The organism is Paenibacillus sp. PDC88 (genome assembly GCF_900106725.1).
Lineage (GTDB): Bacteria > Bacillota > Bacilli > Paenibacillales > Paenibacillaceae > Paenibacillus > Paenibacillus shunpengii.
Map to the genome: position 1 here is coordinate 1 of NZ_FNNT01000015.1, position 56,677 is coordinate 56,677.

Annotated in this window: 70 protein-coding genes, 1 rRNA gene and 1 other annotated feature (1 of these 72 cut by a window edge); of the genes, 70 read left to right on the forward strand and 1 reads right to left on the reverse strand. The window is 45.3% G+C overall.

All coding sequences use genetic code 11. From position 1 onward, the window contains the following. From rrf to pssA, 9 genes are all read left to right on the forward strand, one after another. Positions 1–104 (forward strand): 5S ribosomal RNA (rrf, locus tag BLW49_RS26090); the annotation flags it as partial. Positions 105–303: 199 nt separating this feature from the next. Further along, positions 304–1,470 (forward strand): GNAT family N-acetyltransferase, encoded by a 1,167-nt coding sequence (gene eis, locus BLW49_RS26095; RefSeq protein ID WP_090727876.1) that lies wholly within the window; start codon positions 304–306, stop codon positions 1,468–1,470. A gap of 399 nt (positions 1,471–1,869) precedes the next feature. Next, complete coding sequence (locus BLW49_RS26100; protein WP_076315675.1) at positions 1,870–2,331, forward strand: CtsR family transcriptional regulator; 462 nt, start codon at positions 1,870–1,872, stop codon at positions 2,329–2,331. A gap of 50 nt (positions 2,332–2,381) precedes the next feature. Continuing rightward, positions 2,382–2,903, forward strand: a complete 522-nt coding sequence (locus tag BLW49_RS26105; protein WP_076315676.1) for a protein-arginine kinase activator protein McsA — start codon at positions 2,382–2,384, stop codon at positions 2,901–2,903. A 31-nt stretch (positions 2,904–2,934) separates the two neighbouring features. After that, positions 2,935–3,996 carry a protein-arginine kinase McsB gene (locus tag BLW49_RS26110; RefSeq protein ID WP_076315677.1) on the forward strand — a complete coding sequence of 354 codons (1,062 nt, stop codon included), beginning with the start codon at positions 2,935–2,937 and terminating at the stop codon, positions 3,994–3,996. Positions 3,997–4,209: 213 nt separating this feature from the next. Continuing rightward, entirely contained in the window at positions 4,210–6,660 is a 2,451-nt protein-coding gene (gene clpC / locus BLW49_RS26115; protein WP_076315678.1) for an ATP-dependent protease ATP-binding subunit ClpC, read from the forward strand. 270 nt (positions 6,661–6,930) lie between these two features. Beyond that, entirely contained in the window at positions 6,931–8,298 is a 1,368-nt protein-coding gene (gene radA, locus BLW49_RS26120; protein WP_090727878.1) for a DNA repair protein RadA, read from the forward strand. Between the two features lie 13 nt (positions 8,299–8,311). Beyond that, positions 8,312–9,388, forward strand: a complete 1,077-nt coding sequence (disA, locus tag BLW49_RS26125) for a DNA integrity scanning diadenylate cyclase DisA (protein WP_076315680.1) — start codon at positions 8,312–8,314, stop codon at positions 9,386–9,388. Positions 9,389–9,442: 54 nt separating this feature from the next. Further along, positions 9,443–10,171: a CDP-diacylglycerol--serine O-phosphatidyltransferase gene (gene pssA / locus BLW49_RS26130; RefSeq protein ID WP_076315681.1), complete on the forward strand. Its 729-nt coding sequence runs from the start codon at positions 9,443–9,445 to the stop codon at positions 10,169–10,171. 181 nt (positions 10,172–10,352) lie between these two features. On the opposite strand, the gene BLW49_RS26135 is transcribed toward pssA, so the two are convergent. Further along, entirely contained in the window at positions 10,353–10,748 is a 396-nt protein-coding gene (locus BLW49_RS26135) for a nucleoside triphosphate pyrophosphohydrolase family protein (RefSeq protein WP_076315682.1), read from the reverse strand. Positions 10,749–10,995: 247 nt separating this feature from the next. On the opposite strand from BLW49_RS26135, the gene BLW49_RS26140 reads away from it, so the two are divergent. The 61 genes from BLW49_RS26140 to BLW49_RS26435 all read left to right on the forward strand — a co-directional run. Further along, on the forward strand, positions 10,996–12,084 hold the full coding sequence (locus tag BLW49_RS26140) for a PIN/TRAM domain-containing protein (protein ID WP_090727880.1): 1,089 nt from the start codon (positions 10,996–10,998) through the stop codon (positions 12,082–12,084). An 82-nt stretch (positions 12,085–12,166) separates the two neighbouring features. Next, positions 12,167–12,853 (forward strand): 2-C-methyl-D-erythritol 4-phosphate cytidylyltransferase, encoded by a 687-nt coding sequence (gene ispD, locus BLW49_RS26145; RefSeq protein ID WP_090727881.1) that lies wholly within the window; start codon positions 12,167–12,169, stop codon positions 12,851–12,853. A gap of 4 nt (positions 12,854–12,857) precedes the next feature. Then, positions 12,858–13,346 carry a 2-C-methyl-D-erythritol 2,4-cyclodiphosphate synthase gene (gene ispF / locus BLW49_RS26150; protein ID WP_047914111.1) on the forward strand — a complete coding sequence of 163 codons (489 nt, stop codon included), beginning with the start codon at positions 12,858–12,860 and terminating at the stop codon, positions 13,344–13,346. 23 nt (positions 13,347–13,369) lie between these two features. Next, positions 13,370–14,824, forward strand: a complete 1,455-nt coding sequence (gene gltX, locus BLW49_RS26155; RefSeq protein ID WP_090727883.1) for a glutamate--tRNA ligase — start codon at positions 13,370–13,372, stop codon at positions 14,822–14,824. Between the two features lie 528 nt (positions 14,825–15,352). Next, complete coding sequence (gene cysE, locus BLW49_RS26160; protein WP_076315686.1) at positions 15,353–16,033, forward strand: serine O-acetyltransferase; 681 nt, start codon at positions 15,353–15,355, stop codon at positions 16,031–16,033. A gap of 47 nt (positions 16,034–16,080) precedes the next feature. After that, a complete protein-coding gene (cysS, locus tag BLW49_RS26165) occupies positions 16,081–17,478 on the forward strand; it encodes a cysteine--tRNA ligase (protein WP_076315687.1) in 1,398 nt (465 codons plus the stop codon). Continuing rightward, positions 17,475–17,930, forward strand: a complete 456-nt coding sequence (locus BLW49_RS26170) for a Mini-ribonuclease 3 (RefSeq protein ID WP_076315688.1) — start codon at positions 17,475–17,477, stop codon at positions 17,928–17,930. The genes cysS and BLW49_RS26170 overlap by 4 nt, the downstream gene beginning before the upstream one ends. Positions 17,931–17,967: 37 nt before the next feature. Beyond that, on the forward strand, positions 17,968–18,708 hold the full coding sequence (gene rlmB / locus BLW49_RS26175; protein ID WP_076315689.1) for a 23S rRNA (guanosine(2251)-2'-O)-methyltransferase RlmB: 741 nt from the start codon (positions 17,968–17,970) through the stop codon (positions 18,706–18,708). A gap of 12 nt (positions 18,709–18,720) precedes the next feature. Next, positions 18,721–19,245, forward strand: a complete 525-nt coding sequence (locus BLW49_RS26180; protein ID WP_076315690.1) for an NYN domain-containing protein — start codon at positions 18,721–18,723, stop codon at positions 19,243–19,245. A 171-nt stretch (positions 19,246–19,416) separates the two neighbouring features. After that, positions 19,417–20,061, forward strand: coding sequence for an RNA polymerase sporulation sigma factor SigH (gene sigH / locus BLW49_RS26185; protein ID WP_076315691.1), 645 nt, complete (start codon positions 19,417–19,419; stop codon positions 20,059–20,061). Positions 20,062–20,412: 351 nt separating this feature from the next. Then, positions 20,413–20,562 (forward strand): 50S ribosomal protein L33, encoded by a 150-nt coding sequence (rpmG, locus tag BLW49_RS26190; RefSeq protein ID WP_072735843.1) that lies wholly within the window; start codon positions 20,413–20,415, stop codon positions 20,560–20,562. Between the two features lie 22 nt (positions 20,563–20,584). Beyond that, positions 20,585–20,776: a preprotein translocase subunit SecE gene (gene secE, locus BLW49_RS26195; RefSeq protein WP_047914104.1), complete on the forward strand. Its 192-nt coding sequence runs from the start codon at positions 20,585–20,587 to the stop codon at positions 20,774–20,776. 22 nt (positions 20,777–20,798) lie between these two features. Further along, on the forward strand, positions 20,799–21,332 hold the full coding sequence (gene nusG, locus BLW49_RS26200; RefSeq protein ID WP_047914103.1) for a transcription termination/antitermination protein NusG: 534 nt from the start codon (positions 20,799–20,801) through the stop codon (positions 21,330–21,332). 84 nt (positions 21,333–21,416) lie between these two features. Next, positions 21,417–21,842 (forward strand): 50S ribosomal protein L11, encoded by a 426-nt coding sequence (gene rplK, locus BLW49_RS26205; protein WP_047914102.1) that lies wholly within the window; start codon positions 21,417–21,419, stop codon positions 21,840–21,842. An 83-nt stretch (positions 21,843–21,925) separates the two neighbouring features. Further along, positions 21,926–22,618: a 50S ribosomal protein L1 gene (rplA, locus tag BLW49_RS26210; RefSeq protein ID WP_076315692.1), complete on the forward strand. Its 693-nt coding sequence runs from the start codon at positions 21,926–21,928 to the stop codon at positions 22,616–22,618. Between the two features lie 73 nt (positions 22,619–22,691). Further along, positions 22,692–22,844: a sequence feature (ribosomal protein L10 leader region), on the forward strand. Between the two features lie 123 nt (positions 22,845–22,967). Then, complete coding sequence (gene rplJ, locus BLW49_RS26215) at positions 22,968–23,474, forward strand: 50S ribosomal protein L10 (protein WP_076315693.1); 507 nt, start codon at positions 22,968–22,970, stop codon at positions 23,472–23,474. Between the two features lie 55 nt (positions 23,475–23,529). Then, positions 23,530–23,895, forward strand: coding sequence for a 50S ribosomal protein L7/L12 (rplL, locus tag BLW49_RS26220; RefSeq protein WP_076315694.1), 366 nt, complete (start codon positions 23,530–23,532; stop codon positions 23,893–23,895). A 119-nt stretch (positions 23,896–24,014) separates the two neighbouring features. Beyond that, positions 24,015–24,614, forward strand: coding sequence for a class I SAM-dependent methyltransferase (locus BLW49_RS26225; protein WP_090727885.1), 600 nt, complete (start codon positions 24,015–24,017; stop codon positions 24,612–24,614). 409 nt (positions 24,615–25,023) lie between these two features. After that, the gene (gene rpoB, locus BLW49_RS26230) at positions 25,024–28,575 is read left to right on the forward strand and encodes a DNA-directed RNA polymerase subunit beta (RefSeq protein ID WP_076315696.1); all 3,552 of its coding nucleotides are present in this window, start codon (positions 25,024–25,026) and stop codon (positions 28,573–28,575) included. A 115-nt stretch (positions 28,576–28,690) separates the two neighbouring features. Continuing rightward, positions 28,691–32,305 (forward strand): DNA-directed RNA polymerase subunit beta', encoded by a 3,615-nt coding sequence (gene rpoC, locus BLW49_RS26235; protein ID WP_076315697.1) that lies wholly within the window; start codon positions 28,691–28,693, stop codon positions 32,303–32,305. 213 nt (positions 32,306–32,518) lie between these two features. Further along, positions 32,519–32,770, forward strand: a complete 252-nt coding sequence (locus BLW49_RS26240; RefSeq protein ID WP_047914095.1) for a ribosomal L7Ae/L30e/S12e/Gadd45 family protein — start codon at positions 32,519–32,521, stop codon at positions 32,768–32,770. A 146-nt stretch (positions 32,771–32,916) separates the two neighbouring features. Then, a complete protein-coding gene (gene rpsL, locus BLW49_RS26245; RefSeq protein ID WP_047914094.1) occupies positions 32,917–33,339 on the forward strand; it encodes a 30S ribosomal protein S12 in 423 nt (140 codons plus the stop codon). Between the two features lie 113 nt (positions 33,340–33,452). Next, positions 33,453–33,923 carry a 30S ribosomal protein S7 gene (rpsG, locus tag BLW49_RS26250; protein WP_047914093.1) on the forward strand — a complete coding sequence of 157 codons (471 nt, stop codon included), beginning with the start codon at positions 33,453–33,455 and terminating at the stop codon, positions 33,921–33,923. 50 nt (positions 33,924–33,973) lie between these two features. Further along, positions 33,974–36,049, forward strand: coding sequence for an elongation factor G (gene fusA / locus BLW49_RS26255; protein ID WP_076315699.1), 2,076 nt, complete (start codon positions 33,974–33,976; stop codon positions 36,047–36,049). Positions 36,050–36,155: 106 nt separating this feature from the next. Continuing rightward, positions 36,156–37,346, forward strand: coding sequence for an elongation factor Tu (tuf, locus tag BLW49_RS26260; RefSeq protein WP_076315700.1), 1,191 nt, complete (start codon positions 36,156–36,158; stop codon positions 37,344–37,346). Between the two features lie 418 nt (positions 37,347–37,764). After that, the gene (rpsJ, locus tag BLW49_RS26265; RefSeq protein WP_006676490.1) at positions 37,765–38,073 is read left to right on the forward strand and encodes a 30S ribosomal protein S10; all 309 of its coding nucleotides are present in this window, start codon (positions 37,765–37,767) and stop codon (positions 38,071–38,073) included. Between the two features lie 38 nt (positions 38,074–38,111). Beyond that, the gene (gene rplC, locus BLW49_RS26270; protein WP_047914090.1) at positions 38,112–38,735 is read left to right on the forward strand and encodes a 50S ribosomal protein L3; all 624 of its coding nucleotides are present in this window, start codon (positions 38,112–38,114) and stop codon (positions 38,733–38,735) included. 26 nt (positions 38,736–38,761) lie between these two features. After that, positions 38,762–39,385, forward strand: coding sequence for a 50S ribosomal protein L4 (gene rplD, locus BLW49_RS26275; RefSeq protein ID WP_047914089.1), 624 nt, complete (start codon positions 38,762–38,764; stop codon positions 39,383–39,385). Next, positions 39,385–39,675 (forward strand): 50S ribosomal protein L23, encoded by a 291-nt coding sequence (gene rplW, locus BLW49_RS26280; protein WP_076315701.1) that lies wholly within the window; start codon positions 39,385–39,387, stop codon positions 39,673–39,675. Before rplD ends, rplW begins: the two co-directional genes overlap by 1 nt. A 31-nt stretch (positions 39,676–39,706) precedes the next feature. Beyond that, entirely contained in the window at positions 39,707–40,537 is an 831-nt protein-coding gene (gene rplB / locus BLW49_RS26285; RefSeq protein ID WP_047914087.1) for a 50S ribosomal protein L2, read from the forward strand. Between the two features lie 78 nt (positions 40,538–40,615). After that, positions 40,616–40,894, forward strand: coding sequence for a 30S ribosomal protein S19 (rpsS, locus tag BLW49_RS26290; protein WP_076315702.1), 279 nt, complete (start codon positions 40,616–40,618; stop codon positions 40,892–40,894). 39 nt (positions 40,895–40,933) lie between these two features. Continuing rightward, positions 40,934–41,266, forward strand: a complete 333-nt coding sequence (gene rplV / locus BLW49_RS26295) for a 50S ribosomal protein L22 (protein WP_047914085.1) — start codon at positions 40,934–40,936, stop codon at positions 41,264–41,266. 13 nt (positions 41,267–41,279) lie between these two features. Beyond that, positions 41,280–41,945, forward strand: a complete 666-nt coding sequence (gene rpsC / locus BLW49_RS26300; RefSeq protein WP_076315703.1) for a 30S ribosomal protein S3 — start codon at positions 41,280–41,282, stop codon at positions 41,943–41,945. 2 nt (positions 41,946–41,947) lie between these two features. Continuing rightward, positions 41,948–42,382 carry a 50S ribosomal protein L16 gene (rplP, locus tag BLW49_RS26305; protein ID WP_047914083.1) on the forward strand — a complete coding sequence of 145 codons (435 nt, stop codon included), beginning with the start codon at positions 41,948–41,950 and terminating at the stop codon, positions 42,380–42,382. Beyond that, entirely contained in the window at positions 42,372–42,569 is a 198-nt protein-coding gene (gene rpmC / locus BLW49_RS26310; RefSeq protein WP_047914082.1) for a 50S ribosomal protein L29, read from the forward strand. Before rplP ends, rpmC begins: the two co-directional genes overlap by 11 nt. Positions 42,570–42,620: 51 nt before the next feature. Beyond that, the gene (rpsQ, locus tag BLW49_RS26315) at positions 42,621–42,887 is read left to right on the forward strand and encodes a 30S ribosomal protein S17 (RefSeq protein ID WP_076315704.1); all 267 of its coding nucleotides are present in this window, start codon (positions 42,621–42,623) and stop codon (positions 42,885–42,887) included. 34 nt (positions 42,888–42,921) lie between these two features. Beyond that, on the forward strand, positions 42,922–43,293 hold the full coding sequence (rplN, locus tag BLW49_RS26320; RefSeq protein ID WP_076315705.1) for a 50S ribosomal protein L14: 372 nt from the start codon (positions 42,922–42,924) through the stop codon (positions 43,291–43,293). A 72-nt stretch (positions 43,294–43,365) separates the two neighbouring features. Next, positions 43,366–43,719: a 50S ribosomal protein L24 gene (rplX, locus tag BLW49_RS26325; protein ID WP_076315706.1), complete on the forward strand. Its 354-nt coding sequence runs from the start codon at positions 43,366–43,368 to the stop codon at positions 43,717–43,719. A gap of 32 nt (positions 43,720–43,751) precedes the next feature. Next, positions 43,752–44,291, forward strand: a complete 540-nt coding sequence (rplE, locus tag BLW49_RS26330) for a 50S ribosomal protein L5 (protein ID WP_076315707.1) — start codon at positions 43,752–43,754, stop codon at positions 44,289–44,291. A 71-nt stretch (positions 44,292–44,362) separates the two neighbouring features. Next, positions 44,363–44,548, forward strand: coding sequence for a type Z 30S ribosomal protein S14 (locus BLW49_RS26335; protein WP_074961883.1), 186 nt, complete (start codon positions 44,363–44,365; stop codon positions 44,546–44,548). Positions 44,549–44,580: 32 nt separating this feature from the next. Continuing rightward, entirely contained in the window at positions 44,581–44,979 is a 399-nt protein-coding gene (gene rpsH, locus BLW49_RS26340) for a 30S ribosomal protein S8 (RefSeq protein WP_076315708.1), read from the forward strand. Positions 44,980–45,011: 32 nt separating this feature from the next. Continuing rightward, the gene (gene rplF, locus BLW49_RS26345; RefSeq protein WP_047914077.1) at positions 45,012–45,554 is read left to right on the forward strand and encodes a 50S ribosomal protein L6; all 543 of its coding nucleotides are present in this window, start codon (positions 45,012–45,014) and stop codon (positions 45,552–45,554) included. 118 nt (positions 45,555–45,672) lie between these two features. Continuing rightward, a complete protein-coding gene (gene rplR, locus BLW49_RS26350) occupies positions 45,673–46,041 on the forward strand; it encodes a 50S ribosomal protein L18 (RefSeq protein ID WP_047914076.1) in 369 nt (122 codons plus the stop codon). A 27-nt stretch (positions 46,042–46,068) separates the two neighbouring features. Beyond that, a complete protein-coding gene (gene rpsE, locus BLW49_RS26355; protein WP_047914075.1) occupies positions 46,069–46,566 on the forward strand; it encodes a 30S ribosomal protein S5 in 498 nt (165 codons plus the stop codon). Between the two features lie 12 nt (positions 46,567–46,578). Beyond that, entirely contained in the window at positions 46,579–46,764 is a 186-nt protein-coding gene (gene rpmD / locus BLW49_RS26360; RefSeq protein ID WP_047914074.1) for a 50S ribosomal protein L30, read from the forward strand. A 50-nt stretch (positions 46,765–46,814) separates the two neighbouring features. Then, complete coding sequence (gene rplO / locus BLW49_RS26365; RefSeq protein ID WP_076315709.1) at positions 46,815–47,255, forward strand: 50S ribosomal protein L15; 441 nt, start codon at positions 46,815–46,817, stop codon at positions 47,253–47,255. Beyond that, positions 47,255–48,553: a preprotein translocase subunit SecY gene (secY, locus tag BLW49_RS26370; protein WP_090727887.1), complete on the forward strand. Its 1,299-nt coding sequence runs from the start codon at positions 47,255–47,257 to the stop codon at positions 48,551–48,553. Before rplO ends, secY begins: the two co-directional genes overlap by 1 nt. Positions 48,554–48,666: 113 nt before the next feature. Next, the gene (locus tag BLW49_RS26375) at positions 48,667–49,311 is read left to right on the forward strand and encodes an adenylate kinase (protein WP_047914071.1); all 645 of its coding nucleotides are present in this window, start codon (positions 48,667–48,669) and stop codon (positions 49,309–49,311) included. A gap of 5 nt (positions 49,312–49,316) precedes the next feature. Continuing rightward, a complete protein-coding gene (locus BLW49_RS28610; RefSeq protein ID WP_143042165.1) occupies positions 49,317–49,634 on the forward strand; it encodes a hypothetical protein in 318 nt (105 codons plus the stop codon). A 7-nt stretch (positions 49,635–49,641) separates the two neighbouring features. Continuing rightward, the gene (locus BLW49_RS26380; protein ID WP_047914070.1) at positions 49,642–49,932 is read left to right on the forward strand and encodes a KOW domain-containing RNA-binding protein; all 291 of its coding nucleotides are present in this window, start codon (positions 49,642–49,644) and stop codon (positions 49,930–49,932) included. A gap of 19 nt (positions 49,933–49,951) precedes the next feature. After that, positions 49,952–50,167 (forward strand): translation initiation factor IF-1, encoded by a 216-nt coding sequence (infA, locus tag BLW49_RS26385; protein WP_006212898.1) that lies wholly within the window; start codon positions 49,952–49,954, stop codon positions 50,165–50,167. Positions 50,168–50,326: 159 nt separating this feature from the next. Further along, positions 50,327–50,440, forward strand: coding sequence for a 50S ribosomal protein L36 (gene rpmJ / locus BLW49_RS26390; RefSeq protein ID WP_003333770.1), 114 nt, complete (start codon positions 50,327–50,329; stop codon positions 50,438–50,440). Between the two features lie 21 nt (positions 50,441–50,461). Continuing rightward, positions 50,462–50,830 carry a 30S ribosomal protein S13 gene (gene rpsM / locus BLW49_RS26395; protein ID WP_076315710.1) on the forward strand — a complete coding sequence of 123 codons (369 nt, stop codon included), beginning with the start codon at positions 50,462–50,464 and terminating at the stop codon, positions 50,828–50,830. 19 nt (positions 50,831–50,849) lie between these two features. Continuing rightward, positions 50,850–51,245, forward strand: a complete 396-nt coding sequence (gene rpsK / locus BLW49_RS26400) for a 30S ribosomal protein S11 (protein ID WP_076315711.1) — start codon at positions 50,850–50,852, stop codon at positions 51,243–51,245. A 134-nt stretch (positions 51,246–51,379) separates the two neighbouring features. Further along, the gene (locus tag BLW49_RS26405; protein WP_076315712.1) at positions 51,380–52,324 is read left to right on the forward strand and encodes a DNA-directed RNA polymerase subunit alpha; all 945 of its coding nucleotides are present in this window, start codon (positions 51,380–51,382) and stop codon (positions 52,322–52,324) included. Positions 52,325–52,357: 33 nt separating this feature from the next. After that, positions 52,358–52,723, forward strand: coding sequence for a 50S ribosomal protein L17 (rplQ, locus tag BLW49_RS26410; RefSeq protein ID WP_047914067.1), 366 nt, complete (start codon positions 52,358–52,360; stop codon positions 52,721–52,723). Between the two features lie 192 nt (positions 52,724–52,915). Continuing rightward, positions 52,916–53,692, forward strand: a complete 777-nt coding sequence (gene truA / locus BLW49_RS26415) for a tRNA pseudouridine(38-40) synthase TruA (protein ID WP_090727890.1) — start codon at positions 52,916–52,918, stop codon at positions 53,690–53,692. A 208-nt stretch (positions 53,693–53,900) separates the two neighbouring features. After that, positions 53,901–54,338, forward strand: coding sequence for a 50S ribosomal protein L13 (rplM, locus tag BLW49_RS26420; RefSeq protein WP_076315714.1), 438 nt, complete (start codon positions 53,901–53,903; stop codon positions 54,336–54,338). A gap of 19 nt (positions 54,339–54,357) precedes the next feature. Continuing rightward, entirely contained in the window at positions 54,358–54,753 is a 396-nt protein-coding gene (rpsI, locus tag BLW49_RS26425; protein WP_047914064.1) for a 30S ribosomal protein S9, read from the forward strand. A 240-nt stretch (positions 54,754–54,993) separates the two neighbouring features. Next, entirely contained in the window at positions 54,994–55,662 is a 669-nt protein-coding gene (locus tag BLW49_RS26430; protein WP_047914063.1) for an S-layer homology domain-containing protein, read from the forward strand. 331 nt (positions 55,663–55,993) lie between these two features. Then, positions 55,994–56,677, forward strand: the 5' portion of a protein-coding gene (locus tag BLW49_RS26435; protein WP_047914062.1) for a phosphoadenylyl-sulfate reductase. 9 nt of this gene lie beyond the right edge of the window; only the first 684 of its 693 coding nucleotides appear in the window; it begins with the start codon at positions 55,994–55,996; its stop codon lies off the right edge, out of view.

Sequence of the window (56,677 nt, forward strand, 5' to 3'; positions counted from 1 at the left end):
GCGGAGGGGTTCCACACGTACCCATCCCGAACACGACCGTTAAGCCCTCCAGCGCCGATGGTACTTGGACCGCAGGGTCCTGGGAGAGTAGGACGTCGCCAAGCACACATAAGACACTATCGATGAAATTCGATAGTGTCTTTTTTTACGTGCAAAACCTCTCACATAAAACTCTTGAGATTGACATTTATCAATAGATCTGACACACTCTTGCTAGACTAGACCTTTTAATTCGCTTTTTTAAATACATATACACTTGAATTATGCTAACCTACTAAATGATAAATATAGTGAGGTGGGACCATGAAGATTCGGCAATTAAATATGGAAGAGTTTGATGTAAGTACACAGTTATCTGAATATGCTTTTAGATATAAGCTGACTGCTGAAGAGAAGGAACAGCGGCGACAGCACTTCGTTCCCGAGCAGTACTGGGGCTTGTTTGATGAAGCTGAACTGCAAGCGAAGCTGACTCTATTGCCTTTGCAAGTATATATAAATGGCAAAGTTTTTGATATGGGAGGCATTGCCGGGGTCGCCACTTGGCCGGAAAATCGTAGAAAGGGACATGTTGCTCAGTTGCTCAAGCATGCGCTGCAGGAAATGAAGAATCAGGGACAGACCTTATCGTTCTTACACCCTTTCTTGGTGCCATTTTACCGTAAATATGGCTGGGAGGTCTTTGCTGAGTACAAAAGGTATTTCATTCAAGCTCACCAGCTCCCGCCAAGAGTTGATTACGAAGGGAAAATTGTCCGTGATGTAACGGATATCGCTACACTTGATGGATTATATCAATCCTTCGCTAGTCGTTATAATGGCACGTTAGTCCGTGATGAAGTATGGTGGAAGCGCTCCGTGCTGAACGGAAATGGACACACAGCAGTTTACTACTCTTCTGAAGGAGAGCCGCAAGGCTATGTGCTTTACGAGAATAAAGACAAAGAGCTTATATGCGATGAATTTGTTTATCTGAATGAGAATGCACGCCGGGCGCTGCTGACTTATTTTGCAAACCATCCTAGTGAACAGTTTAAGATGAATATGGTACCTGTAGATGACGAGCTGCCCTTCTTGTTACCTGAGCCGAGAGTGAAGCAGGAGCTTGTTCCTTATTTTATGGCACGTATTGTCGATCTTAGTGCTTTTATTGCTCTATATCCGTTTGAAGTGAATCACAGCTTGGATCTGGTCATCCAAGTAGAAGATTCTGTCGCATCATGGAATACGGGATATTGGCACCTGACTGTAAGCGAGGATGGACAAGGTAATATAGAACCTCTTTCTTCTGATGATAAGTTAACTGCTGATATATCTGGTGACATTCAATCCATTACAGCGTTATTTATGGGCTACAAGCGGCCACGTGAACTTTATTTAATGGAACGATTAGCAGGTAATCCGCTTCGAGCAACAGAGCTGGATCGAGTGATTCCTGCCGGACGAACACTTTTTATGGACTTCTTCTAAATTTAACTTTGATGCTTCTTAGCCGAAGTATGACACTTGAAGATCGAACTCTCCTGAACAATGCAGGGGAGTTTTTTTCGTAAGACGCATATTTTAGGTCAAAATGAGAAAAATGAAAAAGGAACCCCTCTTGAGAATTCTACATAATGTGGTATAATGAATACAAAGTCAAAGAAAGTCAAAGTCAACAGAGATCAAACAGAGTAATGTATCAGGGGTAGCAGGACTTCTCATGGAGTTTTCTAGATGAATGAGATTCGCAATCCGTCCAAGATGGGTAATTTTAAGGATGGATAGTGACCCCAGTTGGGAAGCCTTTCCCTTAGATACAGATTAGCATTGTAATTTAATGTAATGAATTTAAGTTATTTAAGGGGCTAATATAGTGGGGGATGTAGAATGCGCAATATTTCTGATATTATCGAGCAATATCTGAAAAATATTTTGCAGGATAGCTCTGAGGGCATGATTGAGATCCAAAGAAACGATCTCGCTGATAAGTTCTCTTGTGTACCGTCTCAGATTAATTACGTCATCAGCACAAGGTTTACCCTTGAGAAAGGCTATCTGGTGGAAAGTAAGCGTGGCGGAGGCGGCTATATTCGCATTCAGCGTGTGGAGCTTCCTGCACAGTTTGCTCTAAATGGGCATTTTCATCAGCATATTGGAGATGAGATTAATCAGACGTCAGCAGAAGGGCTTATCTATCAGCTGGAAGAGGCCGGATTCCTCAACCGTAGAGAGGCTGCTTTGGTCAAAGCGGCTATATCGCGAGAAGTACTGCTTATTAAACTTCCCTATCGTGATCAGATTCGCGCTCGAATGCTCAAAGCAATGCTGATCTCGGTCTTGGGCAAATGAATAGGATTGTTCATATGATCAAGAATGTAAGGCAAAGGAGGTAAGCGGTCATGATGTGTCAACAATGTAATGAACGCCCGGCTACGCTCCATTTTACGAAGATTGTAAACGGAGAGAAGACGGAATTCCATATCTGTGAGAACTGTGCGAAGGAAAAAGGTGACCATATCTCAGGCATCTCTAATGGCTTTTCTATTCACGGGCTCTTGTCAGGACTTATGGATTTTGAGTCAGGTAAATATAAAACAGCGGGAGCACCCTCACCGGAGACGCTTCGCTGTGAGCAATGCGGAATGACATTTAGTCAGTTCAGTAAGCTGAATCGATTTGGCTGCAGTTCCTGCTATAATCATTTCTCAAACCGCTTGGATCCGCTGCTGAAGCGGGTGCATGGCAACACTACACATATCGGGAAAGTCCCGGTTCGCGCAGGTGAGAAAATTCATTTGAAACGCAGAGTGGATGAATTGAAGCGTGAAATGCAGGAGAAGATCAATCTGCAGGAATTCGAAGAGGCCGCTAAATTGCGTGACCAGATTCGTGAGCTTGAAAAAGAGATAGCACAGGAGTAAAGTTTGGTAATAGAGTAAGGAGGTGTGCACCATGTCGGATATCCGGTTTACCGAAAAACCACTTAGTGATTGGATGCGGAATACCGCTGCTGACTCAGAGATTGTCATCAGTAGCCGGGTAAGAGTCGCTCGTAATATACAGAGCTTTCCGTTTCCAATGCTGGCAACAGAAGAGCAGTCGAGAGAAGTACGTCGTAACATTATTGATGTTCTTGGATTTGAGGAGGTTCATAGGTTTGGTGAATTCCATGTACTGAATCTGAATGAACTGGATCAATTCGATAAAGAAGTTCTGGTGGAAAAACATTTGATCAGCCCTGATCTTGCGAACGAATCGAGAAACGGAGCTGTCATACTCAGTGAAGATGAATCCATCAGCATTATGGTGAATGAAGAGGATCACCTGCGTATTCAATGTTTATTCCCGGGTTTCCAGGTGCAGGAGGCATGGAAGAGAGCATCAGCAATTGATGATGTGTTCGAAGCCCATATTGATTACTCATTTGATGACCGAAGGGGCTATCTAACAAGCTGTCCTACCAATGTGGGTACAGGTCTCCGAGCTTCCGTAATGATGCATTTACCTGCTCTTGTCATGACGAAGCAAATTAGCCGAGTGCTTACTGCTGTATCTCAAGTAGGTCTCGCGGTTCGCGGAATTTACGGAGAAGGCAGTGAGGCGACAGGAAATCTGTTTCAAATATCGAATCAAATTACATTAGGACAGTCTGAAGCCGAAATTATTGAGAACTTATATAGTGTCGTGCTTCAAATTATTGGCCATGAGCGCAATGCACGCGAGAGACTGATGCGTGATTCGAAGCAGCGGATTATGGACCGGGTCATGCGCTCTTACGGGATTCTATCCCATGCGGTGATTATGGATTCCAAGGAAGCAGCGCAGCGCTTGTCAGATGTTCGTCTAGGCATTGATCTTGGCTTGATTGAAGAGCCTTCTATTGTGCAAATGAATGAACTGAATGTCATGACTCAGCCTGGATTTTTACAGAAAAAATTCGGTGAAGAAGTCTTGGATCCCAATGCGAGAGACATCTACCGTGCACAAATGATACGAGATGTTCTGAAGCATTAGCAACCTGCAAAAGTAATTCGATTCACCGTCATAGCCATACGTTATTTTATTGGATATTATAACAGTAATAACCTGACTGATTGCTGTTCTTGTATAAGTTAACAGGAGGATCACAATCGGCTTGGGATGATACCGACGATTGTCGGCCAGAGCTGTCCTTGAGGCAATCTGGATAGAGATATAGGCAATTAAACTTGTGGAGGTGCAAGAACTATGATGTTTGGAAGATTTACAGAACGAGCGCAAAAAGTGCTGGCTTTAGCTCAAGAAGAAGCGGTTCGTTTAGGTCATAATAACATCGGTACCGAACATATTTTGCTCGGCCTGATTCGTGAAGGGGAAGGCATTGCTGCCAAAGCTCTGATCGGTCTGGGTCTAGGACTTGAGAAAATTCAAGATGAAGTAGAAACGCTTATTGGCCGCGGCCAAGAGCAGCCTACGAACATTGCATATACACCACGTGCCAAAAAAGTCATTGAACTTTCGATGGATGAAGCACGTAAACTGGGCCATACCTACGTTGGAACCGAACATATTCTGCTCGGCCTTATCCGTGAAGGTGAAGGGGTAGCAGCACGAGTGCTGAACAACCTGGGCATCAGCCTGAACAAAGCTCGTCAGCAAGTGCTCCAATTGCTTGGAAGCAGCGAAGCGGTGTCCAGTCACAATGGAGCCCAGGCTAACGTTAGCACACCAACACTGGACAGCCTTGCGCGTGACCTTACTTCCATTGCGAAGGAAGGCAACCTTGATCCGGTGATCGGCCGGAGTAAAGAGATCGAACGTGTTATTCAGGTGCTCAGCCGTCGTACGAAGAACAACCCGGTATTAATCGGTGAGCCAGGGGTAGGTAAAACAGCGATCGCTGAAGGCCTAGCTCAGAAGATTATCGCGAATGAAATTCCTGAAACGCTGCGTGACAAACGCGTAATGACTCTGGATATGGGCTCAGTCGTTGCAGGAACGAAATACCGTGGTGAATTTGAAGACAGACTGAAGAAGATTATGGATGAGATCCGCCAGGCAGGAAATATTATTCTCTTCATTGATGAGCTGCATACGCTTATTGGAGCAGGGGGAGCAGAAGGAGCTATTGACGCCTCTAACATTCTGAAGCCGGCTTTGGCTCGTGGAGAACTGCAATGTATTGGTGCGACTACGCTGGATGAGTATCGTAAATATATTGAAAAAGATGCTGCGCTTGAGCGTCGTTTCCAGCCGATTAATGTGGATCAGCCCTCCGTGGATGAAGCAATTCAAATCCTGCACGGCTTGAGAGATCGTTATGAAGCTCATCACCGTGTGAAAATTACGGATGAAGCGATTGAACAGGCAGTTAAATTGTCTGATCGTTACATCACAGACCGGTTCCTGCCGGACAAAGCGATCGACCTGATTGACGAAGCGGGCTCCAAAGTAAGGCTCAACTCTTATACAGTACCGCCTAATCTTAAGCAGCTTGAGAACAGACTTGATGATATCCGTAAAGAGAAGGATTCAGCTGTTCAGAGCCAGGAATTCGAGAAGGCTGCTGCCCTGCGAGATACAGAGCAGAAGATTCGCGAAGAGCTTGATGTAACGAAGAATCAGTGGAAGGAAAAACAAGGCCGCACGGACTCCGAGGTTACTCCTGAGGATATCGCACAGGTCGTAGCCAGCTGGACGGGTGTGCCTGTCAACAAGCTGAAGCAGGAAGAAACGGATCGACTGATGAATATGGAAGGAATTCTGCATGAGCGTGTTATCGGGCAGGATGAGGCCGTCAAAGCAGTCAGCCGTGCAATCCGCCGGGCACGTGCCGGTCTGAAAGACCCGAAACGTCCAATGGGCTCCTTTATCTTCCTGGGACCAACTGGGGTAGGTAAGACTGAGCTGGCTCGCGCACTTGCTGAATCAATGTTTGGCGATGAGAATGCCGTTATCCGGATTGATATGTCGGAATACATGGAGAAGCACTCCACATCCAGACTGGTTGGGGCGCCTCCGGGATATGTAGGCTATGAAGAAGGCGGACAGCTGACTGAAAAAGTACGCCGCAAGCCGTACTCTGTCGTTCTCCTGGATGAGATTGAAAAAGCCCATCCGGAAGTATTCAATATCCTGCTTCAAGTGCTGGAAGACGGACGACTGACGGATTCGAAGGGTCGTGTAGTCGACTTCCGCAACACGCTCATTATCTTGACGTCGAACGTGGGTGCAGATGCGATTAAACGTAATTCTACACTGGGCTTTACAGCGGTTGTAGATGCTGGAGCGAATTACGACAACATGAAGGGTAAAGTGATGGATGAACTGAAGAAGAGCTTCCGTCCTGAATTCCTTAACCGGATTGATGAGATCATCGTGTTCCATTCCCTTGAGGAGAAACATATCGGTGAGATTGTTACCTTGATGGCGGAGGAGCTGCGTAAACGTCTGCGTGAGTATGATGTCGACTTCGAGCTGACCGATCAAGCGAAGGCATTCCTTGCCAAAGAAGGCTTTGATCCTGCTTACGGGGCAAGACCGCTTCGTAGAGCAATTCAGAAGCACATTGAAGACCGACTCTCTGAAGAGCTGCTCACGGGTAACGTGACGAAGGGTGATTCTCTTCTAATCGATGTGAATGATGGAGCTCTGGTTGTTACCAAAAAAGATAATGTATCAACAACAAGCTCATCTTAATTGTTGTAGATAAGCCTAACTGAATATACTGGAAAGGGTTCTTGTCGCGTGAGCGATAAGAACCCTTTTTTTAAGAAAAATGCATAATAGATACACATCAATTTCAGAGTGATGACTTGGAAAAAATACATCCTGTGTAAAGTTTGGCAATTAAGCTTTACGTCAAAATGCATTCAATGTTAAACTTTTATTAAATCCTTTTTTAGTAAATTCGGCATTTGCACTTAAAGACGATTTTAGTCGAATAGTGTAAAAATAAGGAGAAGTGAAGTGGCTAAAGTTAAAACGAAGTTTTACTGTACCGAATGCGGCTATGAAGCCCCTAAATGGTATGGTAAATGTCCAGGATGTCAGTCCTGGAACTCCATGGTGGAGGAAACCGAAAGTATTGTTAAGACACAAGGGAGAGGATCTTCCCTTTTTGATAGTAAAGAAAAGCCTCAGCCCATCATAAACATAGAAAGTGACCAGGAGCCCCGCATCCTGACGGGTATTAAAGAGCTGAATCGAGTGCTCGGCGGCGGAGTCGTTCCGGGCTCACTTGTTCTAGTCGGTGGAGATCCGGGCATCGGTAAATCCACATTGCTGCTGCAAACCTCTCATGCCATGACCACAGCAGGATTGCGAGTACTGTATATTTCCGGTGAGGAATCGGTAAGACAGACGAAGCTGCGTGCAGATCGGCTGGAAGCCTTGTCTCCTGAGCTGTATGTGCTCAGCGAAACCAACATGGAACGGATTGAGGAAGCCGTCAAACAGGTGGAGCCGCATTTTCTAGTTATTGACTCCATTCAAACGGTATATTTACCGGAAATTACGAGTGCGCCGGGCAGTGTGGCACAAGTTAGAGAATGTACTTCAAGATTTATGCGAATCGCTAAAGGACAGGGCATTGCGACCGTGCTTGTAGGGCATGTTACTAAGGAAGGTGCTATTGCAGGACCGCGAATGCTTGAGCATATGGTGGATTGCGTGCTTTATTTTGAAGGCGAGAGACATCATACGTACCGGCTGCTTCGTGCGGTGAAGAACCGTTTTGGCTCAACCAATGAAATGGGGATTTTTGAGATGGGTGAAATCGGGTTAACCGAGGTTGCCAATCCATCCGAGATGTTCTTGTCTGAACGACCGCTTGGGGTAGCAGGCTCCACTGTTGCTGCCAGCATGGAAGGGACCCGTCCAATGCTTGTTGAGCTTCAGGCGCTGGTATCCGCAACCCAGTTCCCTTCTCCAAGACGCATGGCTACCGGTGTAGATTACAATCGTATGGCCCTCATCATCGCCGTATTGGAAAAGCGCCAGGGTATGTTCTTACAGAACCAGGATGCTTATATAAACGTCGCCGGAGGGGTGAAGCTGGATGAGCCCGCTATTGATTTGGCGGTTGCTGTCAGTGTTGCATCCAGCTTCCGGGATATGCCGACCAAACCATATGATGTTGTATTTGGAGAGGTAGGCCTTACGGGTGAGGTTCGGGCTGTGTCTCGTGCGGAGCAGAGAGCCAAAGAAGCGCAGAAGCTTGGATTCAAACGGGTGATTATGCCAGAGAAGAGCCTAAAAGGCTGGAAGCACCCGAAGGGAATAGAACTTATCGGTGTAAACACCGTCGGAGATGCACTAGCGGTTGCTTTAGATTAGGGGGCATTGAAAGATGAAAGAATCGAGCCAATTGGATAAAATGAATAATCTCTTAAGATTGGTTTCGCCCGGAACGCCATTTAGAGAGGGACTCGAGAACGTGTTGCGTGCAAAAACGGGCGCGCTGATCGTCGTAGGCTACAGTCCTGAGGTAATGGAGGTTGTGGATGGCGGTTTTTCAATCAATTGTGATTTTTCTCCAAACTATCTATATGAGCTGGCAAAGATGGATGGAGCCATTATCTTAAGTGAGGATTTAAAACGGATTTTGTATGCAAATACGCAGTTGATTCCTGATTCCTCTATTTCGTCATCAGAAACAGGAATTCGCCACAGAACTGCCGAAAGAGTTGCGAAGCAGACAGGCAAGCTCGTTGTATCGATATCGCAAAGACGTAATATAATTACGCTCTACCAAGGTACACTGCGGTATGCATTGAAGGAAATCGGCGTAATTCTGACCAAAGCAAATCAGGCGATCCAAACGCTTGAGAAATACAGGGCCGTGCTCAACCAATCCTTGACCAATCTCAGCGCGTCTGAATTTGAAGAGCTCGTGACCATACCTGAGGTTGTGAATGTCATTCAGCGTGTGGAAATGGTGCTTCGGATTAAGATGGAGATCAAGCGCTACATTAATGAGCTGGGTAATGAAGGACGGCTTATCTCCATGCAAATGGAGGAGCTTGTCAGTAATACGGAAGAAGAAGCGATGCTTCTGTATAAGGATTATGCCAAGGATGACAGCGATGAGAAGATCAAAGAGATCGTGAATGGGCTCAAACGTTCAACAGATGATGAACTGCTGGACACCCACCATATTGCTCGTTTGCTCGGATATCCCGCATCCGCTGCGACTTCTGAAGAATCAGTGGCTCCAAGAGGGTACCGTGTTCTCAGTAAGATCCCACGTCTGCCGAATGTAATCATTCATAATTTGGTGGAGCAGTTTGAACATTTGCCGCACGTCATTATGGCAACCATTGAAGAATTGGACGAAGTTGACGGTATCGGAGAAGTACGTGCGCGTACGATTAAGGATGGATTGAAGCGCCTGCAGGAGCAAATGTTCATTGACAGACAGATCTAAATAACTCAGAATGACATATGATTATTTTTATTGCCGCACATACGAGGTGACGTGATGATAACGAAATCAATTCCGAATTTATTTACCTTGGGTAATTTATCACTCGGAATGATTGCCATTTTGCTGGCCTCAGAAGATCAGTATACGCTAGCCGCTTTTATGGTGGTTATTGCTATGCTTCTGGATGGCTTGGATGGCCGGATTGCAAGGGCGCTGAATGCTCAGAGCGAATTTGGTAAAGAACTGGATTCACTATCTGACATTGTATCATTTGGTGCCGCCCCGGCTTATCTGATGTACACCGTTTCGTTTCAGGAAGCGCCAGTAAGTATTGCCTGGATCGTAACCAGCATATTTCCGATATGCGGTGCACTGAGGTTAGCCCGATTTAATGTTAAACCCGGGATTCCCGGTTATTTCACAGGACTGCCTATACCGGCGGCAGGTGGTGTACTTGCACTGCTGTCCTTATTTAACAAAGATATTTCTGCACCCTTTATGATGGTGGCTACACTGCTGTTATCCTATCTCATGATCAGTTCGCTGAAATATCCGAATTTCAAAAAAGTAGGCATTCCCAAAAAAGCAGTATGGATCGCTCCATTAGTCGTTTTGTTTTCGATTGCACTTGCATTTTTGTTCTCTGAGCAATTATCCATGTTTGTATTTATTCCTTTGGTGTTGTATGCCGTATACGGCATGTACCATAGTGTACAACGCTACATTCATCGCAGACGCAATCGGAACAAGAGCCAGGAAGACGAAACATCACATCGTTATTAGGGAAATATCGAGCCGAGATGCTCATTCAAATAAAAAAAGCATTTATTCTTTCGTATAACACGACGAGAATAAATGCTTTTTTTTGTGTACTGTTTCATTCATAGCAGCGAGGATCAATAGGGTGTAGAAGGCTGTGTATATTGGCAGAGCTTATTAAGTATTTACTTACATTTGAATTTCGTTACGATAGGTTGAATATGCCTAGTGTGGAACACTTGTTGGCTTCATTCTCAAGGACGTCCTCGAGCTGAATATTGAGCAGATTGCAAAGCGCCGACATATAGAACAGATTGCGTCCAAGCTCTGAGCTGACAATCTCTTTACAATGATCGCACAGATCTCCATGTACATGCGTCTCTACAGAAGATCTAGCGTCCTCCAAGTTCCCGTTAGGTGTGTATGACTGCTTGGAAGCATGAAGTTCAATACATCCGCATTCCGTAATGGCTTTGGAAACTGCACGATTAACAGAAGCATCGGCTTGTCCTAACTTTGACAACACATCAATCAGACTACGGTGACGGAGCAACAATTCGGATACTTGGTCTTGAAAGGTTTGCAGGCTGGAAGTGCTCATTCCTTATATTCACCTCGGTGTGTTTTCAGTTGAATTTATTATATGCCACCCTACAAACCATTTTCAACCATGATTTACAGTTAGATACTTATCCCGGGACGCAGCATCAAATGTGCTTTAATCACCTTCATGTGAATGGAGAGGAGATTGTTGAGATATTTTTCCTTAAATATCCTGCCCTACAGGATTAGGACCTTCTGAATTGGTTCATACTGGATAAGGAAAAGGTCAAAGGAGGTGAAGGGACATGTGGAAAAAAGTCATTTTAACATTGACCGGACTCATGGGAGCATGGTCTGGTTATGCGTTATATCATTCAGTAGGAGTAACGGTCCCTTGGTTAAGTGAACTGGCAGACAGGCTGGGGACGACAACAGCACTTGCGTTATGGATGCTGACAGGGGTTGCCGTATTTACTTTACTATGCAGTTCACTGGGTTCTGTGGTGAATTTAAGGGTAGAAGAAGGAGTAACGAAGCTCGCTCGTGTTCCTATGAGTGAATTGGCAGCGGGGGCTTTGGGGCTGGGAATTGGATTATTGTTCGCTATACTTCTTTATCCGTCATTCAATTGGCTTGGTAAGCCAGGAGAGCTGCTTCAAGTGGCTATGATGCTTGTCTTCAGTTACATGGGACTTCGAGTGGGTCTTGCGAAGAAAGAGGACCTAGGAACGTTCTGGACTTCAGGACGTTGGAATAACGGTGCGATAAGTGAAGACAGACGGATTGAAGAGCATAAGATACTAGATACGAGCGTCATTATTGATGGCCGGATTGCGGACATCTGCAAGACAGGGTTCATCGAAGGGACCATCGTCATCCCTGAATTCGTACTGGAGGAGCTCCAGCATATTGCAGATTCCTCAGATCTGCTCAAGCGAAACCGCGGACGCCGCGGGCTTGATATCCTTAACAAGATTCAAAAGGAATTGGAGATTAAAGTACTGATCTATGAAGGCGATTTTGAAGAAATATCTGAGGTGGACAGCAAGCTGGTTAAGCTCGCCAAGGTACTTCAGGGCAAGGTTGTAACCAATGACTTTAATCTGAACAAAGTATGTGAGCTTCAAGGCGTATCGGTACTGAACATTAATGATTTGGCTAATGCAGTCAAGCCGGTTGTATTGCCAGGTGAGGAAATTATGGTCCAGATCATCAAGGACGGCAAGGAGCATGGTCAAGGCGTAGCCTACCTGGATGACGGCACCATGATTGTAGTCGAGGGCGGAAGAGAATATATCGGTACGATGATGGAGGTGCTTGTGACAAGCGTTCTCCAAACCTCTGCAGGACGAATGATTTTTGCCAAGCCGAAACTGTTGGAAAAAGCTCAATAAAGCGGTATGATGGAGATTGAGTGTTCCAATCGCTGAATGCGCTGAATGCTTAAGCAGATGAACAAGGCAGGGGTTTAAGAGAATGAACAATTCATGGGGAGCCGTCATTGTGGCAGCAGGCAAGGGTACGCGTATGGGTTACGCGGAGAGCAAGCAGTTTCTGCTGCTGCAGGACAAGCCCATCTTTATACATACGCTTGAGGTGTTCAGCCGTGTGTCACGAATCAAAGAGATGATTGTCGTTACCGGTGCTGCAGACGTTAAACGCTGTGAAGAGTGGATTCATAGATATGGCCTTGAAGCTCAGGTTCGGGTAACTGCAGGAGGCTCTGAAAGGCAGGATTCTGTGTATGCAGGCTTGAAGCAGCTTACTTCTGATTATGTTCTTGTACATGATGGAGTCAGGCCTTTTGTGACGCCGGAGCTTATCGAGAACTGTATGGAAGCTGCGATGGAGCATGGGGCTGCTGTGCTTGCAGTACCTGTAAAGGATACGATCAAACAAGTAAATGAAGAGGGCATTATCATGTCCACGCCGGATCGGCGAAGTCTGTGGAGTATCCAAACACCACAGGCTTTTCGTCTGTCTGCACTGCTTGAGGCTCATGAGCGGGCGAAGCAGGAGGCGTTTCTCGGCACAGATGACGCGATGCTGATTGAACGGCTTGGGAAGCAGGTAAAGGTCATAGAAGGCCGGTATACGAATATTAAAATCACGACGCCGGACGATCTGGATTATGCTGTATTTATGCAAAAAAGGGGAGAGTAGACTTATGATCCGTGTAGGACAAGGATTTGACGTTCATCAATTAGTGGAGGGCAGACCCTGTATCATTGGGGGAGTCACGATTCCCTATGAAAAAGGACTGCTGGGGCACTCCGATGCGGACGTGCTTCTGCATGCGATAAGTGATGCCATACTTGGTGCACTGGGTCTTGGGGATATCGGCAAGCACTTTCCGGATACGGATCCGGTATTTAAAGACGCGGATAGTCTTAAGCTGCTGGAGCGAGTATGGGAGCTTGCTGTAGAGCGGGGCTATCAGCTGGGCAACGTGGATTCGACGATTATTGCTCAAAAGCCAAAGATGGCGCCCTATATTCCGCAAATGGCAGAGATCATTGCTAAGGCGCTTGGTGCAGAGCTCTCTCAAGTTAATGTAAAAGCGACGACTACAGAGCAGCTTGGCTTTGCGGGACGGGGTGAGGGCATTGCTGCGCAATCGGTTGTATGCCTGATCCAACCTGTGCTATCATCTTGAAATAATGAATCGGAGGGGATATTATGAGCACGGAGGTTCGCGTGCGTTATGCGCCGAGTCCGACAGGACATTTGCATATCGGAAATGCAAGAACGGCATTATTCAACTATTTATATGCGAGAAATCAAGGCGGGAAATTTATTATCCGCATTGAAGATACGGATACGAAGCGGAACATTGAAGGCGGAGAAGAGAGCCAGCTGACGTATTTGAAATGGCTCGGCATGGAATGGGATGAGAGTATTGATGTTGGGGGTGAATATGGCCCTTATCGTCAAACAGAGCGTCTCGATATCTATAAGAAATACTGGCAGGATTTGATTGACCGCGGCCTCGCTTATTTCTGTTACTGTACAGAGGAAGAGCTTGAAGCGGAGCGAGAGGAGCAGATGTCGCGCGGGGAAACACCTCGTTATTCCGGCAAGCACCGTGACCTGACGGAAGAGGAACGCAAGGCGTATGAAGCCGAAGGCCGCGTGCCAAGTGTCCGTTTCCGTGTGCCGGAAGAGAAAGTGTACACCTTTAATGATATGGTTAAAGGGACGATCTCCTTCAATTCCAAAGAAACCGGAGACTTCGTTATTGTCAAAAAAGACGGCATTCCTACTTACAATTTTGCTGTTGCTCTTGATGATCATTTGATGAAGATCACCCATGTTCTGCGTGGAGAGGATCATATTTCCAATACACCTCGTCAGCTAATGATCTATGAAGCCTTTGACTGGGAACCGCCGGTATTCGGTCATATGACGCTTATTGTTAATGAGAATCATAAGAAGCTCAGCAAGCGCGATGAGTCAATCATTCAATTTATTGAGCAGTATGACAAGCTGGGCTATTTGCCGGAAGCCTTGTTTAATTATATATCTCTACTCGGCTGGTCTCCGGAAGGGGAAGAGGAGATTTTCAGCAAGGATGAGCTGATTAAGATCTTTGATCCGTCACGGCTGTCGAAGTCCCCTGCGGTATTTGACACGAATAAGCTGGCTCACCTTAATAACGCTTATATCAAGAATGCGGAGCCGAAGCGAATCGCGGATCTTGCGATTCCGCACTTGCAGCAAGCGGGACTGCTTCCAGATGAGCTTGATGCAGACAAGCAGGCATGGGCAGAAGAGCTGGTGGCGCTGTATCAGGAGCAGATGGTTGCAGCATCCGATATTGTGGAGCTCGCTTCCTTGTTCTTCAAGGATGAAGTGCAATTTGAAGGTGAAGCTGAATCGGTGCTGAAGGAAGAGCAGGTTCCAACGGTCCTCAAGGCTTTCGCTGAGAAAGTAGAGGCTTCCGCTGACTTTACGGCTTCCCATATGCAGGCTTTGATCAAAGAAGTGCAGAAAGAAACAGGCTATAAGGGCAAACAGCTGTTCATGCCGATTCGTGTGGCATTGACGGGCCAAACCCATGGCCGGGACTTGAATGCAACCATTTATCTGTTGGGCCGCGATAAGGTGTTAAGCCGATTGAAAGCCCAATTTTAAATTTGTACTGAGGCTAGTAAGGATAATCCTTGTCAGCCGAAGTTCTTTTCGCTAAGATATATAAAAAGCAGTACATCAAGATAAGCAGGCTCTGTTTGTCCTAATGTGATTAAGCGTACCCCTATGGGGAAGAATGAATATACTGAACAGCTGTGAACAGGAGAAGTACACAGTCATGAACGTGGACCAGAGAAGATAACCGGGTAAGACCTTAACAAGTCTTCAAGGCTGGAAGTTATCTCACGCTCTGCTGATCGAAATGCGCCTGGGAGCTGCGCCTCCGAACCTGGACCTTTCCGCTTTGCTGGAAAGCTACTTCGGGTAGGTAGCGACGTCTCGTCCTCGTTACGGACGTCCGAGATAGGATGCGTGCGTTATGCGAATCCTAAGCAGAGTGGAACCGCGATTTTTTTAGACGCCTCTGCAGCCGAATCTGGCTGCAGAGGCGTTTTTTGATTCCATAAGCTACTAAGCAGAATCAAGCTTAAGGAAGACGAACGGGCAAATGATGCGAAGAGGGGAACAGATATGTTTAAGAAATTGAAATCTGATATTCAGGCCGTCTTTGATAACGACCCGGCTGCTAGAAGTCGGTTTGAAGTGATCTTTACTTACTCCGGCTTACATGCCATCTGGGCCCATCGCTTGGCGCATCATTTTTACCGATGGGGATGGTACACTGTGGCCAGAATTATCTCTCAATTCAGCCGGTTTATGACGGGGATAGAGATTCACCCGGGGGCAACCATCGGGAATCGGCTCTTTATTGATCATGGTATGGGGGTCGTCATTGGGGAAACATGCGAAATTGGTGATGATGTGGTGATTTATCAAGGTGTGACCCTAGGCGGAACGGGTAAAGAGAAAGGAAAGAGACATCCTACCATTGGTAATAATGTGGTGATATCCTCAGGCTCCAAAGTGTTGGGATCCTTCAAAGTAGGGGATTACAGCAATATTGGAGCAAATTCCGTGGTACTAAGAGAGGTTCCGCCAAATAGTACGGTCGTTGGTATTCCAGGCCGGGTCGTTAAGCAGGATGGCCGGAGAGTGGATCGACTAAGCCAGCAGCTGCCCGATCCGGTTGTTGATTCCATGCGTGAGCTGCAGCAAGAGTTGATCACTTTGCGAGCGGAGCTGGATCAGCTTAGATCCGCTGCGAATGAAGAGGGCCGTAAAGAAGCGGTCATACGTGGTAACAAATCGTAAACGTGGTACAATATAATGATTGAAATGTATTGAAAGGAACGTGAATTATGGCGCTTCATATTTATAATACGCTCACAAGGAGCAAGGATGTATTTACTCCACAGGAGCCGGGAAAAGTGAAAATGTACGTGTGCGGACCGACAGTATACGACTATATCCATATCGGAAATGCACGGCCGATGATATTTTTCGACGTAGTTCGCAGCTACTTAGAGACGGTGGGTAATGATGTGAATTATGTCGTTAACTTCACGGATGTAGACGATAAATTGATAAGAAAAGCAGAGCAGACAGGACTCACAGTGCCGCAGGTTGCCGATCGTTTTATTAAAGCGTACTACGAAGACCTAGATGGACTGGGCATTCCAAGAGCAACCCATAATCCGAGAGTTACCGAGAATATGGATTTGATCATTGATTTTATTGATCAGCTGTTCAAGGAAGGAATTGCTTATGAGAATGGCGGGGATGTGTATTATCGCACACACAAATTCCCAGAGTATGGCAAGCTCTCTAAGCAAAATCTCGATGAGCTTCAGTTCGGCATCCGAATCGGTGTTGATGAACGCAAAGAAAATCCGCAGGATTTTGTTCTATGGAAAGCAGCAAAGCCCGGTGAAATTTATTGGGAAAGCCCTTGGGGTCCGGGACGTCCCGGCTGGCATATCGAGTGCTCGGCCATGGCGCGCAAGCTGCTCGGTGACACTCTGGATATTCATGGAGGCGGCCAAGATCTGCAGTTCCCGCATCATGAGTGTGAAGTGGCCCAATCTGAAGCACTAACAGGCAAGCCGCTGGCCAATTATTGGATGCATAACGGCTTCATTCGAATCGATAACGAGAAAATGTCGAAATCGTTGGGTAACGGTATTTTGGTAAAAGATCTGCGTAATCTCTATCGCCGTGAAGCCATTCGATACTTTATGCTGTCGACACATTATCGGAATCCACTCAATTTCAGTGAAGATATTATGCAGCAGGCCGAGAACAGTGTGGATCGGATTGCGATTGCGGTAAATAATGTGAAGCACCGTCTTGGAACGGTCACTCTGGACCAGCCTGTATCCGAGGAGCTGAAATCGAAGCTTTCCGAAATTCTGGCCAGCTTCCATGAGAAAATGCAGGATGATTTTAATACACCAGATGCTATTACGGCTGTGTTTGAATGGGTAAATGAGGTCAACAGCCTTCTTCAGGCTGAAGTGGCTAACCGTTCTGAGCTTGAGGCGGTACTGACAGCATTTGATGAGATGAACGGAGTGCTCCGTATATATACATCGGATGAAGATGGTCTGCATGAGGATGTAGAGAAACTGATTGCAGAGCGTAACGAGGCACGTAAAACGAAGAATTGGGCGCGCGCAGATGAAATTCGTGATGAATTGACGGCTATGGGCATTGTTATCGAAGATACAGCTCAAGGCATAAGATGGCGGCGCAAATGAGTGAACTAGATACTCATCTTAATGAACAAGGAGAGCGGGATTGGTTATTTCCTTACTCTCCTTCACGCAAGCCGGAGCTGATTCCGCCCATTGCGCTGGCCTATATCGGAGATGCGGTATACGAGGTAGCGGTAAGGCAATATTTGCTGTCGAAGCCCAACCTGCGTCCGCATCACCTTCATCAAAAGGCGACCAGTTTCGTGTCAGCTAAAGGACAAAGTCGAATATTGTCCCTAATCGAGTCGATGCTGGATGACAAGGAACAGGACGTTGTTAGACAAGGCCGGAATGCCAAGTCGAGCGTGCCGAAAAATGCGGATGTACAGCAATACCGCCATGCGACAGCGTTTGAATGTCTTGTCGGATATTTGTACTTAAGCAAAAAGGAAGCGCGGCTGCGCGAACTGATAGATCTGGGAATTACACAAATGCAGCAGGAGAACAACAACTAATCGAATTGAAGGCGTCAGCCAGGAGGATAAAGGAAATATGGAAGAAGAATGGATTGCCGGCAAGCACTCGGTTATCGAGGCGCTGCGTTCCGGAAGAACGTTAAACAAAGTGTGGATTGCCGACCAAGCCCAGAAGCACTTGACGATGCCAATTATTGCAGAAGCCAAAAAAGCGGGCGTCATCATACAGCAAGTGGATAAGCGTAAACTGGATCAGATGGTTCCCGGCATCCAGCATCAAGGAGTGGTCGCTCAGGCTGCACCTTACCAATACGCTGAAGTTGAGGATATCCTTGCTTCTGCACAGGAGAAAGGAGAACCTCCGTTTCTAGTACTGCTGGATGAGATTGAAGATCCCCACAACCTCGGCTCTATTTTGCGGACAGCGGATTGCACAGGTGCGCATGGTGTCATCGTGCCAAAGAGAAGGTCGGCGCAAGTGACAGCAACAGTATCCAAGACCTCTGCTGGAGCTGCTGAATATGTACCTGTGGCAAGAGTAAGCAATTTGGCGCAAACGATTGAGGAGCTGAAGGAAGCGGGAGTCTGGGTTGTAGGCACTGATGTAAGAGCTACGGAATCTGTCTTCGGCAATGGAGTGTTTACAGGGCCTGTTGCGATAGTGATTGGAAACGAAGGCAAGGGCATGGGCCGCCTGGTTCGAGAAAAATGCGACATTCTTCTCAAGCTTCCAATGGCAGGACAGATCAATTCATTGAACGCCTCGGTTGCAGCCGGTGTCGTCATGTACGAAGTGCTCCGATCCCGAAAGGCCTAGGGCTGGCGGGTCATGAAGGATCTCCGTGATGTGCTTCTCGTGGACGGCTACAACATGATCGGAGGGTGGAAGGAGCTATATACGCTAGCTCAGACGGACCTGGATGGAGCTCGGGACAAGCTTCTGGCGAAGCTTGCTGAATACCAGGGCTTCTCAGGCCGAAGAGTCATCGTCGTATTTGATGCGTACCGAGTTCCCGGCCTGGGCAAATCCTTTACGGAGAACAAAGTTCAGGTCTATTTCACCAAAGAAAAAGAAACGGCAGACGAGTGCATCGAGCGTCTTGTTGGCGAGCTCAGCTCCCGCAGACGTCAGATCTATGTGGCAACGAGCGATATGGTGGAGCAGCATGTCATTTTTGGACAAGGTGCACTCCGCCTGTCTGCACGCGAACTTCTGATTGAGCTGGAACAGAATGAGAAGGAAGTGGGTAAACGTATCAAAGAAGATTTTCAAAAAAAATCGACAAAAAATACAATAGATTCAAAGCTCACACCGGAAATGCGAAAATTGTTCGAGCAGTGGAGAAGAGATTGACAAATACCCTCAGAGTGTAAATAATTGGTATTATGTATCTCTTGACATTTATATCATTCTTTTCTTTTTTAGGCGGTGTGTGGTTGACGATGGAAGGTTCGATCATTTATACTGATGCTATTATTTTGATAGGTGACGGGGTTCCTTGCGTTGCAGCCGGAGGGATTGTTAGTGAGTGTTGACCTCAAAGATATCATGTTGTCCGAGTTTGATTACCTAAGCGATGAGGATATTGTCCAAGCGGTTCATAACAACGATAGTGATGCGCTGGAATACTTGATCAACAAGTATCGCAATTTTGTACGCGCCAAAGCAAGATCTTACTTTTTAATCGGTGCCGATAGGGAAGATATCATTCAAGAAGGAATGATCGGGCTTTACAAGGCGATACGTGATTTCAGAGGGGACAAGCTGGCTTCATTCAAGGCATTTGCAGAGTTATGTATAACCAGGCAGATTATTACAGCCATCAAGACTGCAACTCGTCAGAAGCATATTCCGCTGAATTCGTATGTTTCTTTGGACAAGCCGATCTATGATGAAGAGTCAGACCGTACGCTGCTGGATGTCATTTGTGGATCCCAGGTGAGTGACCCTGAAGAGCTTATAATTAATCAGGAAGAGTTTGTCGGCTTGGAAGACAAGATGTCCGAGATTTTAAGTGATCTGGAACGCAAAGTATTGATGCTATATTTAGACGGCAGATCCTATCAAGAAATAGCGGTTGATCTGGATCGTCATGTGAAGTCCATCGACAATGCACTGCAGAGAGTTAAGCGCAAACTTGAGAAATATCTTGAAGTACGAGATAATTAGAATAATACAACTTGAAGAAAGACTCGAATAAGAGTCTTTTTTTGCTTGCAGCAAAGACAGGACGTTTAAAAACAAAGGAATGTTTAATACTGTTTAATATTGGCGTTTCTATCATTCGTGTTCGTCCAATTTATCGGTTGCATAGGAGAGAGACGCTTTCTGAGAACAAAATGAGACCTGAAAGTTCGCCGACTACAGGTTATTTTAGCCAGTGAATAAGGCTTATTCTTGCATTGACATGAATATACCCTTGTGATAAAGTGTTTTAGGTAGGCCTAAATTCGCGCTTTTTTTTAGGATCAATTTAGAGACTTCTGATAATGCTTCGGATGTCTTCGGGAGGTGCACATCATGCGGGTAATTATTACTTTGGCTTGTACGAATTGCAAACAAAGAAATTACACAACGACAAAAAACAAGCGTAATCACCCTGACCGCATGGAGATGAAGAAATTTTGCAAGTTTTGTAACGAGCAGACTTCTCATCGCGAAACCAGATAGTTAATTTGGAGGTGTAGTCGGCGTGAAACGTAGTTTCAAGTCTCTGTTTTCCTTTTTCTCAGAAAGCTGGGCAGAGCTTAAAAAAGTTCGCTGGCCTAATCGTAAAGAGTTAACTAACTACACCCTGATTGTTCTGGGGACGGTTATAGTTATCACGCTTTATTTTTGGGTTCTTGACATCGGAATTTCCTATGTGATCGATGCGATAATTTAAGAAGGGTCCCAGGTGGCTTGATATGGAAAAAAGATGGTATGTCGTTCATACCTATTCAGGGTATGAGAACAAAGTCAAAGCCAATTTGGAAAAGCGCGTAGAGTCCATGGGCATGGAGGACAAGATATTCCGTGTTCTTGTTCCAATGGAAGAAGAAGTGGTGAATAAGGACGGTAAGAAAAAGACTGTCATGCGTAAGATTTACCCCGGATATGTCCTGGTCGAAATGATTCAAACGGATGATTCCTGGTATGTTGTTCGCAACACGCCTGGAGTAACTGGGTTTGTAGGATCGACAGGGTCAGGTTCAAAGCCGACACCATTGCTGCCAGATGAAGTTGAACAGATTCTGAAGCATATGGGTGTGGTAGAACCGAAACCGAAGATTGAATTCGACATTAAGGAATCTGTACGAATTAAGGTTGGTCCTTTTGCGAATTTTGTGGGCTCCGTGGAAGAAATATTGGCTGAGAAAAGTAAACTGAAAGTTCACGTCAACATGTTTGGACGGGAAACCCCGCTTGAGCTGGATTATACTCAAGTGGAGAAATTATAGAAGCTTTATCGAAGCTGAAATTGGTTTCTTGTGGGAGGGCTTATGAAGCTCGTCGACCACTATTGATGCAAGGAGGTGTCTTACATGGCCAAGAAGGTAATCAAAATGGTAAAACTGCAGATCCCTGCAGGGAAAGCGAATCCTGCGCCTCCGGTAGGTCCGGCATTGGGTCAAGCGGGTGTCAACATCATGGCATTCTGTAAAGAATTCAACGCTCGTACAGCCGATCAAGCAGGTTTGATCATTCCAGTTGAAATCACGGTGTTTGAAGATCGTTCTTTTACTTTCATCACCAAAACTCCACCGGCTGCAGTTCTGCTTAAAGTAGCTGCTAAACTTGAAAAAGGATCCGGTGAGCCGAACAAGAAAAAAGTCGCAACTGTTAAACGCGATACTGTTCGTCAAATCGCTGAGCAAAAAATGCCTGACCTGAACGCTGCGAACGTTGAGTCCGCAATGCGTATGGTAGAAGGTACTGCTCGCAGCATGGGTATCACCATCGAAGACTAATTGAAGTGTTCGTAACGCGGGCCTTATAAGCGCCCGCCATGTGGGAGGTATATCCGTTAAAACCACAAAGGAGGAATAGAAACATGGCTAAACATGGTAAGAAATATGTTGAAGCTGCTAAGCTGATTGACAGCGAAGCAAGCTACGAGCCTTTGGAAGCTGTAGAGCTTGTCAAAAAGGCAGCGACTGCTAAATTCGACGAAACGGTTGAAGCTGCAGTTCGTTTGGGCGTAGACCCACGTAAACAAGACCAAGCTGTGCGTGGTGTTGTTGTCTTGCCTCACGGTACAGGTAAAACACAACGCGTATTGGTATTTGCAAAAGGTGAAAAAGCGAAAGAGGCGGAAGCAGCTGGAGCAGACTTTGTTGGGGATCAAGATATGATCAACAAAATCCAACAAGGTTGGTTCGAGTTCGATGTCTGCGTAGCTACACCTGATATGATGAGTGAAGTAGGTAAATTGGGCCGTCTGCTCGGCGGTAAAGGCCTGATGCCTAACCCTAAAGCCGGAACGGTTACTTTCGATGTTTCCAAGGCTGTTCAAGAAATTAAAGCCGGTAAAATCGAGTATCGTCTGGATCGTGCAGGTCAAATTCACGCGCCAATCGGTAAAGTATCTTTCTCTGCTGAGCAGTTGAATGATAACCTTAAAGCACTGATTGATGCACTTAACCGTGCTAAACCAGCTGCTGCAAAAGGTGTTTACCTGAAAAACATCAGCCTGTCCTCAACAATGGGACCTGGTGCTCGTGTGAATACAGCTTCTTACAGATAATAAATACCAGTTGACTTTGGTCTGCTGAATCTGTTATTCTGTAAAAGTTGTTAAGTCATAAGTGACTGACCCTTAAATTCGAATATGCTTACCGTAGACAGTAGGTGCTTGTTATAAGCTTAATTTCCTACCGAGGTGTGATGATAGAACGTATCAATTGAGTTTCTATGCTCAATCTGACTTTATCAAGCCTTCGTGATTCTACGGAGGCTTTTCTTATTGGATAAATGAAGCTGATACATCGGATCAAGCCTCACCTATCTTACGGGAAACTTCCGCTTCTAGCGGTTAACGAAGATGCGAAGTGCCATGCGGTACTGAGCAAGGAATCTATCAGGAGGTGTACAATTTGGCAAACGCAAAAGTGATTCAAGCTAAACAAGAAGCGGTTGACGTGGTAACTGCGAAATTGCGTGAGAGCGCAACTACAGTAGTAGCTGACTACCGTGGTCTGAACGTTGCCCAAGTAACTGAGCTGCGTAAACAGCTTCGTGAAGCGGGTATCGAATTCCAAGTCCTGAAGAACACATTGCTTCGCCGTGCAACTGCAGCTGCAGAGCTGACTGAACTTGATGAAGTTCTGACAGGTCCTACTGCGATTGCATTCAGCGGTGAAGATGCTGTTGCTCCAGCTAAAATTTTGAACGACTTCGCTAAGAAGAACGATGCACTGAAATTGAAAGGTGCAGTAGTTGAAGGACGTGTTGTTGGTGTTGAAGAAGTTAAAGCACTGGCAGAACTTCCATCCCGCGAAGGACTTCTTTCCATGCTCCTCAGCGTGCTTCAAGCACCTGTACGCAACTTCGCCCTTGCGGTTAAAGCAGTCGGCGAACAAAAAGAAGAGCAAGGCGCTTAATTTTTTGAAATACCAGGCTATATAAAATACTAATTTAAATAATGGAGGTTCTACCATGAGTAAAGAGCAAATCTTGGAAGCAATTAAAGGTATGACTGTTTTGGAACTGAACGATCTTGTTAAAGCAATCGAAGAAGAATTCGGCGTAACTGCTGCAGCTCCTGTAGCTGTTATGGGCGGCGCTGTTGGCGGTGCTGAAGCTGCTGAGCAAACTGAGTTCGACGTAATCTTGGCATCTGCTGGTGCTTCCAAAATCAACGTAATCAAAGCGGTTCGCGAAATCACTGGTCTTGGCTTGAAAGAAGCTAAAGAACTCGTTGACAACGCTCCAAAACCACTGAAAGAAAAAGTAAGCAAAGAAGAAGCAGAAACAGTTAAAGCTAAACTTGAAGAAGTTGGCGCTTCTGTTGAAGTAAAATAATTGATTTCACTTAACTAGTGAATTGGAAACAAAACATACAAACCCCTTGATAGAGTCAAGGGGTTTGTTGTTATGAATGGCTGCAACTTTTGTAAGTGAAGGTGAATTGGAGGTATCCCATGTCAGATCATTATTATTCTAATAAGCCTGAAGCCGCTCACGATAGACAAACTCTTGAAACAGAGCTGAGAGGTTACAAGCTTAAACTAACCAGTGATGCAGGAGTATTTTCAAAGAACGGTGTGGATTATGGCAGCAGGGTTCTTATTGGAGCGATGGATCTTCAGGGAGCCAAGTCAGTTCTGGATGTAGGGTGCGGCTACGGTCCAATCGGGATTGTGGCAGCTAAGCTCCTGCCGGATGCAGTGGTTACGATGATTGATATCAATGAGCGTGCCGTAGAACTGGCAAGGCATAATGCAATTCAAAACCAGGTAAGTGCAAATACCGTTATTAAACAGAGTGACCGGCTGGAAGCAGTGAGAGAAGATAGGTTCGATGTCATCCTAACCAATCCTCCGATCCGGGCTGGTAAGGACGTTGTACATGCAATTTTTGAAGAAGCCTATGAGCAGCTGAACGAAGGTGGAACACTGTGGATTGTTATACAGAAGAAACAAGGGGCACCTTCTGCCAAAGCGAAGTTGGAATCGATGTTTAGTGTGGTTGAAGAAGTAACGAAGGACAAAGGGTATCGGATATTCAGGGCAAAGAAATAATGCGGGTATATTAGTATATACAAACTAAAAAAAATCGCAATAGGACTATTGACTTGGTATCGCCATTGTGGTATTCTTAATAAATGTCAGTATTAAGATGCCCTACTTAGCTTTAGTTTGTTAAAATGTCAATCTTTTTTTCGCTTGGATCGCATATTTGTGTGTGGATCCGCGTATAATATGTACATTTTGGGCAGACTATGAGGTGAGTGGGTTTTTCTGGGATGAAGGAGAAATTCACTAATAAGTTGCTCTTTTTTCGAAAAAACATTCGAGTAAGGGCTTTTCTTTATTTGTGGATGCTCTCTCTCTGGTTGATTCATCTTATATGAGTTCCATTATAAGGTTACAAACAGAGGTTCGCAACGAAATTTTTAAAAGTGAGTAGACATTGAGGGGTGAGTTTAAGTTGGCAGGACATCTTGTTCAGTATGGTCGACGCACTCGGCGCAGTTATGCACGAATTAACGAGATACTCGAAATTCCGAACCTGATAGAAATCCAACAAAAATCTTACGAATGGTTTTTGGAGGAAGGATTGCGCGAAATGTTCCAGGATATCTCGCCAATTCAGGATTTTACAGGTAATCTCGTATTGGAATTTATCGACTACAGTCTCGGTGAACCGAAATATACGGTAGACGACGCGAAAGAACGCGACGTTACTTATGCCGCACCGCTTCGGGTAAAAGTCCGGCTCATTAATAAGGAAACGGGCGAAGTCAAAGAGCAGGAAGTGTTCATGGGTGATTTCCCGCTGATGACCGAAACAGGCACCTTTATTATCAACGGTGCGGAACGGGTTATTGTCAGCCAGTTGGTTCGCTCTCCTAGCGTCTATTTCAGCACTAAATTAGATAAGAACGCAAAGAAATCTTATACCGCAACAGTGATTCCGAATCGCGGAGCGTGGCTGGAGCTTGAGATGGACGCGAAGGACATTATCTATGTTCGTATCGACCGTACTCGTAAGATTCCAGTGACTGTACTGCTGAGAGCGCTTGGGTTTGGTACAGATGCTGAGATTTTGGATTTGCTGGGTAATGATGAATATATCCGGAATACGCTGGATAAAGACAACACAGATTCGACAGAGAAAGCACTGATCGAAATTTACGAACGTCTTCGTCCGGGTGAACCACCGACTTTGGATAATGCGAAGAGCTTGCTTGTAGCACGTTTCTTTGATCCAAAACGTTATGATCTTGCGAACGTAGGTCGTTACAAAATCAATAAAAAGCTTCATATCAAGAACCGTCTGTTCAATCAACGTCTTGCAGAATCTTTGATTGATATCTCTACTGGAGAAATCATTGCAGAGGCTGGACAAATTGTTGACCGCAGATTGCTTGATGAAATTATGCCTGCACTTGAGAGTGAAGAGGCGGTTGGACAACGTACTTATCATGTGGCGAACGGTGTTCTTGATGCTAATGATATTCCGGTCCAAACTATTGATGTATTCTCTCCAATAGAAGACGGTAAAGTCGTTAAATTGATTGCGAACAGCAACATTGATAAATCTGTTAAGCATATTACGCCAGCAGATATCATTTCTTCCATCAGTTACTTCTTGAACCTGCTTCATGGTATTGGTGATACAGACGATATCGACCACTTGGGTAACCGTCGTCTTCGTTCTGTTGGTGAGCTCTTGCAGAACCAGTTCCGTATTGGTCTATCCCGTATGGAGCGCGTTGTTCGTGAGAGAATGTCTATTCAGGATGCGAACGTCATTACACCTCAGGCGTTGATCAACATTCGTCCGGTTATTGCATCCATTAAAGAGTTCTTCGGAAGCTCGCAGTTGTCTCAGTTTATGGACCAAACGAATCCGCTGGGCGAACTTACGCATAAACGTCGTCTGTCTGCTCTAGGACCTGGTGGTTTGACTCGTGAGCGCGCAGGCTTTGAAGTCCGTGACGTACATCCATCCCACTATGGGCGTATGTGTCCGATCGAGACTCCAGAGGGACCGAACATCGGTTTGATCAACTCCTTGTCTACATTTGCACGCGTCAACGAATATGGCTTCATCGAAGCTCCATATCGCTGGGTAGATCCGAAGACAGGCCAAGTTACAGATCAAGTTCGTTATGTAACTGCAGACGAAGAGGATAACTATGTTATTGCTCAGGCGAATGCGAAATTGAATGAAGACGGTACTTTTGCTGAGGATATGGTCGTTGTTCGTTACAACAAGCAGTCTGACAACATCACAACGATGCCGAATGACCGCGTTGACTACATGGACGTATCTCCTAAGCAGGTTGTATCCGTTGCAACGGCGCTCATTCCGTTCCTTGAGAACGATGACTCCAACCGTGCACTCATGGGATCTAACATGCAGCGGCAGGCGGTTCCACTTCTTATTCCTAAAGCTCCGCTTGTAGGTACGGGTATGGAACACAAAGCTGCGAAAGACTCCGGTGTATGTATTGTATCCAAACATGACGGTATTATTGAGAGATCTTCTGCCAATGAAATTTGGGTTCGCAGAATTGAACTTGTTGACGGCAAGGAAGTTAAGGGCGATATCGTTAAACATAAATTACACAAATTTATGCGTTCGAACCAAGGAACATGCATTAACCAACGTCCAATCGTAAAAATTGGCGATCACATTAAAAAAGGCGACATTTTGGCAGATGGACCATCTACTGAAATGGGTGAATTGGCACTGGGCCGCAACGTAGTCGTTGCCTTCATGACTTGGGAAGGTTACAACTATGAGGATGCGATTCTTCTTAGCGAAAAACTTGTTAAAGAAGACGTGTACACTTCCATTCACATTGAAGAATATGAGTCTGAAGCTCGTGATACGAAGCTCGGACCTGAAGAAATTACTCGCGATATTCCTAACGTGGGTGAAGAAGCACTTCGTAACCTTGATGAGCGCGGAATTATCCGCATCGGTGCTGAAATTGCAGCCGGCGACATTCTTGTTGGTAAAGTTACACCTAAAGGGGTAACCGAGCTTACAGCGGAAGAGCGTCTCCTTCATGCGATCTTCGGTGAGAAGGCTCGTGAAGTTCGCGATACTTCACTTCGCGTACCACACGGTACAGACGGAATTGTGGTAGACGTTAAAGTCTTCACACGTGAGAACGGTGATGAACTGCCTCCGGGTGTTAACCAGCTCGTACGTGTCTATATCGCTCAAAAACGGAAAATTTCCGAGGGTGACAAAATGGCCGGACGTCACGGTAACAAAGGGGTCGTGGCCCGTATTCTTCCAGAAGAAGATATGCCATTCCTTCCGGACGGAACACCAGTTCAAGTCGTGCTTAACCCGCTGGGGGTACCATCCCGTATGAACATCGGACAGGTGCTTGAGGTTCACTTGGGTATGGCTGCTATGCAGCTTGGTATTCATGTAGCTACACCGGTATTTGACGGTGCTACAGAGCATGATGTGTTTGACACGATGGAAGAAGCAGGCATGCAGCGTAATGGTAAGACTGTGCTGTTTGATGGACGTACGGGCGAGCGCTTCGAGCGTGAAGTTACTGTCGGTGTCATGCACATGATCAAGCTGGCGCACATGGTTGACGATAAGATCCACGCCCGCTCCACAGGACCATACTCACTTGTTACGCAACAGCCTCTGGGTGGTAAAGCTCAGTTTGGTGGTCAGCGTTTCGGTGAGATGGAGGTTTGGGCGCTTGAAGCCTACGGTGCAGCATATACCCTGCAAGAAATTCTTACAGTTAAGTCTGATGACGTTGTTGGACGTGTTAAGACTTATGAATCCATTGTCAAGGGTGAGAATGTTCCAGAACCAGGTATCCCTGAGTCCTTCAAGGTACTGATCAAAGAGCTGCAGAGCTTGGGTATGGACGTTAAAATGCTTACCAAAGACGAAGAAGAGATCGATCTGAAAGAATCGGATGACGATGATGACGCTGCAGGCGATAAGCTGAGCCTCAACCTTGAAGGCACAGAAGTCGGTGTAGAATAACATAGTCAACTGTAACAATACCGGAATTTTCATCAGGCTCTAATCCCCTCTGAAGCATCTCGCATCGGAGGGGGGAGAACCTAAAATTTAGGACTTGGTTAAGGAGGGTTGCTCCTTGTTGGACGTAAACAATTTCGAATATATGAAAATCGGGCTTGCATCCCCGGAAAAAATTCGCTCTTGGTCCCGCGGAGAAGTGAAAAAACCGGAAACGATTAACTATCGTACGCTAAAACCGGAAAAAGAAGGTCTGTTCTGCGAGAAGATCTTCGGTCCTACAAAGGACTGGGAATGTCACTGTGGTAAATACAAGCGCGTTCGTTATAAAGGCGTCGTTTGTGACCGTTGCGGCGTTGAAGTGACTCGTGCCAAAGTACGCCGTGAGCGTATGGGGCATATTGAACTGGCTGCTCCGGTATCACATATCTGGTATTTCAAAGGCATTCCAAGCCGTATGGGTCTGGCTCTGGATATGTCTCCAAGATCTCTTGAAGAGATCATTTATTTTGCATCTTATGTTGTTACCGATCCAGGTGAGACTCCACTGGAGAAAAAACAACTGCTGTCTGAAAAAGAATACCGCAGCTACCGTGAGAAATACGGCTACGGGTTCCAAGCAGGCATGGGTGCAGAAGCGGTTAAAAAGCTGCTTCAAGACCTCGACGTTGATAAAGAGCTTGAATTCTTGAAAGAAGAGCTCCGCACAGCTCAAGGTCAGCGCCGTAATCGTGCGATTAAGCGCCTTGAAGTTATCGAAGCTTTCCGTAATTCCGGCAACAGACCGGATTGGATGATCATGGATGTACTTCCTGTCATTCCACCGGAGCTTCGGCCGATGGTTCAGCTTGACGGCGGCCGCTTTGCGACTTCTGACTTGAATGATCTGTATCGTCGTGTAATTAACCGTAATAACCGTCTGAAACGCCTTCTTGATCTTGGTGCACCAGACATCATCGTTCAGAATGAGAAGCGTATGCTTCAAGAAGCAGTTGACGCTCTGATCGATAACGGCCGTCGTGGCCGTCCTGTTACAGGTCCTGGTAACCGTCCGCTCAAATCTCTCAGCCACATGCTGAAAGGTAAACAAGGTCGCTTCCGTCAGAACTTGCTCGGTAAACGTGTTGACTATTCTGGTCGTTCCGTTATCGTCGTAGGTCCTTACCTTAAGATGTACCAATGCGGCTTGCCTAAGGATATGGCGCTTGAGTTGTTCAAGCCTTTCGTTATGAAAGAGCTTGTGAACAAAGGTCTGGCGCATAATATTAAGAGTGCAAAACGTAAAGTTGAACGTGTGAGTCCTGAAGTATGGGACGTTCTTGAAGAAGTAATTAAGGAACATCCAGTACTTCTTAACCGTGCCCCTACGCTTCACCGTTTGGGTATTCAAGCATTTGAACCGATTCTGGTGGAAGGTAAAGCGATCCGTTTGCATCCGCTCGTATGTACGGCTTACAACGCCGACTTTGACGGTGACCAAATGGCCGTTCACGTACCTTTGTCCGCTGAAGCTCAAGCCGAAGCTCGTCTTCTTATGCTTGCGTCAGGTAATATCTTGAACCCTAAAGATGGTAAGCCGGTTGTTACTCCATCTCAGGATATGGTTCTTGGATCCTTCTATCTGACAATGGATAACAAAGAAGAAAAAGGCTCAGGTATGATCCTTCGTACAGTGAATGAAGCTGTATCTGCTTACCAACGCGGAACTGCGGGTCTTCATGCACGTGTTGCAATTCCGGTCAAAGCTCTTAACAAAACAAGCTTTACGGATGAGCAGCAAAATGCGATGCTGATCACAACGGTCGGTAAGATTATCTTTAACGAAATCTTCCCAAGCAGCTTCCCATACATTAATGATGCAACTCGCGCTAACCTCTTCCAAGGTACGCCGGAGCATTCCTTTGTGTATGAGAAAGGCGCTGACCTGAGAGAAGCAATTATGAATGCACCTCAAGCGGGTGGAGTCGGCAAAGACTATCTTGGTCATATCATTGCACGCTGCTTCGAGGTATACCATACAACACAAACATCTATGATCTTGGATAAGGTCAAACAGCTTGGATTCACGTATTCTACTCGTGCTGGGGTTACCGTTGGTGTATCCGACGTTATTGTCCCTGATGAGAAGAATGAGATTTTACGTGTGTCAGATGAGAAGGTTGCTGTCGTTACGAATCAGTACCGTCGTGGTTTGATCACGAACGAAGAGCGTTATGACCGCGTCATTGATATCTGGTCCAAAGCAAAAGATGATATCACGGAAGTCCTTATGAAATCGATGGATCGCTTCAACTCCATCATGCTCATGGTTGACTCTAAAGCCCGTGGTAACAAATCTCAGATTACACAGCTGGGCGGTATGCGGGGTCTGATGGCCAACCCATCAGGACGTATTATCGAGCTCCCAATCAAATCGAACTTCCGTGAAGGTCTGACGGTACTCGAGTACTTCCTGTCCACGCACGGTGCACGTAAAGGTCTTGCCGATACAGCCCTGCGTACAGCTGACTCAGGTTACCTGACTCGTCGTCTCGTTGACGTAGCGCAAGATGTGATTGTTCGGGAAGATGATTGCGGAACAGATAAAGGTTTCACTGTAAGCCGTATTCAAGATGGTAAAGAGGTTATCGAGGATCTATATGATCGTATCGAAGGCCGCTATTGCTTCCAAACGGTTCGTCATCCTGAGACAGGTGAAATCATTGCACATCGTAATGAGCTCATCGATTCTGACAAAGCTGAGGCTATTGTTAAAGCAGGAGTAGACAAACTGCAAATACGTTCTGTGCTTAGCTGCCGTGCTCGTCATGGTGTCTGCAAGAAGTGTTATGGACGCAACCTGGCAACAGGTAAACACGTCGAGATCGGGGAAGCAGTTGGTATCATCGCTGCACAATCCATCGGTGAGCCAGGAACACAGCTTACAATGCGTACGTTCCATACCGGTGGTGTCGCTGGAGACGATATTACTCAGGGTCTTCCGCGTATCCAGGAGCTTTTCGAAGCGCGTAATCCGAAAGGTCAAGCAACCATCAGTGAAATTGATGGTGTTATCAAAGAGATCCGTGAAGCTAAAGATCGCCGTGAAATTGAAGTTCAAGGTGAAGCTGAGACGAAAGTCTATGCAGTTACCTATGGCTCCCGTCTGCGCGTAAGCGAGGGAATGGAGATTGAAGCGGGGGATGAGCTTACGGATGGTTCAATTGACCCGAAAGAAATGCTGCGTATCAAAGGTGTACGTGGCGTTCAAAACTACATTCTGCAAGAAGTACAGCGCGTATATCGTAACCAAGGTGTAGAAATCAACGACAAGCACGTAGAAGTAATGATTCGTCAAATGCTGCGCAAGATTCGTATTGTGGATGCAGGAGATACTACGCTTCTTCCAGGTTCGTTTGTTGATACTCATGAATATGAAACAGCAAACAAGACTGCAATTCTTAGTGACAAGGAGCCTGCAGTGGCTAAGCCAGTCCTTCTGGGTATCACCAAGGCGTCTCTTGAAACAGATTCCTTCTTGTCCGCAGCTTCCTTCCAGGAAACGACTCGTGTCCTGACGGATGCAGCAATCAAAGGTAAGGTCGATCAGCTTCTTGGACTGAAGGAAAATGTAATTATCGGTAAACTGATCCCTGCTGGTACAGGTATGAACCGTTATCGCAGTGTGAAGTTTGCTAATCCGGAAGATGGCGAATCTCAACTAGAAGAGCTTGAACCGGTATCTGTAGACTGATATAGCTCAAATTTGTCTGTAACAGGCGAATCTGATCGGTAAACACGTACCAGATTGTATATCAGGAGAGAAGTTACAAGCTTCCTCCTGATATGGCAATCTTAATGTTTAGAGTTTGATTGAATCTCTTGACAACAAATGTGTAGTAATGCTAATATAGCAAAGGTGCGTGAGTAGCCGCATGTTATCATGTCTTCTCGGAGGTATTGATAAATGTCGAATGACAACTTTTTGCAGGATGCTCATGTCAAGATCGGTACCAAGCAAACCATGAAGATGGTTGAATCAGGTCTGGCTGCTGAAGTTTATGTAGCTCAGGACGCTGATATGCGAATCACTTCTAAGATCAAGTCGCTATGTGAGAAGCATCAAGTGAAGCTGAACATAGTCGATACGATGGAGCAGCTCGGCAAGGCTTGCGGAATTGAAGTGGGAGCGGCTATGGTAGCTGTATTGAAACAATAGGTATAAGAAGATGTTTTTGTCTGGAATGCAAGAGCTTCCTAAACGGCAAAAACTTTTCATTTGTTCTTTTATGAACCGCCTGGGTCTGTGGACTTAAGAATTGAGGTTTATAAATAGAATGACGAATCTAGGAAGGGGGTGGCAACATGCCAACAATTAATCAGCTCGTTCGTAAAGGACGTCAAGCAAAGATCTACAAATCCAAATCTCCTGCGTTGCAAAAAGGCTTCAATGCCCTGAAACGTGAGTCTACTGATATCAGTGCTCCGCAAAAACGTGGTGTTTGTACTCGTGTAGGTACGATGACTCCGAAGAAACCGAACTCCGCGCTTCGTAAATATGCCCGTGTACGTTTGACTAACCGTATCGAGGTTACTGCTTACATCCCAGGTATCGGACACAACTTGCAAGAGCACAGTGTCGTTCTGATCCGTGGTGGTCGGGTTAAAGACCTTCCGGGTGTACGTTACCATATCGTTCGTGGTGCGCTTGATACTGCAGGTGTTAACAACCGTATGCAAGCTCGCTCCAAGTATGGTGCGAAACGCCCTAAAGCTAAAAAAGCGTAAGATCAACACATTGATTTTACAGTCAGTAAGCCGTTTGCGAATTAGCGCTTCGGTTACAGAACAACAACAACAACAAATTAAGAATAATAAACATGCAAGAAAGGGGGATATCCATGCCACGCAAAGGTCCAGTTACCAAAAGAGACGTGTTGCCTGATCCGGTGTACAACAGCAAACTTGTTACTCGTCTGATCAACCGCATCATGCTTGATGGAAAACGTGGTGTTGCTCAAAGCATTCTTTACAATGCGTTCAACTTGATTCAAGAACGTACAGGTAAAGATCCTATGGAAGTTTTTGAAGCAGCTATCAAAAATATTATGCCGGTTCTGGAAGTTAAAGCTCGTCGTGTCGGCGGTGCTAACTACCAAGTACCTATCGAGGTTAAACCGGAAAGACGTACTTCCCTTGGTCTACGTTGGCTCGTAAACTACTCCCGCAGCCGCGGTGAGAAAACAATGGAAGAGCGTTTGGCAGCTGAGATTATCGATGCTTCCAACAACACTGGTGCTTCCGTTAAGAAACGTGAAGACACACACAAAATGGCTGAAGCGAACAAAGCGTTTGCTCACTACCGTTGGTAGGATTTATCAGTCTTTAAAATATAACTTCATTTTGAAGGGAGACCCATGTCATGGCAAGAGAGTTCTCCTTGAAAAATACACGTAACATCGGGATCATGGCGCATATTGACGCCGGTAAAACTACTACCACTGAGCGGATCTTGTTCTACACAGGCCGTACGCACAAAATCGGGGAAGTTCACGAGGGTGCTGCGACTATGGACTGGATGGAGCAGGAACAGGAGCGCGGGATCACGATTACTTCCGCTGCTACGACCGCTCAATGGAAAGGTCACCGCGTTAATATCATCGATACCCCGGGACACGTTGACTTCACAGTTGAAGTTGAACGTTCCCTTCGTGTATTGGACGGAGCAGTAGGTGTTTTCAGTGCGAAAGAAGGCGTTGAGCCTCAGTCTGAAACTGTATGGAGACAGGCTGACCGTTACGGCGTTCCTCGTATCGCATATGTAAACAAAATGGATATCATCGGTGCAGACTACCTTAACGTTGTTAAGGATATGCGCGAGCGTCTTCAAGCAAATGCTGTTGCTATCCAGCTTCCTATCGGTGCTGAGAATGATTTCATTGGTATCATTGATATCGTTGAGCAAAAAGCATATATGTACAAAGACGATCTTGGTAAAGACATCGAAGAAACTACAATTCCTGCAGAATATGCAGATCAAGTTGAAGAACTTCGTATGGAACTGATCGAGAAAGTAGCAGAGCTTGATGAAGATCTGACTATGAAATACCTAGAAGGCGAAGAAATCACTGTTGATGAGATCAAATCCGCTCTTCGTAAAGGTGTAGTAGAAGTTAAAATCTTCCCAGTTATCTGTGGATCTTCTTACCGTAACAAAGGTGTTCAGCTGATGCTGGATGCGGTTCTGGACTATCTGCCAGCTCCTATTGATGTTCCTGACATCAAAGGTACTTTGGAAGATGGAACTGAAGCGATTCGTAAATCTTCTGACGAAGAGCCATTCTCGGCACTTGCGTTCAAGATCATGACGGATCCTTATGTAGGTAAATTGACATTCTTCCGCGTATACTCTGGTGTTCTTACATCTGGATCTTACGTATTGAATGCAACTAAAGGAAAACGTGAACGTATCGGTCGTATCCTTCAAATGCACGCGAACAGCCGTCAAGAAATCACTGAAGTATATGCTGGTGATATCGCATCTGCTGTAGGTTTGAAAGATACAGGTACAGGTGATACACTATGTGATGAGAAGAATCCGGTCATTCTGGAGTCTATGAACTTCCCTGATCCGGTTATTCAAATCGCGGTTGAACCAAAAACCAAAGCCGACCAAGACAAAATGTCTGTTGCTCTCGGTAAGTTGACTGAGGAGGATCCAACTCTTCGTGCTCATACTGATGAAGAAACAGGTCAAACAATTTTGGCTGGTATGGGTGAGCTTCACCTTGATATCATCATCGACCGTATGCGTCGTGAGTTCAAAGTGGACACAAACATTGGTCAACCACAGGTTGCTTACCGTGAAACATTCCGTCAAGCAGCGCGCGTTGAAGGTAAATTCGTACGTCAGTCCGGTGGCCGCGGTCAATATGGACACGTATGGGTTGAATTCGAACCGCTTGAAGCGGGTAGCGGTAACCAATTCGACAGCAAAATTGTGGGTGGATCTGTACCACGTGAATACGTTGGTCCTGCTCAACAAGGTATTGAAGAAGCTATGAAAAATGGTGTCCTTGCAGGATTCCCACTTGTAGACGTTAAAGCTACAATCGTAGACGGTTCATACCATGATGTCGATTCCAACGAGATGGCGTTTAAAATTGCCGGATCGATGGCACTTAAAGCAGCTAAAGACAAGTGTAAAGCTGTCCTGCTTGAGCCAATCATGAAAGTGGAAGTAACTGTTCCAGAAGAGTACATGGGTGACGTAATGGGTATGCTGAACTCCCGTCGCGGTAGAATCGAAGGTATGGATTCCCGTGGTGGTACGCAAATCATTCGTGCTAAAGTGCCTCTCTCTGAAATGTTCGGATATTCCACAACTCTCCGTTCTGGTACACAAGGACGCGGGGTGTTCTCTATGGAACTTTCTCACTATGAAGAAGTACCAAGAACAATCTCCGAAGAAATCGTGTCCAAAGTTAAGGGAGAATAAGTTTTACTCACTGATGTACACAGCGTCATAAGGTTTAATGACTCTTATGGTGCTGTACACAGTGCCAACATATAATATAAACCACTTTTAAGGAGGCCACGTTCAAATGGCAAAGGCTAAATTCGAACGTAATAAACCACACGTTAACATTGGTACTATTGGTCACGTTGACCATGGTAAAACTACTTTGACTGCAGCAATCACTACTGTATTGTCCAAAACTTACGGCGGTGCAGCAGTTGCATTCGATCAAATCGACAAAGCTCCAGAAGAGCGCGAACGCGGTATCACTATCTCTACTGCACACGTAGAGTACGAAACTGATGCACGTCACTATGCACACGTTGACTGCCCAGGTCACGCCGACTATGTTAAAAACATGATCACTGGTGCTGCACAAATGGATGGAGCGATCCTGGTTGTATCCGCAGCTGACGGTCCAATGCCACAAACTCGTGAGCACATCCTTCTGTCCCGCCAAGTAGGCGTACCTTACATCGTAGTATTCTTGAACAAATGCGATATGGTAGAAGACGAAGAACTTCTTGAGCTGGTTGAAATGGAAGTTCGCGACCTTCTTAGCGAATATGACTTCCCAGGTGATGACACTCCAATCACTCGTGGATCTGCTCGTGAAGCTCTTCAAAACCCAGAAGGCGAATGGGCTCAAAAAATCGTTGAGATGTTCAAAGAAATCGATACTTACATCCCAACTCCAGAGCGCGACACTGACAAGCCTTTCTTGATGCCTGTCGAGGACGTATTCTCCATCACTGGTCGTGGTACAGTTGCTACAGGCCGTGTAGAGCGTGGTACTGTTAAAGTCGGCGATGAAATCGAAATCGTTGGTATCGCTGAAGAGTCCAAAAAATCCGTAGTAACGGGCGTTGAAATGTTCCGTAAACTTCTGGATTCCGCTCAAGCAGGTGACAACATCGGAGCATTGCTTCGTGGTGTAGACCGTACTCAAATCGAGCGTGGACAAGTTCTTTCCAAACCAGGTTCAGTTAAACCTCATACTGAGTTTACTGCTCAAGTATACGTATTGACTAAAGAAGAAGGTGGCCGTCATAAGCCTTTCTTCACTGGATACCGTCCTCAGTTCTACTTCCGTACAACTGACGTAACTGGTATCATCAACCTGCCAGAAGGTACTGAAATGGTTATGCCTGGCGACAACATCGAAGTAACAGTATCTCTGATCGCTCCAATCGCTATCGAAGAAGGAACTAAGTTCTCTATTCGTGAAGGTGGACGTACAGTAGGCGCTGGTGCGGTAGCAACAATCATTAAATAATTTGGCTGCATGCCGAATCATATAAAGCAACAATGTACTGGAACGAGCAACAGTGTATCGGAACGAACAAAAGGATCTCGGCGTTAATCGCCGAGATCCTTTTTATATTTAAACTTCTTTTCATAAATTACCTTTGGCTTTTTAGAGCTTCATCATATATAATAGTACGAGTTGCGATTCGGGAAGTGCATTCGAAAAAATAGAGAGCTGAAGTCTATTCAGAATCTTATCTATCTTTTTTATATAAAAGCTTGCATTACGCCTAGGTTTTCTATATAATAATGAATGTTGTTCTGTGACGTTGCGATGATGTGAGAGGTTACTGACACACCCGGCCCCTTTGCCATGGGAGAGTGGGTCAGAAAATTTTCACGGAGTATGTCCGATATTAAATTGGGCGATAGAAGGAGGGACTAAAATGGCAAAGCAAAAAATTCGTATTCGTTTGAAAGCTTACGACCACAGAATTCTTGATCAATCCGCTGAGAAGATTGTTGAAACGGCAAAACGTTCGGGTGCAGGTGTATCCGGTCCGATTCCGCTTCCAACTGAGAAACAAGTTATTACTATTCTCCGTGCGGTACACAAGTACAAGGATTCCCGGGAACAATTCGAAATGCGCACACATAAGCGTTTGATCGATATTGTTAACCCAACTCCACAAACTGTGGATGCCTTGATGCGCTTGGATCTGCCGTCCGGTGTAGATATCGAAATTAAATTGTAATTTAGTATTGTATTAATGGAAGGAAAAGAGGTGTCAACATGAAAGGTATCTTAGGTAAAAAACTAGGCATGACGCAAGTGTTTACTCCAGAAGGTAACGTAATCCCTGTTACAGTTATTGAAGCAGGTCCATCTGTTGTCTTGCAAAAGAAAGACCTTGAGAACGACGGCTATGAAGCGGTTCAACTAGGTTATGCCGATAAGAAAGAAAAAAATGCTAACAAACCTGAAACAGGACATGCGAAAAAAGCTAATACAGCTCCTAAGCGCTACGTTCGCGAACTCCGCGGTGTTGATCTTGCGGGATTCGAGGTTGGCCAAGAAATTAAAGCAGACATCTTCGCTGAAGGCGAATTTGTTGACGTAACAGGAATCTCCAAAGGTAAAGGTTTTGCCGGCGTTATCAAACGTTGGGGACAAAGCACTGGACCTATGTCTCACGGTTCCCGTTATCATAGAGGCCCTGGTTCCATGGGTTCCATCCAAGCGAACCGCGTTCCTAAAGGTAAACACCTTCCAGGACATATGGGTCATGAAACAATCACAATTCAACGTCTTGAAGTTATTAAAGTAGACGCTGAACGTAACGTATTGCTTGTTAAAGGCTCTATTCCTGGACCGAAAAACAGCTTCGTTAAAATTAAAGAATCGGTGAAGAAATAATCACCTAAAGAAAGGAGGAACACAAAATGCCAAAAGTAGCACTTTTTAATGTCAGTGGTAGCCAAGTAGGAGAAGTTGAACTGAACGATGCAGTATTCGGAATTGAGCCGAACACTCATGTACTTCACGATGCTGTTGTTATGCAACGCGCTTCCCTGCGTCAAGGTACACACAAAGTAAAAGGACGTTCTGAAGTACGCGGCGGCGGACGTAAGCCTTGGAAACAAAAAGGTACTGGACGCGCTCGTCAAGGTTCGATCCGTGCACCACAATGGGTAGGCGGCGGTACTGTATTTGGTCCAACACCACGCAGCTACGCGTTCAAACTGCCTAAGAAAGTTCGTCGTCTGGCGATTAAATCCGCTTTGTCTTCCAAAGTGATTGATAACGAAATTATCGTTCTGGATGCTCTTGCTCTGAATGCACCGAAAACTAAAGAATTTGCAGCTATTTTGAATAACCTCAAAGTAGATCGCAAAGCTTTGATCGTTGCTCCAGGCTATGATGATAATGTTGCTCTTTCCGCAAGAAATATTCCTGGTGTGAAATTTGTAGCGGCTGACGGCATTAATGTTCTTGACGTACTTACGTACGACAAACTGATCATTACGAAAGAAGCAGTTCAGAAGGTAGAGGAGGTGCTCGCGTAATGAAGAATCCTCGTGACATTATTAAACGTCCGGTGATTACTGAACGTACAGCTGATATGATGGCCGACTTGAAATATGTATTTGAAGTCGATATTCGTTCGAACAAAACCGAAATCAAAGCTGCTATTGAAGAAATCTTCAACGTTAAAGTAAAAGACGTGAACACTCTTCGCGTACCTGGTAAGTTGAAACGCTACGGACGCTACTCTGGATACACTCCTGAGTGGAAAAAAGCATTCGTAACTTTGACTCCAGACAGCAAAGCTCTTGAGTTCTTTGAATCGGTATAATAAGAAACTGTAAAGTAAGGAGGGAAAATCAGTGCCAATCAAAAAGTACAAACCGACGTCTCCGGCTAGACGTAACATGTCTGTGTCTACTTTTGAAGAGATCACAACAAACCAGCCAGAGAAATCGCTGCTTGCTCCACTGAGCAAAACAGCTGGCCGTAACAACCAAGGTAAAATTACGGTTCGTCACCATGGCGGCGGACACAAGCGTAAATACCGTATTATTGACTTTAAACGTACTAAAGATGGAATACCGGGCCGCGTTGCTACAATTGAGTATGACCCGAACCGTACTTCCAACATCGCTCTGATCCATTATGCAGATGGTGAGAAACGTTATATCATCGCTCCTAAAGGTCTTAAAGTAGGGGATCAAATCGAGTCTGGACCTAGCTCTGACATCAAAACAGGTAACGCACTGCCGCTTGAAAACATTCCAGTAGGTACCGTTATCCACAACATCGAACTTCAACCAGGTAAAGGTGGACAATTGGTTCGCGCAGCTGGTACTGAAGCTCAACTTCTTGGTAAAGAAGAAAAATACGTAACAGTTCGTCTTTCTTCCGGTGAAGTACGCCGCATCCTTAAAACTTGCCGTGCTACAATCGGATCTGTTGGTAACGAAGACCACGAACTCGTTAAAATCGGTAAAGCAGGCCGTAGCCGCTGGCTCGGACAACGTCCTGAAGTTCGCGGGGTAGTAATGAACCCTAACGATCACCCTCACGGTGGTGGTGAAGGACGCGCTCCAATCGGACGTAAATCGCCAATGTCTCCATGGGGTAAACCAACTCTTGGTTACAAAACGCGTAAGAAAAACAAAGCTTCTGACAAATACATCGTTCGCCGCCGCACGAAGTAATACACAGTCTATCTGTGCATAACTTCGCGCGAGCGATCGTGAATGAACGAGAACATTGGATGAAGGGAGGATTTACACATGAGTCGCAGTCTTAAAAAAGGGCCATTCGTTGATGGCTACCTGTTGAAAAAAGTAGAAGACATGAACGAGTCTGGCAAAAAGCTGGTGATCAAAACTTGGTCCCGTCGTTCTACAATTTTCCCACAATTCATTGGACATACGTTTGGTGTGTATGACGGCCGTAAACACGTTCCTGTTTATGTAACGGAAGATATGGTTGGACACAAGCTGGGTGAGTTCGCTCCTACGCGTACTTATAAAGGCCATGCAGCAGACGATAAGAAGACTAGAAGATAAATGATCATCAAGCGCTAATGTTTGAGAGGAGGTTAAACAATGGAAGCAAAAGCACATGCCAAGTTTATTCGGATTGCTCCTCGTAAAGTTCAACTCGTTGTTGACTTGATTCGCGGCAAGCAAGTGGGTGAGGCGATCGCGATTCTGCGCCACACTCCAAAATCCGCTTCTCCAGTTGTTGAGAAATTGCTGAACTCTGCTATCGCAAACGCAGAGCACAACTACTCCCTGGATGTTAACAAACTGGTTATCTCGCAAGCTTACGTAAACCAAGGTCCGACAATGAAACGTTTCCGCCCTCGTGCAATGGGACGTGCAAGCCGGATCAACAAACGCACTAGCCACATCACTTTGGTGGTATCTGAAAAATAAGGAGGGAAAACGTGTGGGACAAAAGGTAAATCCCGTCGGACTCCGTATCGGCGTAATCCGTGATTGGGAATCCAAATGGTACGCAGGCAAAGATTTCGGTGATCTTTTGCTAGAAGACGTAAAAATTCGTGAATACCTGAAAAATAAATTGAAAGACTCCGCAGTATCTCGTATCGAAATCGAGAGAGCGGCTAACCGTGTCAACGTAACGATCCACACTGCTAAACCAGGAATGGTTATCGGTAAAGGTGGCTCTGAAGTTGAAATTCTCCGTGGTCAAATCACGAAGATTGCTGGCGGTAAGAAAGTTCATATCAACATTTCTGAAATCAAACAACCAGACCTTGACGCAATTCTCGTTGCTGAAAGCATTGCACAACAATTGGAACGCCGTGTTTCTTTCCGTCGTGCTCTGAAACAAGCAATTCAAAGAACTATGCGTGCAGGTGCTAAAGGTATCAAAACACAAGTAGGCGGACGTCTTGGCGGCGCTGAGATCGCACGTTCTGAAGGCTACAGTGAAGGAACTGTTCCACTGCACACGCTTCGTGCCGACATCGACTATGGTACAGCAGAAGCTCATACAACTTACGGCCGTCTTGGCGTAAAAGTATGGATCTATCGTGGAGAGGTTCTTCCTACGGCTAAGAAACAAGCTGCTAAGGAAGGAGGCAACTAATCATGTTGGTGCCAAAACGCGTAAAACACCGCAAGCAACAACGCGGTCACATGAAAGGTCAAGCTAAAGGCGGAACTACACTGAACTTTGGTGAGTACGGTCTTCAAGCAACTGAACCATCTTGGATTACGAACCGTCAGATCGAGGCTGCTCGTATCGCGATGACTCGTTACATCAAACGTGGTGGTAAAGTTTGGATCAAAATCTTCCCAGACAAACCTATTACTCAAAAGCCTCTCGAAGTACGTATGGGTAGTGGTAAAGGTAACGTCGAGAAATGGGTTGCTGTTGTAAAACCAGGAAAGATCATGTTCGAGCTTTCTGGTGTATCTGAAGAAGTTGCTCGCGAAGCAATGCGTCTGGCTGCTCACAAGCTGCCAATCAAGACGAAGTTCGTGAAACGTGAAGAATTGGGTGGTGAAGTAAATGAAGGCTAGTGAATTCCGCAACCTAACCACTGCTGAAATTGAGCAAAAGATTGCCGGATTTAAAGAAGAACTCTTTAACCTCCGCTTTCAACTCGCTACCGGTCAGCTTGATAACCCGACACGTATTCGTGACGTACGTAAAGAAATTGCACGTGCTAAAACGATCATCCGTGAAAGAGAACTTGGGATTAGCTAATAAATAGTACCGGATGGAACATCCGTCTGTAATTGAGGAAGGAGGCCAACAATGAGCGAAGAACGTAACGCACGTCGAGTGCAAATCGGTAAAGTGGTTAGCGACAAAATGGACAAAACAATCGTGGTTGCTGTAGAAACTTACAAAAAGCATGACTTGTACCATAAACGCATCAAATACACGAAAAAGTTCAAAGCACATGATGAAAATAACACTGCTAAAATCGGTGATACTGTTAAAATCATGGAAACTCGTCCTTTGTCGAAAGACAAGAACTGGAGACTTGTTGAAGTCGTAGAAAAAGCGGTTATCATTTAATGATATTCAGCTTTGCTGAAAGGAGGAAAACAAGATGATTCAACCATTTACACGTTTGGCTGTAGCTGACAACTCTGGTGCGAAGGAACTGATGTGTATCCGAGTACTGGGTGGTACGGGACGTAGTCGTACAGCACAAATCGGAGACCTGATCGTTTGTTCTGTCAAACAAGCAACACCAGGCGGCGTTGTCAAAAAAGGTGATGTAGTAAGAGCGGTAGTTGTTCGTACAAAACGTTCTGTTCGTCGTAAAGACGGATCTTACATCGCATTTGATGAGAATGCAGCAGTTGTTGTTAAAGAAGACAGAAGCCCACGCGGAACTCGTATTTTCGGACCAGTTGCTCGCGAACTTCGCGAGAAAGACTACATGAAGATCGTTTCCTTGGCTCCAGAAGTTATCTAATGAACGTATATTGATCCTTGTATAAAGGATTCGATTCATACTTGTTCACGCAAGTCATAGGAGGTGTACGAAATGGCAAAAGTGAAAAAAGTTCTGGAATCTCATAACAACAAGTTGCACGTCAAAAAAGACGACACTGTTATGGTGATCAGCGGTAAAGACAAAGGCAAAAAAGGCCGTGTCATCGCAGCTTACCCTCGTGAGAATCGCGTTCTTGTTGAAGGTGTTAACCTCGTGAAAAAACACCAAAAGCCTAACCAGCTGAATCCACAAGGCGGCATCATCGAGAAAGAAGCTCCAATCCATGTATCGAACGTGATGCACATTGATCCGAAGAGCGGAAACGTAACTCGTATTGGTTACAAAGTTTTAGACAACGGCAAAAAAGTACGCGTTGCTAAACGTTCCGGAGAATCGATCGACTAATGTAATCGAATGAGAAAGGAGGTCCATAATTCATGGCAAGAATGAAAGAACGTTTTCTGAATGAAGTAACTCCTGCTTTGATGCAGAAGTTTGAATACAGCACAGTAATGCAAGTTCCTAAAATCGAGAAAGTGGTAATCAACATGGGTGTGGGCGACGCTGTCCAAAACTCCAAAGTGCTTGATTCCGCTGTGAACGATATGCAGCTGATCTCTGGTCAAAAACCAGTAATCACTAAAGCTAAAAAATCAATCGCCGGTTTTAAACTTCGTGAGAACATGCCAATCGGGGTTAAAGTAACACTGCGCGGAGAGCGTATGTATCACTTCCTTGATAAATTGTTCAACATCACTCTACCTCGTGTACGTGACTTCCAAGGCGTATCGAACAGAGCGTTCGATGGTCGCGGTAACTACACACTTGGACTTAAAGAACAACTCATCTTCCCAGAGATCGAGTATGATAAAGTCGACAAAGTACGCGGTATGGATATCGTAATCGTAACTACGGCTAAAACGGACGAAGAGTCCCGCGAATTGCTTACTCAACTTGGAATGCCATTCGCAAAGTAATAAATAACAGTATCCGGGAATCCAGCTAGGGTCCCGAATTCTCCGAAATTATTTAGGAGGTGTCAGGCTAAGTGGCAAAAACTTCAATGAAAGTTAAACAACAACGCACACCGAAGTACAAAGTTCGTGCTTATACTCGTTGTGAACGTTGCGGTCGTCCACATTCTGTATTGCAGAAGTTTAAAATTTGCAGAATTTGTTTCCGTGAATTAGCTTATAAAGGCCAGATCCCTGGCGTGAAAAAAGCAAGCTGGTAAAAAGTCCTGAACGGGAAGGAGGTTTACACACAATGACTATGTCTGATCCAATTGCAGATATGCTTACTCGCATTCGTAATGCGAACACAGTTCGTCACGAAACGGTAGAAATGCCTGCTTCGACGATGAAAAAACAAATCGCTGAAATCCTGAAGCGTGAAGGTTTCATCCGTGATGCAGAATATGTGGATGATAACAAACAAGGCATCATCCGTATCTTCTTGAAATACGGTCAAAACAACGAGCGCGTTATTACTGGTCTGAAAAGAATCAGTAAACCAGGCCTTCGTGTTTACACGAAAAGCAATGAAGTACCTCGCGTACTTGGTGGTCTCGGAATCGCGATCATCTCTACTTCCAAAGGTGTAATGACAGATAAAGAAGCTCGTCAAGCTAAATCTGGCGGCGAAGTTGTCTGCTACGTTTGGTAATATAAAGTCACAGAACAAGGAGGTGCAACAACATGTCCCGTATTGGTCGTAAACCAATTACAGTACCAAGTGGCGTAGAAGTCACTCTGGACAACACCGCAATTACGGTTAAAGGTCCTAAAGGTACACTTACACGTGAACTTCATAAAGAAATGAAGGTTTCCGTTGAAAATAATGAAATTACAGTAACACGTCCTTCTGATCACAAAACACATCGTTCTTTGCACGGTACTACTCGTTCCGTAGTAAATAACATGGTACTTGGCGTAACTGAAGGATTCTCCAAATCTCTGGAACTGGTTGGGGTCGGATATCGTGCAAGCAAATCCGGAGATAAAATCGTTCTGAACGTAGGTTACTCCCATCCGGTAGAAATCACGCCGGAACCGGGGATTGAGTTCGAAGTTCCTTCGAACACTAAAATCATCGTTCGTGGAATCAACAAAGAGCGCGTAGGTGCTTATGCAGCTGAAATCCGCTCTGTTCGCGAACCTGAGCCTTACAAAGGTAAAGGGATTAAATATGAAGGCGAACGCATCATCCGTAAGGAAGGTAAAGCCGGTAAGAAGAAATAAGATTTCTTACCGACTTTGTGCCGTCCCCTGGCTTTTCAGGAGATGCTCGTGTTTCTAATATACCCTGTGCGTCTTAATGTGAAGCTATTCAAGGCTAACTGAAGGGAGGAAACGTGAAATGATTACTAAACAAGATAAGAACAAAGTGCGTCTGAAAAGACATATCCGTGTTCGTGGTAAAATTTCTGGTACGGCTGAGCGTCCACGTTTGAACGTATTCCGTTCCGATAAACATATCTATGCTCAACTGATCGATGATGTAGCAGGTGTAACACTTGTATCTGCATCGACGGTCGACAAAGAAATCAGCGGCGAAATCACAAACGGTGGTAACGTTGAGGCAGCTAAGAAAGTTGGCGCTCTCGTTGCTAAACGTGCGAAAGAAAAAGGATACACTAACATCGTTTTCGATCGTGGTGGCTACCTGTATCATGGACGTATTCAAGCTTTGGCTGATGCTGCTCGTGAAGCAGGGCTTGAATTCTAAGATATTTTTTAAAAGGAGGTTAACGACTTGCGTGTAGATCCTAACACTTTAGAACTCACTGAAAGAGTTGTAAATATTAATCGCGTTGCTAAAGTAGTAAAAGGCGGACGTCGTTTCAGCTTCAGCGCTCTGGTAGTTGTCGGTGACGGCAACGGCTGGGTTGGAGCTGGTATCGGTAAAGCAGGCGAAGTACCTGATGCGATCCGCAAAGGTATTGAAGATGCTAAGAAAAATCTAATCCACGTACCACTCGTAGGAACAACAATTCCTCACTTGATCACTGGTAAATTCGGAGCTGGCCGTGTTCTTTTGAAACCAGCTGCTGAAGGTACTGGGGTTATCGCTGGTGGTCCAGTTCGTGCCGTTCTGGAACTTGCTGGTGTGGGTGACATTTTGACAAAATCACTGGGTTCTTCGAATTCCATGAACATGGTCAATGCGACCTTGGAAGGTTTGTCCCGCTTGAAACGCGCTGAAGATGTAGCGAAATTGCGTGGAAAAACTGTCGAAGAGCTTCGGGGCTAAGGAGGGAATCTCATGTCTAAACTGGAAATTACCCTCGTTCGCAGTTTGATCGGACGTCCTGAGACACAAAGAACGACTGTTAACACACTCGGTCTTCGTAAACTCAACCAAACTGTGGTTCATAACGACAATGCTGCGATCCGCGGTATGGTGAATAAAGTAAGTCACTTGGTTTCTGTTAAAGAAATCGAGGCGTAAGGAATAGCATCATAGGGCTTGTTCCCATAAATCATTAAGGAGGTGCAACGATGAAGTTACATGAGCTTTCTCCAGCTCCTGGATCCCGCAAAGAGCGTAAACGCAAAGGTCGTGGTCCAAGTAGCGGAATGGGTAAAACTTCAGGTCGCGGTCACAAAGGTCAAAACGCTCGTTCTGGCGGTGGTGTTCGTCCAGGCTTCGAGGGTGGTCAAAACCCACTGTATCGTCGTCTGCCGAAACGCGGTTTCGTAAACCCAACTCGCAAAGAGTATGCGGTTGTGAACATCGAAGATCTGAATAGTTTTGAAGCAGGTACAGAAGTAACTCCAGAAGTTTTGGTTGAAACAGGTATTGTGAAAAACACAAAATCTGGCATCAAAATTCTTGGCAATGGCGAAGTTACTGTAAAACTTACAGTAAAAGCGAATAAGTTCTCTCAATCTGCGGTAGAGAAAATCGAAGCTGCCGGCGGTAAAACCGAGGTGATCTAATGCTCACATCCCTAAAGAATATATGGCGAGTCGAAGATCTTCGTAAACGAATATTGTTCACTCTCTTTGTTCTAATTATTTACCGCATCGGCTCCTTTGTTCCTGTTCCAGGAGTTAACAAGGAAGTATTCGACGCGGTAGATTCGCAAGGCAGGGAATTGTTCGGTCTTCTGAACACATTCTCAGGCGGAGCGTTGTTCCAGTTCTCGATCTTTGCGCTAGGGATTATGCCATATATTACAGCATCCATCATTACACAATTGTTATCGATGGATGTTATTCCGAAGCTTGCGGAATGGGCCAAACAAGGTGAGCATGGTAAGAAAAAATTAGCCCAGCTCACTCGGTATGGTACAGTGGTGTTGGGATTAATCCAAGCATTTGGTACATCGATCGGATTTAACCGGTTGTATGGACAGGAAATGGTGCCTAATGCTACCTTCGTTGACTATATTGTCATCGCGATTGTATTGACGGCAGGTACTTCATTCCTCATGTGGCTTGGTGAGCAGATTACGGAAAGAGGTATTGGTAACGGGATTTCAATCATTATCTTTGCCGGTATCGTTGCTACCATTCCAAATGTTATCCGTACTACAGTAGAATCAGAATTCATTCAGGCAGATCAGCTGTTCATGAACATCCTTAAGGTGGTTATTGTGGCACTGGTTCTTCTCCTGACCATTGTAGGGGTTATCTACATCCAGCAGGCGATCCGGAAGATTCCGGTTCAATATGCAAAACGAGTTGTAGGTAACAAAATGTATGGTGGACAAAACACCCATATTCCGCTGAAAATCAATGCGGCGGGCGTTATCCCTGTCATTTTCGCTGTATCACTTCTTCAGTTTCCGATCATTATCGCTTCGTTCTGGGCAGGTAATGCATGGGCAGACTGGATTACGCGTCATTTGTCTTATGACAAACCGTTAGGTATGGTGCTCTATGTTATCATGATTATTGGTTTCACGTTCTTCTACACTTTCGTGCAGATGAACCCGCAGCAAATGGCTGATAACATGAAGAAGAACGGCGGTTATATCCCAGGCATTCGTCCGGGTAAAGCAACTGAGAAATACTTGTCCCGTGTCTTGACTCGTTTGACGATGACCGGAGCTTTGTTCTTGGCTGTCATTTCCGTTCTACCTGTATTCTTGGGCTCACTTTCCGGTTTGCCTCAAGTTGCACAGCTTGCTGGTACTTCCATGCTGATCGTTATTGGTGTAGCATTGGATACGACCAAGCAGATTGAAAGTCAATTGATCAAACGCCATTACAAAGGTTTCATCAATAAATAGCCATAGGTTCCGGTAAAGAATGCAATAGTTCGCCCTTGCTGGTGAGTTGCTAAGACCGGCACCTATTGTGCTGTTTCTTGTTGAAGGGATAGTCTTGGAGGGAGTGACATAACGTGAACATCTTATTCATGGGCCCTCCTGGGGCAGGAAAAGGGACACAAGCAGAAGCGATTGTTAATGAATTCGGCATTCCTCACATTTCGACAGGCGATGCATTTCGTTTGGCGATTAAGCAAGGAACTCCTATTGGGATTAAAGCTAAAGAATACATGGATCAGGGTAAGCTTGTACCAGACGATGTTACCATAGGTATTGTTGAAGAACGTCTTCAGCAGCCTGATTGTGAGAAGGGCTTCCTATTGGATGGATTTCCACGGACCATTTCACAAGCAGAAGCACTGGACGGTATTCTGGAACGTTTAAATACTGGTTTGGATCATGTCATCAACTTGAAGGTTGACCGTAACAAATTGCTGGCTCGATTAACAGGTCGCCGTTTGTGCAAAAATTGCGGTTCTACGTATCATGTTGTTTTTAACCCGCCTAAACAGGAAGGTATTTGTGATAAATGCGGCGGCGAGTTGTATCAGCGTTCTGACGACAACGAAGAGAGCGTAGGTACTCGTCTTGACGAATATATCAACAAAACAGCACCACTCCTCACGTTTTATGAGAACAAAGGTCTTCTGCGTCAAATCGACGGGGAACAGGAAATTCATGCGGTATCGCAAGAGATCGTATCCTTACTGCGGGGTTAATGGTAATGATCATTTGTAAGTCCGATGCAGAACTGGGTTGGAAGAGTGAGTCACGGTTATCCAGTACGCAAGTACAGGAAGATCAGATGGTTCACGATTTATCCCGGGTTTTGACCGGAGAACTTCACCAAATGACTGATCAATATCATCGCAGTCAAGGGGCTGTGTCGTCTTTCACAGGTTATCACGGTTTTCCTGCCAGTATTTGTACTTCAGTCGATGAACCGAAAGTGCATGGGTTGCCCAGCTATATTCGATTGTTTGCAATGTCGTATGACGGTCGATCTGTACTCCATTTTTGCGAAGGCGAGATGCGTAGGTGATGAGAAGATGAATGAAGAAATCCCACAAATCGGTCAAATCGTAAAAATCCTTCGAGGCAGGGATGCTGGCCAGTTTGCAGTAGTCATCGCTGTTGAGGACAACAGATATGTATATATTGCTGACGGGGACAAACGCAAGTTTGATGGAGCTAAGAAGAAGAACCTTCTTCATCTGGATCCCCAGCCGATGATCAGCAGCGAGGTTGTAAACAGTATTAACGAAATTGGACGGGTTACGAACGGAAAACTGCGTTATGCAGTACAGCAGTTCATAAATGCAAGCGAAGTTCAAAGCTGAAGAAGAAAGGAGACTATCTGTGGCCAAAGAAGATGTCATTGAAGTGGAAGGAACGGTTATAGAGCCGCTTCCTAACGCAACGTTCAAAGTAGAGCTTGAGAATGGTCATCAAATTCTAGCTCACGTATCCGGCAAACTGCGGATGCATTTTATCCGCATTCTGACAGGAGATAAAGTGGTTGTTCAGTTATCGCCTTATGATCTAACCAAAGGGCGTATAACTTATCGTAAATAGTAAGGTGCATTTTCTGAAATAACGAATGAGAGTTACAACAGTTTTGCATGTGAATGCAATCTTGGTGTACCCTATGTACATGAGACTGCTTCCATAGAAGCTGTGAAATGCTTTCGAAGTCAGTTTTACTCATCGTAAAACTTTGAGGAGGTAATCAACATGAAGGTAAGACCTTCTGTAAAACCTATCTGCGAGAAATGCAAAGTCATTCGCCGCAAAGGTAATGTAATGGTCATCTGCGAAAATCCGAAACACAAACAAAAACAAGGTTAATAGAAGGGGGTGTAGCGTAAAATGGCTCGTATAGCTGGTGTGGATTTGCCACGTGACAAACGCGTTGAGATCGCCTTGACTTACATTTTCGGAATCGGTAAAACGACTTCCCAGAAAATTCTGAGCGAAACAGGCATTAGTCCAAATACTCGTGTCCGTGATCTGACGGAAGATGAAGTGAGCAAATTACGTGATGGTATCGACAAAACGGTTAAGGTAGAAGGTGACCTTCGTCGAGAAATTTCTTTAAATATTAAACGTTTGACTGAGATCGGATGTTACCGCGGTGTTCGTCACCGTCGTGGCCTTCCTGTTCGTGGACAACGTACTAAAACAAATGCTCGTACGCGTAAAGGTCCTCGTCGTACAGTAGCAAACAAAAAGAAATAAGAAGGGAGGATAATCTACAATGGCTAAACCGAAAAAAGTCGTACGTACTAAACGTCGTGACCGTAAAAATATTGAGTCTGGCGTGGCACACATCCGTTCCACGTTCAACAACACGATTGTTACCATTACGGATCCACACGGTAACGCTATTTCCTGGGCAAGCTCCGGCGGTCTTGGATTTAGAGGTTCCCGTAAGTCGACTCCGTTCGCAGCTCAAATGGCAGCAGAAACTGCAGCTAAAGCAGCAATGGAACACGGCATGAAAACAGTTGAAGTTATGGTTAAAGGACCAGGTGCTGGCCGCGAAGCAGCTATCCGCTCTTTGCAAGCTGCAGGTCTGGAAGTTAACCTGATCAAAGACGTAACTCCTGTGCCACATAACGGATGCCGTCCTCCAAAACGTCGTCGTGTCTAATGAGATTTGCCCCCTTAGTGTGGTATAATCCGGCACAATCTGTTAATAATGGTTGTTTAGGCATACTACATGGCTACACTAGATAAGGTAAATGTTTCATATAGGACAGGACGTTTTGAAGGAGGGGTATTGCAGTGATAGAAATCGAAAAGCCGAAAATTGAGACGGTAGACGTCAATGATGATGGCACTTATGGCAAATTTGTGGTGGAACCGTTGGAACGTGGATATGGTACGACGCTGGGCAACTCGCTTCGCCGTATCTTGCTTTCTTCGCTTCCAGGTGCAGCAGTAACATCGGTACAAATCGATGGCGTGTTGCACGAATTTGCTACAGTTCCTGGCGTAATGGAAGACGTAACGGAAATCATTTTGAACCTGAAAGCTTTGTCTTTGAAAATTCATTCGGATGAAGAGAAAGTTCTTGAGATTGATGCTGAAGGTGAAGGGGCTGTAACAGCCGGAGATATTCGTGCGGATAGTGATGTGGAAATCCTTAACCCGGATCTTCATATCGCAACTCTTGGTCCAGGTTCGAGACTACACATGCGTATTTTTGCCAATCGCGGTCGTGGCTACGTCCAAGCGGATCGGAATAAACGCGATGACCAACCGATCGGCGTCATCCCTGTGGATTCCATCTATACCCCGATTGCACGTGTCAACTATGGTGTTGAGAATACGCGTGTTGGTCAAGTAACGAACTACGACAAGCTGACGCTTGAAATTTGGACTGATGGAAGCATTCGTCCAGAAGAAGCAGTTAGCCTTGGCGCCAAAATTTTAACCGAGCACCTGTTCTTGTTCGTTGGTTTGACTGACGAAGCTAAAGATGCAGAGATCATGGTTGAAAAAGAAGAAGACAAAAAAGAAAAAGTACTCGAAATGACGATCGAAGAGCTCGATCTATCTGTTCGATCCTATAACTGCTTGAAGCGTGCGGGTATTAACACGGTTCAGGAATTGACCACGAAAACTGAAGAAGACATGATGAAGGTACGTAACCTTGGTCGCAAATCTTTGGAAGAAGTGCAAGAGAAGCTCGAAGAGCTAGGTTTGGGTCTTCGTACAGAAGAATAGCAAGCGATTGTTTGAAGTGAAGGAGGGGAAAACATGGCATACCAAAAGTTGGGTCGTAACTCCAGTGCTCGTAAAGCATTGTTCCGTGACCTCGTAACGGATCTGTTCTTGTACGAGCGTATTCAAACGACTGAAGCAAAAGCGAAAGAAGTTCGTTCTATCGCTGAAAAGCTGATCACCAAAGCGAAGCAAGGGGATCTTCATGCACGTCGTCAAGTGGCTGCTTATGTACGTCGTGAGACGATTGATGGTGAACAGGATGCAATTCAAAAACTGTTTGGCGAAATCGCACCACGTTATGCTGAGCGTCCAGGTGGATACACTCGTATCATGAAACTAGGACCTCGTCGCGGTGACGCTGCGCCTATGGTTTACTTGGAACTGGTAGACCGTGCGTAAATAGTGGCATAAAGTGAGGGAAGGGTGACAGGATTTACATTCTGAACATGCCCTTTTTTTCCTTGCCTCATTGAAGCAACGGTTTGGGGAGGAGCTCCGATAGGAGCTCTTTTTCATTGTGATGAGGATTGGAAGCTGCATGTTAGGACTTAGAAGGCTGTGTGCTTAGTATGGGATAAAGGTGTGAATTCGATGCGGAACATATGTATGAAAGTGAATTATGATGGTACGGATTATTTCGGTTTCCAAACCCAGCCGATCGGCAACACCATTCAGGATCGAATTGAAGAAGCGATTAAATCACTGACAGGTGAAGTGGTCAAAATACATGCATCAGGTCGTACTGACGCTGGAGTGCATGCTATTGGACAGGTTTTTCATTTTCATACTGAATCCATGATTCCGATTGATCGCTGGTGTATGGCGCTGAATGGCAGACTGCCTGAGGACATCATACTCACCGATGCTTACGAAGTTCCGCTTGAGTTCCATTCCAGACGTTCTGCCAAGAGAAAAACCTATCGTTACACCATTAATGCCAATCAGTTTCTCGATCTATTTAATAGACGGACGCAGCTGCATCATCCAGGTAAGCTGGATATCCAAGCGATGCGGGAGAGTCTCCCATACTTGCTTGGGACTCATGACTTTACCTCTTTCGCCTCTCGGCACTCCACCAAGCAATCTCATATCAGGACACTGTATGAGGCAGAGCTGAAGGTCGATACTTCCATGAGCCGGAAAGGTCACCCGAGAGATCAAGGTGTTATACATCTGTTTATTACGGGAAACGGCTTCTTGCAGCATATGGTACGTATTATTGTCGGCACGTTGCTGGAGGTCGGAGAAGGGAAGCGTAAGCCAGAAGACATGAAAATGATCTTGGAGGCAGAGGATCGGTCTGCAGCAGGTCCTACAGCAGTTAGCAAAGGGCTGATGCTGTGGAATGTGGAGTATGAGGATTTCTAAAAAAAACCTCGGATAAATGCCTTGCGAACTGGACTGCAATCGTGTAATATATAAGTTGTGTTTTCTTAATGGCTTTCCCACAGCCCCAATTAAGTGAACAACCAAATGTAACACCAATCCATCATAAACAAACAGTTAAACTTAACGAATATAAAAGACTAACATTTATGCGTATTATGAACGCGAACATTTGAAGGAGGATCTTTTCATGCGTACCACTTATATGGCGAAGCCTAATGAAGTTGAGCGTAATTGGCACATCATCGATGCTGAAGGCAAAACGCTCGGCCGTTTGGCAAGCGAAGCTGCGGCTTTGATTCGCGGTAAACACAAGCCACAATTCACTCCACATGTTGACACTGGCGATTTCGTTGTTGTTATCAATGCAGAGAAAATTGTTCTTACTGGTAAGAAAATGGAGAACAAAAACTACTACCGTCACTCTATGCACCCAGGTGGACTGAAAGTCACTCCTGCTAAAGAAATGGTTAAGAACAAGCCTGAACGTATGATCGAACTCGCTGTACACGGCATGCTTCCTAAGACTCGTATGGGTAACCAAATGAAACTTAGACTGAAAGCATACGCTGGCGCTGAACATCCACATGCAGCACAAAAACCTGAAGTTTACGAACTTCGCGGATAATTAAAAGGAGGACAGTTTCATGGCACAAGTACAATACTATGGGACAGGTCGTCGTAAACATTCGGTAGCACGTGTTCGCCTTGTACCGGGTGAAGGACGCATTGTCATTAACAAACGCGACATCAACGATTATTTCGGCGGTTTGGAAACACTCAAACTGATCGTTAAACAACCACTTGAACTGACTGAAACTTTGGGTAACTACGATGTTCTCGTAATCGCTCATGGTGGTGGTATCACTGGTCAAGCAGGCGCAATCCGTCACGGTATCTCCCGTGCACTTCTGAAAGCTGACCCAGAATACCGTCCAGGTCTGAAAAAAGCAGGCTTCCTGACTCGTGACCCACGTATGAAAGAACGTAAAAAATACGGTCTCAAAGCCGCTCGTCGTGCACCACAGTTCTCGAAACGTTAATATTATCTTGGACTTTCAAGATTACAGCCTCTGGCCATCAGGTCAGAGGTTTTTTATTTTACTTTGCCTATCCTTCTCTAAAGTGTCCGCGCTTATATTCTTTAGTAGCGCATTAGAACAACTTCCTCAATCCCATCCTATGCCATTGCTGCAACCTTCTGAAGGACGTCATCGTTTAGAGTACAAGAAGGAATCCTCTTCTTATAACAACTTAATTTAATTAGAAGGCAGGTTATAACGATGCGACGATTGAATAAAAATGTGATTGGGTTCATGGCGGTTTCTTTAGCTATTACATTAGGTAGTGGCTTAACGTATGCAAATGTCGGCTTCACGGATATTCAAGGTACATATGGGGAAGCGGAGATCCGTTCCTTACAGGAAAGAAGTATCGTCAGAGGGATAGGGAACGGGGAATTTAAGCCTGAGTCCTCCTTATCGACTGCTGAGGCTGTACAATTGATTGCAGGAGGTCTTAAGTCGATTTCTAGCGACAAGAAGGAAGAGCTTAAGTTGGAAGGCGAGACAGTTGAAATGTATAGTGAGGTATGGCTTGAAGGCTGGTATGCAGATGCATTCATAGACTTTAATGACAATGGCCTTTCGGTTCCTGCGGAGCTGACACCATCATCCTCAATAACCAAGGAGCAATATACGGCATTACTCATAGATATGATCGAGAAATACGCCGGTTTGCCGCTGATCAATATCAAGCCTGAGGAAATCTCAGATGCAGATGACATCACACCTGCTTACCAAGGCGCCATTCAGCGCTCATTAGTTTGGGATATTACAGAGCTGGATGATAAGCTTAACTTTTCTCCGAGAGCGGAGATTACACGGGCAGAGGCTTCGGTTATGCTCTTCCATGCACTGGAGTTTTTGAGCAAGCATCCTTATAGGCACTAAATGTACAGTGAAACACGAATCTTCATCGTTTTACCTTAGAAATTGTAAAAGGCTTGTTCTTCTTTAAAGTTAAACTAAACAGACAATGCATTGGGTATTCTTCGGAGCTGCCCGTGTCTACTTCTGAATGGTCACTTTACTAACGAAGAACAGGCTTTTTTTGCATACTTTTTATCAAAAACAAATAAAGTTTCAAAAAAACCTTAAATTCTTAGTAAAAAAGTTGGATTTAGCATTGACTTTCTCCTGGTAAGATTTATACTTAATTGTAATTCATATCTAAATTGTAGGTTTTAATGTAAGGTAGTACACATATGGGAGGCAAGTACAAATGAATTTGTTAGAAAAAGAAGAATTGGCTAGAGTTAAAGCGATCGAGCTCGAGGATGCAACGCCGGAGGATATTATTCGTTTTGCTGTTGAGACATTTCCGAACATCACATTTGCTTGCAGTTTTGGTGCCGAAGATGTTGTCTTGGTTGATATGCTTCAAAAAATCAGTCCTAAATCAGACATATTTTATCTAGATACAGATTTTCATTTTAAAGAAACATATGAGACACGGGATCGTCTTGTAGCTCGTTATCATATTGATTTTGTCAGAGTATCACCAAAGATTACACCCGAAGAGCAAGCGCAGGAGCATGGTGCAGAGCTGTGGAAGTCTGATCCGAATGCATGCTGCAACATTAGAAAGGTAGAGCCTTTGACACGTATCCTATCTCAATATGATGCATGGATTACCGGAATTCGTCGTGACCAGGCACCTACTCGCGCAAATGCAAAGAAAGTAGAGTACGATACGAAATTTGGCCTAATGAAATTCAATCCGATTGCGGGCTGGACGAACGAGGATGTATGGAACTATATTCGGGAGAACAATCTGATCTATAATCCGCTCCATGATCAAAATTACCCAAGTATAGGATGCGAATATTGCACTAGACAGGTAATGCCGGGAGAAGATCCCCGAGCAGGACGCTGGTCAGGTAATGATAAAACGGAGTGTGGATTG

Coding starts and splice junctions, on each gene's coding strand:
- rplP (WP_047914083.1), top strand. CDS start 41,948: ATGTTGGTGCCAAAACGCGTAAAACACCGCAAGCAACAACGCGGTCAC.
- eis (WP_090727876.1), top strand. CDS start 304: ATGAAGATTCGGCAATTAAATATGGAAGAGTTTGATGTAAGTACACAG.
- rplD (WP_047914089.1), top strand. CDS start 38,762: ATGCCAAAAGTAGCACTTTTTAATGTCAGTGGTAGCCAAGTAGGAGAA.
- rplE (WP_076315707.1), top strand. CDS start 43,752: ATGGCAAGAATGAAAGAACGTTTTCTGAATGAAGTAACTCCTGCTTTG.
- rpsM (WP_076315710.1), top strand. CDS start 50,462: ATGGCTCGTATAGCTGGTGTGGATTTGCCACGTGACAAACGCGTTGAG.
- rpsJ (WP_006676490.1), top strand. CDS start 37,765: ATGGCAAAGCAAAAAATTCGTATTCGTTTGAAAGCTTACGACCACAGA.
- rpsQ (WP_076315704.1), top strand. CDS start 42,621: ATGAGCGAAGAACGTAACGCACGTCGAGTGCAAATCGGTAAAGTGGTT.
- rpsS (WP_076315702.1), top strand. CDS start 40,616: ATGAGTCGCAGTCTTAAAAAAGGGCCATTCGTTGATGGCTACCTGTTG.
- ispF (WP_047914111.1), top strand. CDS start 12,858: ATGATCCGTGTAGGACAAGGATTTGACGTTCATCAATTAGTGGAGGGC.
- BLW49_RS26225 (WP_090727885.1), top strand. CDS start 24,015: ATGTCAGATCATTATTATTCTAATAAGCCTGAAGCCGCTCACGATAGA.
- BLW49_RS26105 (WP_076315676.1), top strand. CDS start 2,382: ATGATGTGTCAACAATGTAATGAACGCCCGGCTACGCTCCATTTTACG.
- cysS (WP_076315687.1), top strand. CDS start 16,081: ATGGCGCTTCATATTTATAATACGCTCACAAGGAGCAAGGATGTATTT.
- rpsK (WP_076315711.1), top strand. CDS start 50,850: ATGGCTAAACCGAAAAAAGTCGTACGTACTAAACGTCGTGACCGTAAA.
- rpsH (WP_076315708.1), top strand. CDS start 44,581: ATGACTATGTCTGATCCAATTGCAGATATGCTTACTCGCATTCGTAAT.
- rplA (WP_076315692.1), top strand. CDS start 21,926: ATGGCTAAACATGGTAAGAAATATGTTGAAGCTGCTAAGCTGATTGAC.
- gltX (WP_090727883.1), top strand. CDS start 13,370: ATGAGCACGGAGGTTCGCGTGCGTTATGCGCCGAGTCCGACAGGACAT.
- rplQ (WP_047914067.1), top strand. CDS start 52,358: ATGGCATACCAAAAGTTGGGTCGTAACTCCAGTGCTCGTAAAGCATTG.
- rplN (WP_076315705.1), top strand. CDS start 42,922: ATGATTCAACCATTTACACGTTTGGCTGTAGCTGACAACTCTGGTGCG.
- rpsL (WP_047914094.1), top strand. CDS start 32,917: ATGCCAACAATTAATCAGCTCGTTCGTAAAGGACGTCAAGCAAAGATC.
- BLW49_RS26240 (WP_047914095.1), top strand. CDS start 32,519: ATGTCGAATGACAACTTTTTGCAGGATGCTCATGTCAAGATCGGTACC.
- rplC (WP_047914090.1), top strand. CDS start 38,112: ATGAAAGGTATCTTAGGTAAAAAACTAGGCATGACGCAAGTGTTTACT.
- fusA (WP_076315699.1), top strand. CDS start 33,974: ATGGCAAGAGAGTTCTCCTTGAAAAATACACGTAACATCGGGATCATG.
- BLW49_RS26100 (WP_076315675.1), top strand. CDS start 1,870: ATGCGCAATATTTCTGATATTATCGAGCAATATCTGAAAAATATTTTG.
- BLW49_RS26170 (WP_076315688.1), top strand. CDS start 17,475: ATGAGTGAACTAGATACTCATCTTAATGAACAAGGAGAGCGGGATTGG.
- rpmD (WP_047914074.1), top strand. CDS start 46,579: ATGTCTAAACTGGAAATTACCCTCGTTCGCAGTTTGATCGGACGTCCT.
- rpsI (WP_047914064.1), top strand. CDS start 54,358: ATGGCACAAGTACAATACTATGGGACAGGTCGTCGTAAACATTCGGTA.
- rplL (WP_076315694.1), top strand. CDS start 23,530: ATGAGTAAAGAGCAAATCTTGGAAGCAATTAAAGGTATGACTGTTTTG.
- rpsG (WP_047914093.1), top strand. CDS start 33,453: ATGCCACGCAAAGGTCCAGTTACCAAAAGAGACGTGTTGCCTGATCCG.
- secY (WP_090727887.1), top strand. CDS start 47,255: ATGCTCACATCCCTAAAGAATATATGGCGAGTCGAAGATCTTCGTAAA.
- rplM (WP_076315714.1), top strand. CDS start 53,901: ATGCGTACCACTTATATGGCGAAGCCTAATGAAGTTGAGCGTAATTGG.
- clpC (WP_076315678.1), top strand. CDS start 4,210: ATGATGTTTGGAAGATTTACAGAACGAGCGCAAAAAGTGCTGGCTTTA.
- BLW49_RS26135 (WP_076315682.1), bottom strand. CDS start 10,748: ATGAGCACTTCCAGCCTGCAAACCTTTCAAGACCAAGTATCCGAATTG.
- truA (WP_090727890.1), top strand. CDS start 52,916: ATGCGGAACATATGTATGAAAGTGAATTATGATGGTACGGATTATTTC.
- ispD (WP_090727881.1), top strand. CDS start 12,167: ATGAACAATTCATGGGGAGCCGTCATTGTGGCAGCAGGCAAGGGTACG.
- nusG (WP_047914103.1), top strand. CDS start 20,799: ATGGAAAAAAGATGGTATGTCGTTCATACCTATTCAGGGTATGAGAAC.
- rplV (WP_047914085.1), top strand. CDS start 40,934: ATGGAAGCAAAAGCACATGCCAAGTTTATTCGGATTGCTCCTCGTAAA.
- BLW49_RS26180 (WP_076315690.1), top strand. CDS start 18,721: ATGAAGGATCTCCGTGATGTGCTTCTCGTGGACGGCTACAACATGATC.
- rplO (WP_076315709.1), top strand. CDS start 46,815: ATGAAGTTACATGAGCTTTCTCCAGCTCCTGGATCCCGCAAAGAGCGT.
- BLW49_RS26380 (WP_047914070.1), top strand. CDS start 49,642: ATGAATGAAGAAATCCCACAAATCGGTCAAATCGTAAAAATCCTTCGA.
- rplW (WP_076315701.1), top strand. CDS start 39,385: ATGAAGAATCCTCGTGACATTATTAAACGTCCGGTGATTACTGAACGT.
- cysE (WP_076315686.1), top strand. CDS start 15,353: ATGTTTAAGAAATTGAAATCTGATATTCAGGCCGTCTTTGATAACGAC.
- disA (WP_076315680.1), top strand. CDS start 8,312: ATGAAAGAATCGAGCCAATTGGATAAAATGAATAATCTCTTAAGATTG.
- rpmC (WP_047914082.1), top strand. CDS start 42,372: ATGAAGGCTAGTGAATTCCGCAACCTAACCACTGCTGAAATTGAGCAA.
- tuf (WP_076315700.1), top strand. CDS start 36,156: ATGGCAAAGGCTAAATTCGAACGTAATAAACCACACGTTAACATTGGT.
- rplF (WP_047914077.1), top strand. CDS start 45,012: ATGTCCCGTATTGGTCGTAAACCAATTACAGTACCAAGTGGCGTAGAA.
- rpmJ (WP_003333770.1), top strand. CDS start 50,327: ATGAAGGTAAGACCTTCTGTAAAACCTATCTGCGAGAAATGCAAAGTC.
- rplX (WP_076315706.1), top strand. CDS start 43,366: ATGGCAAAAGTGAAAAAAGTTCTGGAATCTCATAACAACAAGTTGCAC.
- pssA (WP_076315681.1), top strand. CDS start 9,443: ATGATAACGAAATCAATTCCGAATTTATTTACCTTGGGTAATTTATCA.
- rpmG (WP_072735843.1), top strand. CDS start 20,413: ATGCGGGTAATTATTACTTTGGCTTGTACGAATTGCAAACAAAGAAAT.
- BLW49_RS28610 (WP_143042165.1), top strand. CDS start 49,317: ATGATCATTTGTAAGTCCGATGCAGAACTGGGTTGGAAGAGTGAGTCA.
- rlmB (WP_076315689.1), top strand. CDS start 17,968: ATGGAAGAAGAATGGATTGCCGGCAAGCACTCGGTTATCGAGGCGCTG.
- BLW49_RS26110 (WP_076315677.1), top strand. CDS start 2,935: ATGTCGGATATCCGGTTTACCGAAAAACCACTTAGTGATTGGATGCGG.
- rplK (WP_047914102.1), top strand. CDS start 21,417: ATGGCCAAGAAGGTAATCAAAATGGTAAAACTGCAGATCCCTGCAGGG.
- BLW49_RS26430 (WP_047914063.1), top strand. CDS start 54,994: ATGCGACGATTGAATAAAAATGTGATTGGGTTCATGGCGGTTTCTTTA.
- BLW49_RS26140 (WP_090727880.1), top strand. CDS start 10,996: ATGTGGAAAAAAGTCATTTTAACATTGACCGGACTCATGGGAGCATGG.
- rplR (WP_047914076.1), top strand. CDS start 45,673: ATGATTACTAAACAAGATAAGAACAAAGTGCGTCTGAAAAGACATATC.